This window comes from Gammaproteobacteria bacterium, assembly GCA_030680605.1.
Lineage (GTDB): Bacteria > Pseudomonadota > Gammaproteobacteria > SURF-13 > SURF-13 > JAQBXX01.
In genome coordinates this window covers 115344-172708 of record JAUXUQ010000007.1, presented here as the reverse complement: position 1 = coordinate 172708, position 57365 = coordinate 115344, and the positions used below count along the sequence as shown (strand labels likewise).

Genomic DNA, 57365 nt, shown 5'->3' with positions numbered 1-57365 from the left:
TCTATTCCTGAAGAATGGAGACGCGACTGATGGCCGAGGTGACCGTGCTTGACCGGTTCCAGATGCTGTCCCGCAGCGGACTTGGTGCCATGGCGCTGCTGGTTCTTATGCTGGCGATGCTGGTCGTGCCGTTGCCGCCGTTTGCGCTGGATATCCTGTTCACCTTTAATATCGCGCTGGCGATGGTGGTGCTGCTGGCCTGTGTATATGCGCAGCGCCCGCTTGATTTTGCAGTATTCCCAACGGTTCTGTTGCTGGCCACGCTGTTGCGCCTGGCGCTCAATATTGCCTCGACTCGCGTGGTGCTGCTAAATGGCCATCAGGGGCATGATTCGGCGGGCCAGGTGATCAGTGCCTTCGGCCAGTTCGTGGTGGGAGGAAACTACACCGTTGGCTTTCTGGTCTTCATGATTCTGGTCATCATTAATTTTGTCGTCATTACCAAAGGCGCGGGGCGTATCTCGGAGGTGAGTGCACGCTTTACCCTGGATGCCATGCCGGGCAAGCAGATGGCGATTGATGCGGATGTTAACGCCGGAGTTATCAACCAGGCCGAGGCCAAGCTGCGTCGCACCGAAGTGGTTCAGGAAGCGGATTTTTACGGATCGATGGACGGTGCCAGCAAATTTGTGCGCGGCGATGCTGTGGCGGGTATATTGGTGCTTTTGATCAACATGATCGGTGGTGTTGCCATCGGCACTCTGCAGCATGATCTTTCCTTTGGCGATGCGATGCGCAACTACGCACTGCTTACCATTGGTGACGGGTTGGTGGCGCAGATTCCGGCGCTGGTGCTGTCCACAGCAGCTGCGATCATGGTGACGCGTGTTTCCAGTGCGCAGGACATGGGCGAGCAGATTCTTGGTCAGCTGTTCGGCAGCCCGCGGGCGCTGGCGGTGACGGCCATCATCATCGGCGCCATGGGCCTGGTGCCGGGCATGCCCAATGTGGCGTTTTTAACGCTCGCGGCTATCGCAGGTGCCGCTGCCTGGGTGATTTCCGAGCGAGGCAAGGCGGCACAGAATGCTCCTGCACCCATCCCGGTGGCTGAGGCCAGTACCGAGCACAGGGATCTCAGTTGGGATGACGTGGTGCCGGTGGATAGCGTCGGACTCGAAGTAGGTTATCGTTTGATTCCGTTGGTGGACAAGTCACAGGGTGGGCAACTCATGGCGCGCATCAAGGGCGTGCGTAAAAAACTGTCACATGATCTGGGCTTTCTCACGCCGCCAGTGCATATCCGTGACAATCTCGACCTGGCACCCAATGCGTACCGCATCACGCTTATGGGGGCAACGGTGGGGGAGGCCGAAATCTATTCGGAGCGTGAGCTGGCCATTAACCCCGGGCGCGTGTTCGGCACCTTGCAAGGCTTTCCCGCCAAGGATCCGGCCTTTGGCCTGGATGCGGTGTGGATAGAGCCCGGCCAGCGCGAGCAGGCCCAGACTATGGGCTATACTGTGGTGGATGCAAGTACGGTGGTGGCAACACATATCAACCAGTTGCTGCAAACTCATGCGCATGAACTGCTCGGCCGGGACGATGTGCAGCATCTGCTCGACAACCTTGCCAAGACGGCGCCCAAGCTGGTGGAGGAACTGGTACCCAAGACCATTGCGCCTGCGGTGCTGGTGAAAGTTCTGCAAAACCTGCTGGAGGAGAATATCCCGATTCGTGACATGCGACGCATCGCCGAAACTCTGGCGGAGCATGCATCGCGCAACCAGGACACCACATTTCTTACCAGCGCCGTGCGGGTGGCGCTCGGTCGCACTATTGTTCAGCAAATCAATGGTATTGAGCGCGAGCTCCCGGTGATTTCGCTCGGTCAGGAGTTGGAACAGATATTGCAGAAATCAATGCAAAGTGTGGATGGCGCAAGTATTGAGCCGGGGTTGGCGGAACGCATACACACCTCCTTGTCGGATGCCGTAAAGCGGCAGGAGGCGCTGGGTCAGCCGGCCGTGTTGCTGGTTCCGGCGCAACTACGGGTGATGCTGGCGCGGTTTGTGCGCCATCGTATTTCCGGGCTCTATGTGCTGGCGTACAACGAAGTGCCTGACAACAAGCATATCAAGATCGTGGCAAGTATCGGAAAATGAGAGTTGGGTGGAGTACAGGCCGAGGTATCAAATGAAGATTAAACGATTTTTTGCAGCGGATATACGGCAGGCCATCCATAAGGTGCGTGAAGCACTGGGGCCAGAGGCGGTGATACTTTCCAACCGTCCGGTGCAGGGCGGGGTTGAGATCGTTGCTGCGGCGGATTATGACGAGGCATTGTTCAGCAGTCTGGGGGCGCAGGCAGCCTCCGGGCAGGGAGAAAGTGCCAAGCGCCAGCCGCCTGCCCAAGGCAAGCCGCCGCTTGTAGCTGCTACTGCTGCTGGCGAGGAGACAGTGCAGGAGGCCAAGGCCAAGGACAGTTCATCGTTGCGACAGCCGGGCTATAAATCCGCGCCCAAGGGCCGCCCCCTCGTGGAGTGGTCGCAGGAGCCTGCGCTGGTTGAAATGCGGCATGAGCTGTCTACCCTGCGCAGCCTGCTGGAAAACCAGATTTCCGGGTTGGCCTGGGGTGATGTCGGCAGGCGCAGTCCTTTGCGTGCCACACTGCTGCGACGGTTCATGGAGCTTGGGCTGAGCCCGCATCTGTGCCAGCAGATCACGGACTCCGTATCCGAGGACGTCGATTTTGACCATGCCTGGCGCCATGGCCTCGGCCTGTTGTCACACTATCTTGCGGTCACGGATGACGATATTCTCACCGAGGGAGGGGTGGTGGCTCTGGTGGGCCCTACAGGCGTGGGCAAGACCACGACCATTGCAAAGCTTGCGGCTCGCTACACCCTGCGCCACGGCCCGAATCGTGTGGCACTGGTAAGTACAGATAGTTACCGCATTGGTGCGCACGAGCAGCTACGTATCTATGGACGCATTCTGAACATGCCGGTATATCTTGCGACCAGTGAAGAAGAGTTACGCAGCATTCTGGAGGAGTTGCGCGATAAGCAGCTGGTGTTGATCGATACCGCCGGCATGAGCCAGCGTGACCAGCGACTGTCAACCCAGCTTGCGCTGCTGAGAAATAGTGCTGCGGCCGGAATACCGCTCAAGAGCTATCTGGTGTTGTCAGCCACCAGTAGCGTCACATCACTGAACCAGATCGTACAGGCGTTTCATGCCGCAAAGCCGAACGGTTGCATACTGACCAAGCTGGACGAGGCGGTAAGCCTGGGGGCGGCACTTTCTGCCGTTATCGAACATAAATTGCCGGTTGCCTATGTCAGTAACGGCCAACGGGTACCGGAAGATATTCAGCCCGCACGCGCTCACTCACTGATCATACGCGGGGTGACAGTCATGCAGCAGAGTGGAGAGCAGATGCAGGACGAATCACTGGAGCTCGCGCTAGGGGGGTTGCTTGCCGATGCTCATCTCTGAACGCCAGCACGATCAGGCGGCGGGCCTGCGCCGCATCACGAAACCCAGCCCGGTGCGGGTTATTGCGGTCGCCAGTGGCAAGGGCGGGGTGGGCAAGACCAACGTCTCGGCCAACCTTGCGGTGGCGCTGGCCAACATGGGCAAGGACGTGATGCTGCTTGATGCCGACCTGGGTCTTGCCAATATCGATGTCATGTTGGGGCTCCACCCTACCTACAATCTGTCACATGTGCTGACCGGCGTGCGCTCACTGGAGGAAATCATTGTTCCGGGCCCGGTGCCGGGGCTGCGTATCATTCCTGCTGCGTCAGGTATTCAGGCTATGGCCGAGCTGGGTCCATTGCAGCATGCAGGCATTGTGAATGCATTCAGCGAGATTACGCATAAGCTCGATGTGTTGTTGATAGATACCGCCGCTGGCATCTCCGACAGCGTGGTGAGTTTCACCCGTGCCGCGCAGGAAGTTATCATGGTGGTGTGTGACGAGCCTGCCTCCATTACCGATGCCTATGCACTTATCAAGCTCCTGTCGCGTGAGCACGGGTGCTCACGCATTCATATTCTCGCCAACATGGTGCATGGCGCGCATGAAGGGCGAGATTTGTTCGCCAAGGTGTCGCGTGTGACGGATCGATTTCTGGATGTCGTGCTTACCTATATGGGGGCAGTGCCCTATGACGACTATCTGCGCAAGGCAGTGCAGAAGCAGCAGGCCATCGTACAGGCCTATCCACGCAGCAAGGCCTCGCTTGCATTCAAGGGTCTGGCACAGAAGATAGTGAGCTGGCCTGCGCCACAACAGGCAACCGGTGGCATGGAGTTTTTTTTGGAGCGCATGGTGCAGGCGTTACCGACAGTCGCCGCTGCGGCGCAGGAGGCGGGGGTTGAGGAGGCAAGGCCATGAAAGGTGTAGCTCTTTATACCGCCACCCAGCCTGGCGCACAAGAGGAGCTGGTGACACGGCACGCCCCGCTGGTCAAGAGGATTGCCTATCACCTGATGACCCGATTGCCGCCCAGTGTGCAGGTGGATGACCTGATTCAGGCCGGCATGATCGGTTTGCTGGAAGCGGCGCGGCATTACGATGCCAGCCAGGGTGCAAGTTTCGAGACCTACGCCGGTATCCGTGTTCGTGGCGCCATGCTGGATGAAGTGCGCAGAAGCGACTGGGCGCCACGCTCTGTGCACCGCAAGGCGCGCATGATCGCAGATGCGGTGCGCGGCATTGAGAACAGCCTGGGGCGGCATGCACAGGACCATGAGGTGGCGGCTGTGCTCGGTATGTCGCTGCGTGACTATCACCTGCTGCTGCAGGATGCGAGTGGCCACTCGCTTTTGAGTCTTGATGCATTGGCGGAAGAGGGTAGTTATGGTCACAACGAGGCTCAGGATGCGGGCGCAACTCCGCTGGAGAGCCTTCAGAACGCCGATTTTCAGGCAATACTGGCAGTGGCCATTGAAAATCTTCCTGAGCGTGAGCGTCTGGTTCTTGCGCTTTACTACGACGAAGAACTCAATCTGCGGGAGATTGGCGATATCCTTGAGGTGAGTGAGTCACGTGTTAGTCAGATACATACGCAGGCGATGTTGCGTCTGCGGGCTCGCCTGACAAATGAGTCGGAACGAAATGAAGCGGTGCCGAAGGGGAAGAAGCGTGACAATAAAAAGCTGCGCATGGCGTCATAGATGATGGTTGTCGTTGGTATCCATTGGTAAGGAGGTTGTCTTGGACAAGAACATGAAGATTCTCATTGTGGATGATTTTTCCACTATGCGGCGCATTATCAAGAATCTGCTGCGTGATCTGGGCTTCAATAATACGAGTGAAGCGGATGATGGAAATACTGCGCTCCCCATACTGCAGGCGGGCGGCTTTGATTTTCTTGTGACCGACTGGAACATGCCCGGGATGCAGGGCATTGACCTGTTGAAAGCTGTGCGTGCCGATCCGAAGCTGGCCAGCCTGCCAGTACTGATGGTGACGGCTGAGTCAAAGCGCGAGCAGATTGTCGAGGCAGCGCAGGCGGGTGTCAACGGCTACATCGTGAAACCATTCACGGCGGTTACCCTGAAAGAAAAAATAGACAAGATATTCGAGCGCCTGGAGTCTACTGCCTGAGTGCGAGCAGCAGCTGCCCGGATAACCCATCCCTCAAGGAACATAACGATGGCCGATGACAAAACTATAAATAAAGATGACCTGCTGGGGCATGCGCATGCATTGATTGCACAGCTTGAGGGCGGCAACGAGAACGAAATAAATAGAACTCTGGATGAGATAATGCGCTTGCGTGAGTCCAGCCTGTTTCAGGAGCTGGGCAAGCTTACGCGCGAGTTTCACGACACACTGAACAGCTTCCGCTTTGATGAGCGCATGGCGGATCTTGCGTCGCACGAGATTCCGGACGCCAAGGAGCGTCTGAACTATGTAATCACCATGACGGATCAGGCTGCACACCGTACGTTGTCAGCTGTGGAGGAAACCATCCCGCTGTCCGAGCAACTGGAGCAGCAGGCTGCTGTGCTGACGAAAAAGTGGGAGCGTCTGCTGCGGCGCGAACTGAGTGCGGGGGAATTCAAGGAGTTGAGCCAGGAAGTGGGAAAGTTTCTTCCATTGGTGTTGAGTTGCTCGTCGACGATACACAGCAACCTGTCAGATGTCTTGCTGGCGCAGGATTACCAGGATATCACCGGTCAGATCATTCGTCGCGTGATCAAGCTGGTTCAGGATGTCGAGGATAGTCTGGTGCGGCTGATAAAGATATCCGGGCAGCACATGATGCCGGCAGGTGATCGGCAGCACAAAGCCGGCCTTGATGGCCCGCAGGTCAACGCCGAACATCCGGATGTGGTGGTAGGCCAGGACAACGTGGACGATTTGCTGTCAAGCTTGGGATTCTGAGGGCGGTATGATGGAAGACGACGATGAAATCTTGCAGGACTTTCTGGTTGAGTCAGGCGAAATACTGGAAAAGCTGGGCGAACAACTGGTCGATCTGGAAATACGCCCGGATGACAATGCCTTGCTCAACGCCGTATTCCGCGGGTTCCATACCATCAAGGGTGGGGCGAGCTTCCTTGCCCTGACCACGCTGGTTGAGGTATGCCATCGGGCAGAAGATGTATTCAATACTCTGCGCCAGGGTGAACGCAAGGTTGATCCGGTGTTGATGGATGTGGTGCTGCAAGTGCTGGACAGTGTCAACCGGATGCATGAAGCAATACGCACGGGCGCAGAGCCTGTGGCAGCTTCACCCGAGCTGCTGGCCGCGCTGGATGTGTTGGCCAAGCCTGCTGCGGATGAGTTTGAAGCGCCGCCGTCGGCACCACCGATGCAAGCGGCCGCAATCCATGCGCAAACGCCCAATGATCCCTGCGAAGGTTTGAGCGAGAGCGACTGCAAAGACCTGCTGAATGAACTGTACGATAACCCCGCACACACATCTGCTGCTGGGCAAGCCACGCCTGCGGCAGTGCCGGCGGGTGATATAACAGACAGCGAGTTTGATGCGCTGCTGGATCAGATACATGGCAAGGGGATGCATCAGGGGGCTCCCCAGCCGGCGCCGGTAGTTGCGCCTCCTGTGGCAGCCAAGGCCAGCACACCAGCGAAAGCAGGCACTGACGAAATCACGGATGCCGAATTTGAGGCACTGCTGGATCAGCTGCATGCCGGCGGCGCAAGCAAGCCCGTAGCGCCGGTTGCGGCGGCGGCCAGGGCCGATAAAAGAGATACGGCGGCTGCACCTGTACCCGCTGCCAAGGCCGAGGTTGAGCACGCCAGTGCTGCGGTAGAAACCACGGTGCGTGTGGATACCAAACGTATCGACGACATCATGAACATGGTGGGTGAGCTGGTGCTGGTGCGCAACCGGCTGGTGACGCTTGAAGCGTCGCTTTCAGACGAGGAAATGACCAAGGCGGTCGGCAATCTGGATGTGGTGACGGCAAGCCTGCAGACAGCAGTTATGAAGACCCGTATGCAGCCAATTAAAAAAGTATTCGGACGTTTCCCGCGCGTTGTGCGCGATCTCGCGCGCAGCCTGCGCAAAGAGGTGACGCTTGAGCTCAAGGGCGAAGACACTGATCTGGATAAAAACCTGGTAGAGGCGCTGGCGGATCCATTGGTGCATCTGGTGAGGAACTCAGTCGATCATGGTATAGAAATGCCGGATGTACGCGTCGCTGCGGGCAAGCCGCGTAATGGTACGGTGGTGCTGTCCGCTGCACAGGAGGGCGACCATATTCTGCTTGCCATCAGCGATGATGGCGGCGGTATGGATCACGAAGTATTGCGGCGCAAAGTGGTTGAAAAAGGGCTAATGGACGCTGACGTTGCCGCACGGCTTGATTCTGGTGAGTGTTACAACCTGATTTTCATGCCCGGTTTCTCCACCAAGACCGAAATATCGGATGTCTCCGGACGCGGTGTGGGGATGGATGTGGTAAAGACGCGTATCGCTCAACTGAACGGCGTGATCGAAATAGATTCCCGCCTGGGGCAGGGCACACGCATCATTATCAAGGTGCCGCTCACGCTCGCCATCATGCCCACCTTGATGGTAGTTCTGGGCACACAGATATTCGCGCTGCCACTGGTGAGTGTGCATGAAATATTCAATCTCGATCTCACGCGCACCAACAGCGTAGACGGTCAGTTGACAGTCACGGTGAGAGACAGGGTGTTGCCGCTTTTCTATCTGCGTGAGTGGTTGATTAATAGTGCGCATGGGTCAGGGCGCGGTGTGCACGGCCATGTGGTAATTGTGAACATCGGTATCCAGCGCGTCGGATTTGTCGTCGATCAACTGATAGGTCAGGAGGAAGTTGTGATCAAGCCGCTGGGTGCCATGTTGCATGGAACGCATGGGCTGTCTGGCGCAACGATCACGGGCGACGGGCGTATTGCACTCATTCTGGATGTGCCCGGGCTGATGAAAGAATATGCGCGGAAGGCGTAAAGGAGCAGCTATATGCCGGTGCGTGTGCTGGTGGTTGATGATTCAGGATTTTTCAGGCGTCGAGTTACAGAAATACTGAGCAGTGACAGTGAAATAGAAGTGGTGGGTGAGGCGCCGAATGGCGCTGTAGGCGTCGAGATGGCATTGAAGCTCAGACCCGATGTAGTGACAATGGACATTGAGATGCCAGTGCTCGATGGAATCAGCGCTGTGCGTAAGCTCATGCTTACCCGCCCAACGCCGGTACTTATGTTTTCGTCGCTGACCACGGAAGGTGCGAAGGCCACGCTGGATGCGCTGGAGGCTGGTGCGCTCGATTTTCTTCCCAAGCGGTTTGAAGACATTGCTGCGGATCGCAACGAGGCCAAGAAACTTTTGTGCTCGCGTGTGCTCGCGCTGGGTAAAAACGGCCTGCGCATGGCATCCTCTGCATCAGCTGCGACCGTGTCACCAGTGACGAGCAAGCTGCCTGCGGTCAATGCGGCTACACAGCAGCGTATGGGTATCGCGGGCATCAAGTCGGGGTGCAAGCTGGTTGCGATTGGTACATCGACAGGCGGGCCTATTGCACTGCAGCAGGTTTTGACAAAACTGCCCAGGAACTTTCCATTGCCACTGTTGCTGGTGCAACACATGCCGGAAAGCTTTACGCCTGCATTCGCGCAGCGGCTGGATCAGTTGTGCAGTATCAGTGTGAAACAGGCCGTGGATGGCGACATGCTCGTCCCAGGGACGGCGCTGCTGGCGCCGGGTGGACATCAGATGGTGCTGGAGCAGAGCAGTGGCGGTGTAACACGTGTACGGATACAGGACAATGAAGATCAGATATATAAGCCTTGTGTCGATATCACATTCTCCTCCATTGCCAAGATAATGCCTGGTCAGACGCTCGCCCTGATTCTTACCGGCATGGGCGCGGATGGGCGTGAGGGTGCGCGGCTGTTGAAGCGTGGTGGTGCAACAGTCTGGGCGCAGGATGAGCAGAGCTGTGTAGTGTACGGAATGCCGCTTGCCATTGTGGAGGCAGGCCTGGCGGATCATGTATTGCCACTAAGCGAGATGGGTGCGTGTCTCACGCGACAGGTTTAGGCAGTGGATATTCTAAGTTTAATAGGTCTGGTAGTGGCCTTCGGCTCCATCCTCGGCGGTCAGGTGCTCGAGGGCGGACATATCGGCAGCATCATGAATGCTGTAGCGCTGCTGATCGTGCTGGGCGGCACCGTTGGGGCGGTCATGTTGCAGACCCCGTTGCCTGTCTTCATGCACTCGCTCGCGATTTCCAAGTGGGTGTTTTTGCCGCCCAAGCTGGCAGCGCATGAAGCCATTGAGAAGATTGTCAACTGGAGCAATATTGCCCGCAAGGAAGGTCTGCTGGGCCTCGAGGCGGTGACTGAGACCGAACCTGACCTCTTTGCGCGCAAAGGCTTGCAGTTGCTGGTGGATGGTAGTGAGCCGGAAGTGATTCGCACCATACTCGAAGTCGAGATTGATGCGCGTGAGCATCATGATACCCAGGCGGCGAAGGTATACGAAGGAATGGGAGGTTATTGTCCCACCGTCGGTATCATTGGCGCGGTGATGGGTCTGATTCACGTGATGGGAAATCTGGCGGATCCTTCGGCGCTGGGTGGAGGTATCGCGGTGGCGTTTGTGGCGACAATTTATGGTGTGGGGTTGGCCAATCTCTTTTTTCTGCCCTTCGCCGTCAAGCTGAAGAGCCTGATTCATTACCAGACCCAGTTCCGCACCATGATACTGGAGGGCATTATTTCCATTGCGCAGGGCGAGAACCCGAGAAATATAGAGACCAAGTTGCAAGGGTATGCACATTAACGGCGGGCGAAGGTGCAATCAGGCAGGGGAACAGGGTCATGTGCGTCATACGGCACCGTAATATCCGGCGACTTTCAGTTTCTCACCTTGCTTTTTCATCTGAGTATATATGGCCAGAAAGAAAAAACATGAAGAGCACGAAAACCACGAACGCTGGCTCGTGTCCTATGCAGATTTTATCACTCTGCTATTCGCCTTCTTCGTCGTGATGTACGCCATTTCATCCGTCAATGAAGGCAAGCACCGCGTGTTATCCGACTCGCTGGTGGCCGCATTTCGCGCCGCCCCCAAGAGTATAGAACCGATCCAGGTTGGTGTTCCGTCCAAGTCACCCACACCGGAAAGTCAGAATATCCTGAAGAAGCCCACAGTGCTGTTGCCGCCAAGGCCACCTTTCCCTGATACAAAAGTTGACATAGAGGAAACCCCGCCACAGGACAAGCCGATCAAGCTGTTTGGGGAGCCGCCTGTGGAGGCTGCCGCAGTCCGGGATAAAAAATTTACCGCGCCGCAGGGCGAGGAGAATATAAATGCTGCCAGACAGAAGTCCATGCCGGAGATCGCGGCAGAGATCGCGCAGGCACTTTCTGAGCTGGTGCAGCAAAGGCTGGTGACCTTGAACAGTGACATACGCTGGCTGGAGATTGAGATCAATGAGAGCGTGTTGTTTTCGAGCGGGCGTGCCAGACCTGAACCCCAGTCCCTGCCGATCATGAAAAGAATCGCGGATGTGCTCAGCCCGTTTTCCAATGTTATCCATGTAGAGGGGTTTACCGATAACATCCCCATCAAGACGCTCGCATTTCCCTCTAACTGGGAATTGTCCGCCGCGCGTGCGGCAAGCGTGGCTCATTTGCTGGCCAACGAAGGAATAGAGGAGTCGCGCCTCGTGGCGCTGGGATATGGCGAGCAGCGACCGGTGGCGGATAATACAACCGTAGAAGGACGCCGCAAAAACAGACGCATTGTGCTCCTGGTGCTGGCGGATGACAGCATGCGGCAACAGCTGGAGACTGCGCACTCAGGGATCAGCCGTGACAGGTCCACGCCTGCTGCCAAGTTGCCGACGACTGCGGCACCTGCGGCAGTGGTAGACGCTACCAGCATGGCGCCGACGGAGCTTCCTCTTCCTGCCAGTGTGCCGGCAGGGGTGGAGCCGCCCACACAGCCTCTTGCTGCCAGTGTGCCGGCAGGGGTGGTGGAGCCGCCCACACAGCCCCTTGTCATTACGCCGCCGGCGGTAGTGACAGGTATGGAATCTTCTGCCGCTGTAGCGCCCGTCACAGTGGCACCCGCGCCTGCAGCCACAGTCCAAGTCCAGGTACCGGCGGCCACCACCACGCGTGCGGGAGCGGTGGCGCCTGCCCGGCCCGCGATCGTAGCACCGATTTCACCGCCTATTCGATTGTTCACGCCACTTACGTTACCGCCTGTCGGCGGCACACCATTTGGCCTGAATACGGCGCCACCCAAGGAGGTGCAGCAATGAAGGTATGGGCAGTGGCAAATCAGAAGGGGGGCGTAGGCAAGACTACTACGGCAATTACGCTGGCAGGCCTGCTGGCACGGCGCGGCTACAGCACGCTGCTGGTCGATATGGATCCGCATGGGTCGTTGACCAGTTATTTAGGGCAAGATCCAGAGTCAGATTCCAGGAGTCTGTACACTCTGTTTCAGCGCCACGGTGAGATTGACCCACGGGATATCATCACGCGCACCGCATTTAACCGACTGTGGCTGATGCCGGCGTCCACCGCCCTGGCTACGCTGGATCGCCAATCCGGTGTGCAGGATGGCATGGGGCTGGTGCTGGCCCGGGCGCTGACCCGCGTCTCCGGCTCATTTGACTATGTTGTGCTTGATTGCCCGCCGGTACTGGGTGTGCTGATGGTGAATGCGCTTGCCGCGTGTGATCACCTGCTGATTCCGGTGCAGACGGAGTTCCTGGCGATCAAGGGGCTTGAGCGCATGCTTTCCACACTCACTATGATCACGCGCGCACGCAGGTTACCGCTGCCGTATACCATTGTTCCCACGCTGTTCGACCGGCGTACGCGTGCCGCGCACACCAGTGTGCACACCTTGCGCGAACGTTACCCTGCCCAGTGCTGGGATAGCGAGATCCCGGTGGATACACTGTTGCGCGAGGCCAGTTACAGGAACACCCCCTTGCCGTTTTATGTGCCAGAGGCGCGTGCCTGCCACGCCTATGGTGCGTTGCTCGACATGCTGCAGTACGCTGACATGGGCCTGCAAAGGAAGGCGGGATGAGCCCGTTGCACGTGCCGGAAGTACAGAATACGGCACCTCCCCTGGTGGATCAGGCCCAGGCGCTGGATGTTTACCTGAGGTCGTTGCTGAGCGAGCAGCCGCTGCCCGTCGAGGCGCCAGCCTGCGTTGCTGTCGCACAACAGGTACCGGTAAAGGCAGAGGAGCCCCCGTCTGCCCTGACCGATGGGCCGTTTCAGGTGCTGCTGTTCAGTGTGGCCGGGCTGACGCTTGCTGTGCCACTGGCGGAGCTGCATGGCGTGCTGACCTGGTCAAAAGGCATAACGCCATTGCCGGGCCATGCCCCGTTTTTCCTGGGGGTGCGGGTGCATCTTGGCTGCAACGTCAAGGTTATCGATACCGGCGCCCTGATCGCGCCAAGGCAGCGACGCCCCGAAGAGATGAACCTGCGCCACATCATTCTGATCGGTGGTGGCGAATGGGGCCTCGCCTGCGAAGACATCGGCGAGGTGATTACCCTGAGAGCGCAAGATGTGCGCTGGCGCAGCGCGCGCACGGAACGGCCTTGGTTAGTGGGTACGGTTACGGCACATTTAAGTGCGTTGCTCGACACCCAGGCCTTTGCCACTGAGCTGGCGCAGGGGTTGCCCGGTCGCTAGTCCCTGCAGTGCGCGATATCTGGCATGCTTCGTGCTTGATTCAGGGGCAAGCAGGCCGCGTCAATCAACGGGTTGGCGCGCGCCAAAACGCAACTTCGGAGTAAATGGTTTTTTAGTGCATACATGAGGATAACGCCATGAATCACGCCGCACAGGCAGCCGATCCAATCATACAGTGGGTGACTTTTCGTCTGGATAACGAGACCTATGGCATTAATGTCATGCAGGTGCAGGAGGTATTGCGTGTCACCGAGATAGCGCCGGTGCCGGGTTCGCCTGACTACGTGCTGGGCATCATCAATCTGCGTGGTAACGTGGTCACAGTAATCGATACCCGCAAGCGCTTCGGGCTCATGCCAAGAGACATGGATGACAGCACGCGCATCGTGATTATTGAGGTGAATAAACATGTAGTGGGCATACTGGTGGACAGCGTAGCGGAAGTTGTTGATCTGCGCGTCTCCGAAATTGAGACGGCGCCCAACGTAGGCAGCGATGAAAGCTCGAGATACATCCAGGGCGTGTCGAGCCGCAATGAAGAGCTGCTTATACTGATTGATCTCAATAAATTTCTCTCTGCAGAGGAATGGAAGGAGATGAGCTCGCTCTAGGATGGGTATGGAGGCGATGTGAGTGACGTTGGTGACATCAATCACATACCGGCAGTCCGCCCCGTTCGCCCACAGGAGTCGGGTACAAAGCGAAGGCATATCCCGGAGCAGCCAGAGCGGGAGAAAAAGCACCAACCACCCCCGGAGCCGGATGACGACGGCGAGACACATGTGGATGAGTATGCCTGAATACCGCATAACCCCGGTGAACGGATACGGCTGGAGTAGGTTATGAGTCTTGAGACAGTTATCGCAATGATGGGTGTGACCCTGCTGCTCTGTGCCTGCATGTGGCTGTTGCTACGCGCCGTAAAAAAGCGCATTAATGCCTGTAACAATGCAGTACAGGTGTTGCAGGCGGACAGTCTGGCCCAGCATGCCGACGCTGCGACGCAGGCCAGTCGTTTTGAGCAGTTCGAGCGCCAGCTGCAGTATCTGTCAAGGCGCCAGAATCAACTCGAGTTGCGCGACCCTGTGACCCAGACCTACGAGCCCGCTATTCGCATGGTACGCAGCGGCGCCGATGTTGAAGAGCTGGTGTCCACCTGTGGCTTGGCACGTGCCGAGGCGGAGTTGATCATGATGCTGCACCGTAACGTTGTCGGCCCGGAAGCTGCCCATGACGTGTCTGATGCTGAGGCTGACGAGGTGCGCTGGTCAGGTTAAGAAAGTGTGCTCCGGTTTGCCAAGGTAATAGCCTTGAACATAGTCGATGCCATAACTCTTGAGTAAAGCCAGCGTCTCGGCGTTCTCGACAAATTCCGCCACAGTTTTCTTTCCCAGAGCATGGGCAACCTCAATCATTGATTTGACCAGTGCCTGGTCGACCGGGTCGTATACAAGATTTGTGATGAAGGTGCCGTCGATCTTGAGATAGTCTACCGGAAAGTGTTTCAGGTAGCTGTATGAGTTAAAGCCTGCGCCAAAATCGTCCAGTGCAAAATTGCAGCCTAGTGTCCGCAGCTGGCTGAGCATGTTTTGCGTCTGGGCGAGGCTGGCGATAGCCGCAGTCTCGGTGATCTCAAAGGTGATACGTTGTCCTTCCACTCCGGTCTTTGCCATTATTTCGCGCGTCAGCGGCAACAGCCCCGAATGCTGTAATACCTGGGTTGATAAGTTGATATTGATGACCAGGCCACTCTGGCGTGGCGCCTGCTTTGCCAGTAGCTGGATGGCGCGTTGGGTGACCCACATATCGATTTCATGAATCAGGCTTATGCGCTCGGCGACCGGGATGAAGTGAGCGGGCGTGATCAGCTCGCCTTGGTCACCTATCAGGCGCACAAGTGCTTCGTAATGGCGCACGATGCCATCATGCGCGCTGACAATGGGCTGGAACAGCAGGCATAGCATGTCGTGGGCAAGGGCATGCCGGATCTTCTGTGCCCAATAGGCATCACTCTGCAGCAGGTGCATGGAGCTGTCGTCACTGCTGAATAAATGCACCCTGTTGCGGCCGTGTGCCTTGGCTACGTAGCATGCCTGATCGGCGCGCGCCAGGACTTCGTCTGCGCTGAGCGTTTCGTGCGGCTCTATCAAAGCCACGCCGATGCTCAGGCTGATATGATAGTTCTTAATGCTGGTCTCAAAACGAAAGCCATCCAGCGCCCGCCTCAGCGTATTTGCCTGTTCTATCACCTGCTCAATGGTAACGTTCTCGAGCAATAGTACAAAGGCATCAGAGCCAATGCGTGCAAGCACACTTTCCGGGTTGATATGACGGCGCATGATGTGTGTTATTTCAATAAGCAGTTTGTCGCCGACGCTGTGGCCTGCCGCATCATTGATCAGCCGGAACTGGTCGAGATCGAGATAGAGCAGCGCGCTCGTGCGCTGGTTGTGCTGGGCGTTTATCAGCGCCAGCTCCAGCAGCTGCCCCATGCGCCTGCGATTATACAGTCCGGTCAGTTCATCGTGCGCCACCAGGTATTGCAGGCGCGCCTCAATACCTTTGCGCTCGATCAGTTCGCTTCTTAGCTGCTGATCACGCTGTTTGCTTTGGGTACGCTCCAGCTTCAGCAGCAGTAACAACGTGAGGCAGTGCGCCAGTCCGGAATCCTCCATGGCCGGCCAGACATCAGTCGCGCCCGCCTCGCAATACTGTTGTTCGGTGCTGTTACCGCTGTCGCCCAGTATGATGATAGGCACGTCGACGCCAGCCTGCCGCCGCAGTTCACGGCAGGTATGGTGGCACTCATCGTCAGGCAGGCTGGCGCTGACCAGTATCGCATCGAATACCTCGGACCCGGTGTCGGGCGCAGCCTGCAGGTATTGCAGCGCTTTGTCGGGGCAGCTGGCCAGAGTGAGGTGGGTGATCCCATGTTGTCCAAGCATCCATTGGATGTGATCAAGCCGCACCTGGTCTGGGTGCAGGATCAGGACACGCGTGCCGTGCAACTGTGCACGCAGCATAATTCCTGTCGCAGGGGCAGTGCGGCCGGGTGTATTGGGCTTGTCAGTTGTTTCTGCGGGCATGGTGCGGGTGTGTTGTTATCGTTATCGAGGGTAGATCAAGGTTGCGTAGCATTTTTTGCCGGTGACATTTGGCGCTCACTCCTTGCTGGCAACGCCGGTATCCAAGGGGGTTTTGCCGCTGATGTAGTAGGCGAATGCAAGCACCTCTGCCACGGCAGTATAAAGTGCCGCAGGCACTTCGTCGCCAAGATCGAGCTGCGCCAGCAGCGTGACCAGATGGGCGTTTTCATGCAGAGGTATGCCGTGCTCTCTGGCCACGGCCAGAATGTAGTCGGCAACCTCCCCGGTTCCCTTGGCGGTCACGCGCGGCGCTGATGTGCCATCGTAGCGGAGAGCGACGGCGCGTGCGGGTGGGGTAGTGGGCTTTTGCGTCATGCCCTTACGTTCAGAAGCCTGTGGGCTGTATTTGCAGCGTCATTGACGGCAGGTGGTGTTCCCGGCAGGCAGACCAGACTGTCTACCTCCAGCCCGTTGTGCAGCAGACTGCTCCTCAGGGTCTCGAGCTGTTGGTTGAACAGCGAGACGGTTTCGGTACGCATCGCCCACAGAGATACCGAAACACGCGACTGATGGGCGCTGATACGTGCATGTATCGGGCCCAGTTGCTCCAGATCGAGCGCGAGATCAATGCACCAGGGTAAGGTTTTTGCCTGAGGTGAATTTTTATTGTCCTGATCCGGATCGGGTGCTTCGATGCGTACCTGAAGCACGTCTATCACCGCCCCATGACGTATAGGAACCTCGAACATCCATGTCGGTTTCTTGTCATCGGCAGCAGGCAGGGAGGCGAGCTGGCTGAGTTGGATGCGAGCGAGCGCGGCATCAACCAGGCCCAGCAGTTGAGGTGTCGTTGGGGGTGCTGGCAGGCCCGGCCCGGCGGGAGTTCTGTCAGCAGCTTGTGGTATCAAGGGTGCGCCGCGCAGGGGTGGTGGTGCCACTTCATTCTGCGCCGGTAATTCTGCGGTAACACCCGGGGCCATGCTGGTCAGGGCGGCACGTAGCTGTAATAAGCCCGCTTTTATATCGGCCGAAAACTGCGCGGGTTGGGGATTCGCGCGAGCCAGCTTGGCTTCAAGTAAAACGCCGGAATCCGACAGGGCGCGACGCAGGCCAGTTGCCTGAAAGGTGTCCCCGCTGTACGCCAGACGGTTGATTAGCTGTGTTATCTGTTCCAGTAGTGGGCGTGACAGACCAGCAGCAGCCTGGGCCGGAATCTGGGCCTGAGGCTGGGCCAGCGGGGCGAGTCTGGACAGGAGGTGTGGCAGCGGGGCCTGGCGCGGGAGGTTTATCCGCAACGCTTCGGTGATCTGCTGTGTATCAGGTGTATTCGCGACGTTGCTGAGGATTTTTAACACCGGTTTCGCACCGGCTTCGATGACCTGGAGCTGGAGTACTTCTCCCCGTTGCATTGGAATCGGCGATTTTCCTGTAAGCATGGTGTTGGCGATACGCAGTGTGACATTGCCGTCCGGCGAGACGGCCCTGACCTGGGCTTGTAGCAGTACGCCTACTTGCCAGGCCTTGACTTCAGCGGTGCTGCTCGCAGGCGAGAAGGTCGAGGTAGGTTGTGTGCCGCCGGTAATTTGCATTAACCTTGCCTGTCCGTTGCCCGTGGCGCTTCCTTGCGGTCATTTATGCAAAATTCAGTATGGATTTTGGCACTATTCTTGATATATATAAAGAGTATAAGAGTATATAAGGTGATCAATGGAGAAATGCCGGTAATGGTGCGTAATCATCTATGGTATACACGCCGTGGCACGAGAATACGTGGGCCATTCCCCATGGGCCTGATTTCGCGCTATATGGTGCTGGGACGTGTTCTGGCAGATGATGAACTGAGCACGGATCGCGTCACATGGCGTCGTGCCGACAGCGTGTGGGAGCTGAAACCTGATGCGTTGCGGCCGGGTGCGGGGGGTGGTGAAGACAGCCTGCGTCTGGAGCAGGCACGCCGATGGGAGGATGAGCGCCGCGGTTTTGACCGCCGTGCCACAGAAAACCCCGAGACCGAAGAACTGTACCGAAACCAACGTAGCGGTGCGGAACGCCGCGCCCGTCAGGTCAAGGAACAGGTGCAACAGCAACTGGCGAGCTATCAGGTGCGCAAGAGCGTGGCGCCGAAGCCGGAATACAAGCCCGCGCGCGTGCTACTGGTGGTGATGGTGGCGATTACTCTGGGGGCGCTGATGTATCTGACACCGCGCGGACAACTGCCCATAGCAGTGCGTTGTGATGCACCGCCTGCGCCGCAGGTCAACTGGAACAACTGCGCGCTGCAGGGCGCGCAGCTTGAAGGGCGGGATATGCGTGCTGGGAAGATGCGCAATACCAATTTTACCGGGGCAAATCTGCGCGGGGCATTGCTTGCCGCGAGTGATCTGGCCTATAGCAACCTGAGTCTGGCCAACCTGAGCTACGCCAACCTTGAGCGTGCCGATTTAATGGGGGCGGCGCTGCGTAACGCCGACCTGTCATCCTCCAATCTGCAACATGCTAATCTGTCATACAGCGATCTCACCGGCGCCAATCTTGGAGGCGCCGATATCAGCCACGCAAAGCTGGACCATGCCATCTGGTTCGACGGTGGTTTGTGCGGGACAGGCTCGTTGGGACGGTGTTTGAGATCCGATTCCACAGTCGGCGTCATGTCGATTGACCCTGTTGTGCCGGCTGAGGTACAGTGATGCACCATGTCCATCCCTTACTGCGAGATGAGTCTGCGTAGCAGCTTGCGCCCGCTGACTCGGGCAGTGTTGACACTGCTGACCGCAGCCTGGCTCATGCTGGCATTGCAGCCGTGCGCCATGGCGATGTCTGCCATGGATGACTGCGAGCAGTGTCCGCCATCCGAGGCTGGCCTCACGGCGCAAACAGGGTGTGTATCCTCGGCCAGTTGTGTCGCGCGGCAGGACTGGCAGCAAACCGCACCGGTGGGCATTACCCCGCTCACACCCGCGCTGCCATCAACGCTCGCGTGGTACGAGGCACTCCCGGTGGTTACGTCGGCCGCCGTATTCCCACCCCCGGACTACATCCTTCCCCCGCCATTCCAGAGGTTCGACCGCCTGCACATCTGATCGCCCGCTCCCGAAATTTTTTACCCCGGATTTTTCAGGAGAACGATCATGTGCACTGTATCCCGGCCCGCTTGCGGCCTGTTGCTTGTATTACTACTACTGTATGTACTGCCGTCTGCGCGTGCGGACACCGCGGTGTCACCGCTAGGATTACCTGAGGCCGAGCAGATCGCGCTGAAAAGTGATCCGCTGACGCGGCGCCATGCCGCCTTGGCGGCGAGTTATGCCGAGCAGGCGGTGGCTGACGCTCAACTGCCCGACCCCAGCCTCAACCTCGGCGCGCAAAATCTGCCTACCGACACCTTTAACACCACCCAGGAGGACATGACCATGGTCAACCTGGGTGTGCAACAGCGCTTCCCGCCTGGCGATACACTCAAGCACCGCGCCGAGCAGAGCACGGCATACGCGGCGAGTGAAAACGCACGTGCCGAGGAACAGCGACGACGGGTGTTGAACGCGGTACGCAACAGTTGGCTGGAGAGCTACTATCAGGCCCGCGCCCTCGAGACACTGCACGCCAGTTACACGCTGCTTGAGCAGTTGCTGCGTGCCAGTCAGACCCAGTACGGTGCCGGGCTGGCGAGCGCGCAGGACATGTTGAATGCGGAACTGGAACTGCGTCAACTCAAGGAGCGCATCATTGCCAGCGAAACCGCCCGCGCCATGGCGCAGGCTGATCTGGCGCGCTGGACCGGCCCCACGCCCGCTGCCCGCCCGCTGGCAGCGGACTTCCCGCTACTCCAATCTCCATTGCCCTATGACACTCTGCAGACCGTGCTCGACCAGCATCCGCGCATGCAACTGGAAGAGGCCACGGTGCGCGCCAGCAACAGCGAGGTCGATCTCGCGCGTGACAATTACAAACCCAGTTGGGAGATCGGCGTAGGTTACGGCTTGCGCGGTGGCGGGCGCAGTGATTTTGCCTCCGCCGGTGTCAGTGTTTCGATTCCGCTGTTCGCCGACAAACGCCAGGACCGCCGCCTCGCCGCCAGTGAGCAGCAGGCCACCGCCGCGCGGTATACGCGTGACGACGTACACCGCACGCTGCTGCACGAACTCGACAGCGGCTACAGCCTGTGGCGTGGGCTGGGCCAGCGGCTGGCGGCCTATGAAAAAGACATCGTGCCGCAGGCCGAGCAAAACGCAACGCTGGCGCTGTTGGCGTATCAGAGCAATAACGCGGACTTTGCGACGGTCATGCGCGCCCGCATGGTGGAACTGGAGGCGCGCTTGCAGACGCTGCGTCTGCGTGTCGATCACGCCAGGGCACAGGCCGGGCTGATCTATCTGATGGGAGAATTCTCATGAACACATTTTTGCGCTGGAGCTTGGCCCTGTTGCTGCTGTTGGCGGGTGTGGCCGTCGGTGTCGCGTTGCAGCACGCGGGTTGGCTGGGGTCAGGTAGCCGCGATGCAGAGGTAGCCACGGACAAAAAAATAGCGTTTTACCGCCACCCGATGAATCCCGCCATCACCGCCGACCGGCCGTTGAAAGATGACATGGGTATGGACTACATACCTGTGTATGAGGGTGGGGATGCAGCGGCCGCTGCATCGGGCACGGTGACGGTGTCATCGGCCATGATGCAGAACATGGGTGTGCGTACCGCGCAGGTGCAACGCAGTGCGCTCGTGCGCAGTGTCGAGGGTGTCGGCTATGTCAGCATAGACGAAGACACCCTGCGGCGTGAGCACGTGCGCGTTGAAGGCTGGGTGGAACGGTTGCACGTCAACTTTGTCGGCCAGCAGGTACTCAAGGGCGAGCTGCTGTTTGAGCTGTATGCACCCAAACTGGTCAGCGCCAGCCAGGAATATGTGCAGGCGCTGTCGGTGGACAACCCGATGTTGCAGCGTGCCGCGCGTGAGCGGCTGCTGACGCTGGGTCTGAGCGCTGGACAGGTTGCCAGTCTGGAGCGCAGCCGACAGGTGCCGCGCCTGAGCGCTGTGTATGCACAGCACGCGGGCATCGTGCAAAATCTTAACATCCGCCCCGGCGTGTATGTAGAGCCGGGGATGGAGGCCCTGGCGTTGGCCAATCTCACCAGTGTCTGGCTGCTGGTGGATGTCTTCGGTCAGCAGGCGAGTAGCATAAAGTCGGGCGTGACGGCGGAAATACGCTTCGATGATTTCCCCGGAAAACTGTGGCAGGGTGAGGTGGATTATGTCTACCCCGATGTCACCAGCGCGACGCGCACCCTGAAGGTGCGGCTACGGCTCGCCAACCCGGATTTGCAACTCAAGCCCAATATGTATGCCAGCGTGCGACTCAAGGCCGGAGCCACGCGCGCAGCGCTCCAGGTGCCGAGTGCAGCCCTGATCCGCACCGGCACCGGTGAGCGCGTCATCGTGGTGCTGGGTGACGGCAAGTTTGCGCAGCGCACAGTGGTGGCCGGTGTGGAGGCCGGTGATCAGGTAGAAATCATCGACGGGCTCACCGAGGGTGAGGCCGTCGTCACTTCCGGCCAGTTTCTGATCGACTCCGAGGCCAGCCTTACGGCCAGCCTCGAACGCCTGAGTTCGCCCGAGGCAGGTGCCCCCCCGGCGGTGGCGAAGAAAACCGCGCACGCTAACGGGGCCATCAATGCCATAGACGGCGACACAATCAACATCAGTCACCCTCCCATCGCGGAATTCAACTGGCCCGCCATGACCATGGACTTCAAGTTCAACGGTGATGCGTCCACGCTCAAACCCGGCATGCAGATTCGTTTCGACCTCCATCAGGACGATGGCGGCTATGTGGTGGAGAACGTCACGCCGTACAGTGGGGCAGCGCCATGATCGCACGCATCATCGTCTGGTCGCTGGGCAATCGTGGCCTGGTGTTGTTGCTCGCGCTCATGCTCGCGGGTTGGGGTGTATATGCGATTAAAAACACACCACTCGATGCCATCCCAGATCTGTCCGACGTGCAGGTGATCATCAAAACCAGCTATCCCGGCCAGGCGCCGCAAGTGGTGGAGGATCAGGTGACCTATCCGCTTACCACCACCATGCTGGCGGTGCCGGGCGCGGCGAAGGTGTACGGCTATTCCTTCTTCGGTGACTCCTACGTCTATGTGCTGTTTGAAGACGGCACCGACCTTTACTGGGCGCGCTCGCGTGTACTCGAATATTTGAATCAGGTATCCGAGCGGCTGCCACGCGAGGCCCGCCCCGCGTTGGGGCCGGATGCCACCGGCGTCGGCTGGATTTATGAGTACGCCCTGACCGACCGCAGCGGCAAACACGACTTGGCGCAACTGCGCGGGCTGCAAGACTGGTTTCTGAATTTCGAGTTGCGCTCGGTACCCGGTGTGGCGGAGGTGGCCACGCTGGGTGGCATGGTCAAGCAGTATCAGGTGATCGCCAATCCCGACCGGCTGCGGGCCTATAACCTCAGCCTGTCCACCGTACGCAGCGCCATCGAGCGTGCCAGTCAGGAGAGCGGTGGCTCGGTGATTGAAATGGCCGAGGCGGAATACATGATCCGCGCCAAGGGTTATATTTCCAGCCTTGAAGACCTGCGCGCCGTACCGCTGGGTGTCTCAAAAAACGGCACGCCAGTGTTGTTGCAAGACGTCGCCACGGTTCGGTTTGGGCCGCAACTGCGGCAGGGTATCGCCGAGTTGAACGGCGAGGGCGAAGTGGTGGGCGGTATCGTGGTGATGCGCTCGGGCAAGAATGCGCAACAGGTCATCGCCGGGGTGAAGGCAAAACTCGCCGAACTCAAGCAACTATTGCCCGCCGGCGTGGAGATCGTCGAGACCTATGACCGCTCCAGCCTGATCAAACGTGCCGTCAGTACCCTGACAGAAAAGCTGGTGGAAGAGTTTATCGTTGTGGCGCTGGTGTGTCTGGTGTTCCTGTTCCACCTGCGCTCCGCGCTGGTGGCGGTGGTAAGTCTGCCACTCGGTATCCTCGCGGCCTACATCGTGATGTATTACCAGGGTATCAACGCCAACATCATGTCGCTGGGCGGCATTGCCATTGCCATCGGTGCGATGGTCGATGCCGCCATTGTCATGATCGAAAACATGCACAAGAATCTTGAGCGCACGCCGGTCAACGATGCGGCAGGGCGTTGGGCCATCGTGCAGAAAACGGCAACCGAAGTCGGGCCGCCGCTGTTTTTCGCCCTGCTCATCATCACCCTGAGCTTCCTGCCGGTGTTCACCCTGCAAGGGCAGGAGGGGCGATTGTTTGCGCCACTGGCCTATACCAAGACCTATGCCATGGCCGCAGCGGCAGGCCTGTCCATCACCCTGGTGCCGGTGCTGATGGGCTATTTCATCCGCGGCAGGATTCTGCCCGAGCAGCGCAATCCGCTCAACCGCCTGCTCATCCGGGTGTATCAGCCGCTGGTCGGGCGGCTGTTGCATATCCCACGCACCGTATTGCTGGTGGCGCTGCTGCTGGTGGCGAGCATCGCCTATCCGCTGACACAACTCGGCTCGGAGTTCATGCCCGATATGGATGAGGGTGATCTCATGTACATGCCTACCCTGTTGCCGGGGGTATCCATCGGCAAGGCGCAGGAGTTTCTGCAGCAGTCCGACCGGCTTATCAAAACCGTGCCTGAAGTGCGCACCGTTTTCGGCAAGGTCGGGCGTGCCGATACCGCCACCGACCCGGCGCCACTCGCCATGTTGGAAACCCTGATTCAGTTCAAGCCCAAAAACGAATGGCGGCCCGGCATGACGCTGGAAAAACTCAAGCAGGAGCTGGATGACATTGTCAAATTTCCCGGCGTTACCAATGTCTGGGTTATGCCCATCAAGACCCGCATCGACATGCTGGCCACCGGCATCAAGACTCCGCTGGGCGTAAAGATAGGCGGGCCCGACCTCAGGATGATTCAGCAACTGGGGGAGCAGGCCGAGCAGATACTGCGCAGCGTGCCCGGTACGGCAACGGCCTATGCCGAGCGCGTCACCGGCGGGCGCTACATCAATATTGATATCGACCGCCGCGCGGCGGCACGCTACAACCTCAACATTGCCGACGTGCATGATGTGGTGCGCAGCGCCATCGGCGGCATGAACATCGCCGAGAGCGTGGAGGGGCGCGAGCGTTATCCGATCAACCTGCGCTATCCGCAACAGGTGCGTAATTCGCTCACGCAACTGCGGCAACTGCCCATCATCACGGCCGCAGGCGCGCACATTCCGCTGGGGGATGTTGCGCGCATTGAGATAGCCAACGGTCCCGACATGATCAAGAGCGAAAACGCCCGCCTCAATGGCTGGATCTACGTCTATATAGAAGGCCGCGACCTCGGTTCCTATGTGCAAGACGCCAAGCAGGCCATGCAGAAAGGCCTCATCCTGCCGCCGGGTTATACCCTCAGCTGGGCCGGGCAATACCAATATATGGAGCGGGCCAAGGAGCGCCTGATCTATGTGATCCCCGTCACCCTGGGCATCATATTATTTTTGCTGTACCTCAGCTTTCGCCGTGTTGTGCCGTCGCTCATCGTCCTCGGCACCGTGCCGCTGGCGCTGATCGGCAGCCTCTGGCTGCTGTACCTGCTGGGCTATCACCTCTCGGTGGCCGTGGGCGTGGGCCTGATTGCCCTGGCCGGTGTGACGGCCGAGTTTGGGGTGGTGATGCTGGTCTATCTGGAGCAGGCCTTTAAGCGCCTGCAACCCCAAACCCGGGACGAACTGCGGGCTGCAGTCATGGAAGGCGCCGTGCTGCGCGTACGGCCGCTTGCCATGACCGCCGCCGTCATCATCGCCGGCCTGCTGCCCATTATGGTCGGCAGCGGTACCGGCTCGGAGGTCATGAAGCGCATTGCCGCACCCATGATCGGCGGCATGGTCACCGCCCCGCTGGTGTCGCTGATCGTGATTCCGGTGCTGTATTTGCTCTGGAAAGGCCGTAAACTCAACTGACAATAAAGGTCATGCGCCGGGGGTAACGGCAGGGTAATGCCGTCGGGAGTGGCGCCGTCTAAAATGTATGCAATCCAGACCCGGGTCGCGTGCCTGACAAGGCCGCCGGGCTGGTGTTATCCACTCGTATTGCAGGAGGTGAGTCATGTTTAGTAAAGGAATAGGGTATGGCGTGGCAGTGTTAAGTCTGGTGTTGGGTGCGCAGATGGCGCTGGCGGCCACACCCGCCGTGCGTGACATGGCAGGCATACTGGTCAATCTCAATCATTTTCCCAGTGACGCCGAAAAGACCAAGCTCCACGCCATCATGTCCAGCAGCGCCAGCACCGAGCAGGAGCGGGTGTTGGCCATGGCCATTGCCAACCTGAAGCACGCCGCCGCCGATGCCGACAAACCCAAACTTAAACAGCTCATGGGTGATGCGGCTGCTCCGGCCGAGGTGCGCGACATGGCGGGCATCATCTTGAACCTGAACCACAAGCCCAGCACAGCTGACCAGGCCAAGCTGAAACAGATGCTGCAATGAAGTCGTAACCCACCCGGCCGCCGACCCGGCGGCCGGGTGGGTGTTGTGATGTCAGGCTTGCATATAACAGCGGATTGAGTGTTGCCTGCGTGTAGCACGTATACAGATAATGCAGAAAAGGAGTCGTTGTGGGTAATGCTGCCGTTACTGTTTTTTCTCCCATTCAACTCGGGCCGTACACACTACCTAATCGCATCATCATGGCGCCGCTGACGCGTAACCGTGCCGGGGCGGATAATGTGCCGCAGGCGCTTAATGTGGAATATTACACACAGCGCGCCAGTGCGGGCTTGATCATTACCGAGGCGACGCAGGTGTCACCGCAGGGTGTGGGGTATCCTGCCACGCCCGGCATACACAGCGCCGAACATGTGGCGGGGTGGCGGCAGGTGACGGAGGCAGTGCACGCCAAAGGCGGGCGGATTTTCCTGCAACTGTGGCATGTGGGGCGCATCTCCCATCCCTCGTTGCAGCCTGAAGGCGCATTGCCGGTGGCGCCTTCGGCGCTCAAGCCTGCGGGCCAGGCCATGACCTATGAAGGGCCAAAAGATTTTGTAACACCACGTGCACTCGAGCTCGCGGAGCTTCCAGGCATCGTCGACCAGTTTCTGCGCGATGGCGCCAATCACCGCACCGATGCCTACGGTGGTTCGGTCGAGAACCGGGCGCGGCTGATGCTGGAGGTGACCGAAGCAGTGTGCGCGGTGTGGGGCGCGGAGTGCGTTGGCATCCGCTTGTCGCCGTTGCAGCCGTTCAATGACATGCGCGATTCCAATCCGCAGGCGACGTTTAGTTATACCGTGGAACAACTCAACCGTTTCGGGTTGGCCTATTTGCATGTGACGGAAGTCGGCAAGGACGCCCCCGGCGCAGCTGGTCCGGCGTTTGATCTTGCCGCGCTGAGACGTCTCTGGAAGGGTGTGTACATGACCAACGGCGGTTACGATCTTGCGCGCGCGAATGCCGCGCTGACGGCGGGTGATGCGGACATGGTAGCGTTCGGCGCACTGTTTCTCGCCAACCCCGATCTGCCGCTACGCTTTGCCAAGTGGGCGCCGCTGAACCCGCCCGATCCCGACACGTTTTACGGTGGCGACGCGAAGGGCTACACCGATTACCCGTTTCTGGAGGCAGATTAAATCAGTCTGCGCCGCTCACGTAGCGGCAAGCTGGTGTAGTCAGGGGCGGGAGGGCAAGAAAGGATCGGCGAAAATCTCGGACATGGACGCTCCGGCCATGAACGCCATGCGCTTGGCGTGGTTGACCATGTCCGGGTTGCCGCAAACGTAGACGCGCCAGCCCGCGAGATTCGAGTTTTCCTGCAGGGCCCTGTCGTCAGCCCGCGCCTGTGCGGCCCAGGCAGGCGCATCACCGCTTGACACGCAGGGTCGGTAATCGAAACCGGGATGTTGGAGTGTGAGCGCTTGCAGTTCATGCGTCAGATATATGCCGTCCGACGTGCTGCTGCCGTGATAAAGCCTGATGAGTCCGGTATGGCCCTGCTGTATGGCATCGCGGGCGATGCCATACAGCGGCGCCAGCCCGGTGCCGGTGCCGATGAGCAGCAGTGGCTGCTCAGGCCGTCCCGGCACGTAGAAACAATTGCCCAGGGCTTCGCCAATGGCGACCGTCGCGCCGACCTGCAACTGCTTATCTACCCAACCGCTCACTACACCATAGGGTACACGCCGGATATGCAGCTCCAGATCATCGTCCAGGGCCGGTACGCTGGCCAGCGAATAACTGCGGCCTACGCCATCGGCGTTGAACAGGGTGAGATATTGCCCGGCCCGGTATTGATAATCCTCCGGGCGTGCAAGACACAGACGTGTGATCTCCGAGTTCAGCTTGTCGATGCAGGTGGCGACGGTGTCAGTGCGAAATGTTCCGGCATCGGGCAGCACGATGCTCATGTCACCCGACGGGACACAGATGCAGGGCAGGAAATAGTTTTGCAGCACCAGGGGATCCTTGAGCCAGCGCTGTGACTCCCCGGTGGGTGTGCCTTCCATGGCGCGCATCATGCAGGTGTGGCACAGCCCGCTGCGGCAGGAATGTGGGGCGGGCACGCCATGCCGGGTGAGGCAGTCGAGAACGGTTTCACCCGGATCGGCCTCGTATTCCTGGTTACCGAATACAATCTTCGGCATGGTGTGCCGGTCTGCTGAAGTGGTGCTTAGCGACCGAGTACGTCATTACGGGTGGATTCGGCAATGGCCGCTGCTTGCGTGATTAGCTCTGCGGGGACCTTGAGTTCCACCAAGGTGCCGCCCAGATGCTCCATAACGGCATCGAAGTGAGAGTCATTCAGGCCGCGCTGTACCAGGTGGGCGTGGGCATTACGCAGGTCTTTTCCAGTGTACTTGTTGGGTCCGCCGAAGGCGACAGTGAGGAAGGCCTTTTGCTTGGCCGCCTGCTTTTCCATGTCCACGCCTTCAAAGAACTGATTGATACGCGGATCAGCCAGCACCTTGCGGTAGAAAATGTCCACCGCCGCATTTACCGCCGCTTCACCGCCGATTTTTTCAAACAGCGTAGTCTCCGTCATGATTGTCTCCTTGGGTTAATCTATGGGTGTGGTCGCTTTACGCTATAAAAATCATATTAAATACAGTTAAAATAAAGCATATTAATCAATGTAAAACTGGCTAAGGTGTACTATATAATGTATTTGAGATACATTATATTTTCCAAACCATGCCTTGTCAAGAGGGCCTCTGACAAACTGACACCATGCAACTTACACTACACACCGACTATGCCCTGCGGGTGCTCATTTACCTGCGGTTAAAGGGTGACTCGCTTGTCACCATCAGCGAGATTGCCGACTTTTACCAGATTTCACGTAACCATCTCGTCAAGGTGGTACACCACCTGGCCGGTCACGGCTTTATCCACACCACGCGCGGCAAGCACGGGGGTATGCGCCTGGCACGCTCTGCTGACCTTATTTCTGTGGGGGAGGTGGTGCGCAAAATGGAGCCCAACTTTACTGTGGTGGAGTGCTTCAGCGTGGCCAGCCGACCTTGTGCGGTGATGCCACTGTGCGCCTTGAAGGGCCTGCTTTACCAGGGTATGAACGACTTTCTGGCGACCCTGGACCGCTTCACGCTGGCCGATGCGGTGATTGCACAGCAAAGTGGCACGGAAAACAGCGCGGCTGGCGGGTTTCCTGTCAAGGTCCGTGTGGAGAGGCCGGCCCCAGGTGACTGACAGCTATTTTTACGGTTGCCCACCTCAGCCCAAATACCAGAGTGCGCCGCACAGGACGATGGGTACCAGCCACTGTGCGGCAGGCGGACGGCCACCTTCGCTGATGGTGAGTGGAGTACAGGGCACTTTCTCGGCCTGTGCGATGACGGCTTGAAACAAACCGGCACTGACTGCGCTGATACGTGCCACAGGATTACTGCTGGTATTGGCGGGGTGCTCACGCAGCTGCTCGGTGAGCAGTTGCTGCACCTCGGTGACGGCTCCCAGCGTGAGGGTGATGCGGACTGCCATGCGCTCAGGTTGTACCCCCAGCCAGCGCAACGGTGAGACCAGGCGGTAGAGCGCTGCAATCAGGGTCTCGCGTGTCGTGCTTTGTAGCAACAGGCTCGCAGCCAGCGTCAGTAGTGTCAACGCACTGATGCGCAGCAGGCCTTGCTGCACGCCTTCCAGTGTGGGTTGGCTGGCGATGGCCGGCAGCAGCGGCTGGCCGGGTGTGAACCAGAGGTACACCACCAGCAACGACAGAAACAGCCAGCGCATGCGTCGCAGTAACCCCCAGAGGGTCTTGATCTCTGTGTCTGGGGTGATGTAATAGGTCAAACCTACCAGCACGGCGGCAAAGACCAGTTGCGCCGGATTGCCTAAGGCTACAAACGCAGCAAAAACCAGAAAGCTGACGATACGAATGAGGGTGTGCATGGTGAGGTTGCGTGGCATAGTGCCTCGCGCTTGGGTGATTCTGAAGTATAAACGGGGGCACCGCCCCAGACAGTCAAGAGACTGCCGATACTCAGTATTGGCGCATGCCTGTACGTTTCGGGTGAGGGATTACTTGTGCAGGTCGGCCATCAGGTCATGCGCCTCTTGCCTTTGGTCGGCATTGCCCTCCTCCAGCACTTCGGTGAGTATGCTGGTGGCACCTTCTTCGTCACCCATATCCAGATAAGCACGCGCCAGATCCAGTTTGGTGGCTACTTCGTCGTCGTATTCATCCAGCGCACCGCCTTCTTCGTCCGCAGTATCGATTTCGCTGTCAAGCAGGGCGGTCGTATCTGATTCGGCCATCGCCAGGGCTTCGTCTTCCAGGTCAAAGTCGAGTCCGTCGCCGGATTCGGGTTCCATCGCGGGGGTTATCGGCGCCCCTGGTGTGAGGTCGTCGATGCGAAACTCGATCGGGGGAGATGTGTCATCAACCACAGTTTCTTCGGCTGCTGCTTCAGTGGTTTTGGGCGCAGCTCCCATGTCCGCAAGGTCAGTGGGGTTGAGCTCGTTGTCAGGCGCCGCGCGCGAGAGCTCAGCCGTGTCCGCGGCTGCCTTGGGTGGCTGGGAGGGGAGTCCTAAATCAGTCAACGCAGACGCCGGTATCGACCGTACGGGTGCCGTGTCTATCTCCGGTAAATCAAGTGTGAAGTCTGCCCCGGCGGATACCCCGGGATCGGGTAAAGGTGTCTCCAGAATTGCCGGTGCGGGGGCGGCATCAGCGGTGGGTGATACCAGCACAGCGGCAGATGCAAACAGTGGATGCTCGGGACACAGTTCCTGGCCCATGTCTGCTGCTGTTCTCCACAGCGGACCGGTACCTGCGAGTGCGGTATGCAGATTTTCTGCAGCGGCAGCAAACGCGGCTTTGTTTTTGGTGAGATAAAACAGCTCAAGCAGGCGCAGCTTGAGCTCGTGCCGCTCCGGTTCTTTTGCAATGAGCTGCCGCAGTAGTGCTTCAGCCTGCGGGTATTGTTCGTCGGTGGGGTAGGTATCAATCTCGCCCGGCGGAGCTTGGGCTTCAGCCGCTGGGTCAGGCTTGATGGTGTGTATGTCGTTCAGTGGTGGTTGATCTGCTACAGCCGCTGCGTTGTAAGTGCTGTGAGCACTGTAGAAGCCTTCCTCGGTGAGGGCGGCGGCGTTTAGGCGCCGTCTGCGATGGATCAGCCACAGCAGGCTAAGCAGCAGTAATGCGCCACCACCGACCACCGCTTGCAACGATGAGTTGCCCTGAATTTCGCTGCCCAGGCCTTGCAGGATTTTATAGAGTTCTGGCCCTGCGTCGGGTGTGACCTGCTGCTTGAGTACGGTGGCAGATTCAGATTGGGGCTGTGCTTCGGGTGCAAGCGTCAAAGGTTGTGCCGCTAAACCGGGTTGGATTTCCTCCAGCCTGCTTTGCAGGTTTGCCAGGTTTTCATTCTTGAGGGCGAGCAGCTTCTGCATCGACTCCACCTGGTTCTCAAGCTCAGTCAGACGTGACTGCAGGTCTTCGTTTTCCTGGCGCTGGGCTTCTACCGCCTCATTGGCAAGCGACAGTTTTTTCTGCACACTGTCAGTGCTGCTTGTGTCATTCGTGTTGTCGGCTTTCGCTGCTCCAGCATCATTTGCGGCTAGCAGCTTGAGATGAGCCTGCGCGCCCGTGGATCCATCTGCCACAGGCCTGGAGCGGGCGTCCGCCCACGCGGCGTTTTGTTGCGTGACGTCGCGTAGCGCTTGCTCTGCGCTGATGGCGTTGATTTCTTCGAGATCGGGCACCCGCAGGTGGTGACCGGCTCTGAGGCTGTTGATGTTATGTTCGAAGAAGGCTTCGGGGTTGGCCTTGAGCAAGGCCAGCATCATCTGCTGGGTGCTGACGCTGGAGTTGGGGCGCAGGCGCTGTGCGAGCGACCAGAGGGTATCGCGTGGCCGGGTAACGTGGTTGCCAGCCGTAGCTGACGCGGGATTGATCTGTGGTTCTGCATGGAGCGGAGGCGTACCGGTCGCCGAGGGTTTTGTGCGTGCAGTGTCGGGAGGCGCGGAATTTTGGGTGCGAGGCGTCTGAATACGTGGTGCAGGCGCGCTCATCAGGGTGGGCGGATCGACCAGCACAGTGTATTCCCGAACCAGTCGACCGGCCGACCACGTTACTTCGAGCAAAAAGTTGAGGAACGGCTCCTTGATCGGTGTCTGGGTGTAGGCGCGGATGTAATAGTCGCCGGTGGCTTTCTGTTCCAGCTTGAAGCGCAACTCCGACAGCAGGGGCGAGCGTTCGATACCTGCCTGTTCGAAGGTCGCGTTGGAGGCCAGCTTTACACTGAGGCTATCAGTCTCATCGGGGCGTAGCGCGAGCAGCGCAATCTCGGCTTCCAGCGGCTGATTGAGGGCCGAATGCAGGTTGATCTCGCCCAACCCGAGGCCATGGCTGACAAGAGGCAACCACAACGCAAGCACTGCAAGCATTCGGGCCAGTAGGCGTGCCATGTTTTCTCCCTGTGGCGGCGACGTTCGTCACCCCATCAAAGCGCGGTAATTAATAGCTATTTTTGAGATATAGACATAGGCCATCAAACTTCGAATAGCCTTTACAAAACACCTTCAAGATTAGCCCATCAGATAGGTTTTGACCAGAATTTCCGCAATCTGGATGCTGTTCAAGGCCGCTCCCTTGCGCACATTGTCCGAAACCACCCACAGGTCGAGGCCGCGCGGATGCGAGATGTCCTCGCGAATGCGCCCGACAAACACCGGGTCATGGCCGGCGGACTCCGTCGCGGCCGTGGGGTAGCCGCCCGGGATACGTTCGTCATATACCACGATGCCCGGTGCTTTTTTCAGCAACGCGCGTGCCTCCTGCGCGCTGATTTTTTGTCGGGTTTCGATGTGCAGTGCCTCGGAGTGGCCATAGAATACCGGCACGCGCACCGCAGTCGGGTTGACCTGGATGCTGTCGTCTTCCATGATTTTGTGCGTCTCCCACACCATCTTCATTTCTTCCTTGGTGTAGCCGTTGTCCTGAAAGACGTCAATCTGCGGTAGCACGTTGAAGGCGATCTGCTTGGGGTAGACCTGCGCGGGCGACTCGTTGCCATTCAGCAGGGCCGCCGTCTGGTTCGCCAGCTCCGCTATCGCCTCTTTGCCAGTACCGGAGACCGATTGGTAGGTGCAGACGTTGATGCGCTCGATGCCCACCGCGTCGTGGATGGGCTTGAGCGCCACCAGCATCTGGATGGTGGAGCAGTTGGGGTTGGCGATGATGCCGCGGTTCGTGTACTGCGCGATGGCGTGCGGGTTCACCTCCGGTATTACCAGCGGGACATCATCGTCATAGCGAAACTGCGAGGTGTTGTCGATGACTACGCAGCCTGCCGCAGCAGCCTTGGGCGCATAGATGGCCGACACCTCGGCACCGGGTGAAAACAGGGCCACCTGAACTTTGGAAAAATCAAAGTCGGCGAGGTCCTCGACCCTATGGTGCTTGCCCTTGAATTCGATTCTGCTGCCTGCGGAGCGACTGCTCGCGAGCAGATAAAGATTGCGTACCGGAAAATCACGCTCGGCCAGTATCTCGATAATGGTCTCGCCGACCGCGCCGGTAGCGCCGACCACGGCGACATCAAATAACTTGCTCATGGGCTGTATTGTTCCTGTTTGGCTGGTAAGTATATGAAGGCTGTGTTCAGCAGTAAGGCGCTTCAACGTTGCAGTGCCGCCAGCACTGCGTCGCCCATTTCCCGGCTGCCCACCTTCCGCATACCCTCGGTGTAGATATCGGCGGTGCGGTAATTCTGGTCCAGCACATCGCTGACGGCGCGTTCTACGCGTGCGGCGAGTTCCGGCTCCTGCAAAGTGTAGCGCAACATCATCGCCACTGACAGCAGGGTGGCGAGCGGGTTGGCGATGTCCTTACCCGCGATGTCCGGTGCTGAGCCATGTATCGGTTCGTACATGCCCTTGCCGTTGGCATCGAGCGAGGCCGACGGCAGCATGCCGATGGAGCCGGTGAGCATCGAGGCCTCGTCAGACAGAATGTCGCCGAAGATATTGCCGGTGACCATGACATCAAACTGCTTGGGCGCACGCACCAGTTGCATCGCGGCGTTGTCCACGTACATGTGGCTGAGTGCAACGTCAGGATAATCCTTGGCGAGCCCGGTCATGATCTCGCGCCAGAGTTCAGTGCATTCAAGCACATTGGCCTTGTCCACCGAGCAGAGTTTTTTATTACGCTTGTTCGCGATATCAAATGCCACCCGACCGATGCGCTCAATCTCGGACTCGCTGTAGCGCATGGTGTTAAAGCCCTCGCGCTCACCATGCGCGAGCGTGTGCACGCCGCGTGGCTGGCCGAAGTAAATATCGCCAGTGAGTTCGCGCACGATCATGATGTCGAGTCCGGCCACGACCTCGGGCTTGAGTGTGGAGGCGGAGGCGAGCTGCGGATACAAAATGGCAGGCCGCAGATTGGCGAACAAGTTTAATTCCTTGCGCAGTCCCAGCAGACCTTTTTCGGGGCGCACGGCAATGTCGAGTGTTTCCCACTTCGGCCCGCCTACCGCACCCAGCAGCACCGCATCGGCTTGCCGGGCAAGCGCCAAGGTCTGGTCTGGCAGGGGCTGGCCGGTAGCGTCGATGGCCGCACCACCCACCAGTGCCTGTTCCATGTCGATGTCGAGGCCGAAGTTGCTGCGCAGGCAGTCGAGCAGCTTGACTGCTTCGGCGATAATTTCTGCGCCGATACCATCGCCGGGGAGTACCGCGATTTTTTTTGTCATGTTCTAAGATACCCTTCAGGTAAACAGCCAGGGAGCTTCAGTGCGGCGTTGCGCCTCGTAGCGCTTGATATCGTCCGTATGTTGCAAGGTAAGACCGATGTCATCCAGGCCGTTTAACAAGCAATGCTTGCGAAACACCTCGACCTCAAACGGCAGGCTGTCGCCCGTGGGTGTCGTGATACGCTGCGTGGCCAGATCAATAGTGAGGGTATAGCCCGGTGTGGCCTCTACTTCCTTGAACAAGCGATCGACGATCGCACTGTCGAGCACGATCGGCAACAAGCCATTCTTGAAGCAGTTGTTGTAAAAGATATCGGCATAGCTAGGCGCAATCAGTGCGCTAAAGCCGTAATCTTCCAGCGCCCACGGTGCGTGTTCACGGGATGAGCCGCAGCCAAAGTTGTCGCGCGCCAGCAAGACACGTGCGCCCTGATAGCGGGGTTGATTGAGTACGAAGTCCGGGTTAAGCGGGCGCCCGCTGTTATCCCGGCCCGGTTCGCCGTGATCGAGATAACGCCATTCATCAAACAGGTTCGGGCCGAAGCCGGTGCGCTTGATGGACTTCAGAAACTGTTTTGGAATGATGGCATCGGTGTCGACGTTGGTGCGATCCAGTGGCGCGACGATACCCGTCAGTGTGGTGAATTTTTGCATCGTTGGTTAGCGTACTAGCGGATATCGGAAAAATGTCCGGCCACGGCAGCGGCAGCAGCCATCGCCGGACTGACCAGGTGCGTGCGACCGCCCTGGCCCTGACGGCCTTCAAAATTGCGGTTCGAGGTCGAGGCGCAGCGCTCGCCCGGCTCCAGACGATCTGCATTCATGGCGAGGCACATGGAACAGCCGGGTGCGCGCCACTGGAAGCCGGCCGCAATAAAAATTTTGTCGAGGCCTTCTTTTTCCGCCTGCTGCTTCACCAGGCCGGAACCGGGCACGACCATGGCGAGTTTGATATTGCTCGCCACCTTTTTGCCGCGCACCACAGCGGCGGCGGCGCGCAAGTCTTCGATGCGCGCGTTGGTGCAGGAGCCGATGAAGATCTTGTCGAGCGCGATGTCGGTGATGGCTGTGCCGGGCGTCAGACCCATGTATTTAAGCGCCCGCTCCATGTCGCCACGCTTTACGCTGTCGGCTATCTGGGCCGGGTCGGGCACATAGCCATCAATGGTGGTGACCATCTCAGGCGAGGTGCCCCAGGTGACTTGTGGCGTGATGGCCGCGGCATCGAGCTGTACCTCTTTGTCAAAGCGTGCATCGGCGTCACTATTTAATGTGCACCATGCGCTCACGGCCTTCTGCCACAATGCATCTTTGGGCGCGTAGGGGCGGCCTTCCAGGTAGGCGAGCGTGGTGTCGTCCACTGCCACCATGCCGCAGCGCGCGCCCGCCTCAATGCTCATGTTGCACACCGTCATGCGGCCTTCCATGGAGAGCGCGCGAATGGCACTGCCCGCGTATTCGATGGCGTAGCCGGTGGCCCCGGCGGTGCCGATCTTGCCGATGATGGCGAGCACGATGTCCTTGGCGGTGAGGCCGGGGCTGAGCGCACCGTCCACAGTGATGCGCATGTTCTTGGCCTTTTTTTGCAGCAGGCACTGGGTGGCGAGCACATGCTCCACTTCGGAGGTGCCGATACCTTGCGCCAGCGCGGCAAACGCACCGTGGGTGGAGGTGTGGGAATCACCGCACACCACCGTCATGCCGGGCAGGGTAGCGCCCTGTTCCGGGCCGATCACATGCACAATGCCCTGGCGCATGTCATTCATCTTGAATTCGGTAATACCATACTCGGCACAGTTGTCGTCCAGCGTTTCGATCTGGAGGCGCGACACGGGATCGGTCACGCCCTGCTCCAGTCCGATGGTGGGTACGTTATGGTCGGGCACGGCAAGAATGCTCGAGGTGCGCCACGGTTTGCGACCGGCCAGGCGCAGGCCTTCGAAGGCCTGCGGCGAGGTGACTTCATGCACCAGGTGACGATCGATATAGAGCAATGCCGTGCCATCGGACTCGGCGCGCACTACATGGGCGTCCCAGAGTTTGTCGTAGAGGGTTCTTCCGATCATAAGTGGGTGACGCGCTGCTTCAGAGAACAGCAGCACATTTTACGCCGATTAGGCCCGGCGTGAAATAGTGCAGTCTAAACGTGCTCGCGCAACAAGCGCCACGCGATCAGGAATGCGCCCAGGCTCAGCAGTGCGGCAATGAAGAAGGTAAATCCCGGCCCTGCGGATTCCCACAGATAACCGCTGTACAGGCTGCCGATCGCGCCGCCGCCGCCGAAGCTCACGCTGCTGTAGACGGCCTGGCCGCGAAACTGGTGGCTGCCGGTGAAGAAGCGGTACACCACCTGCATGCCGGCGGCATGAAAGGCGCCGAAGGTGGCGGCGTGCAGTGTCTGGGCAATGACCAGCAGCGGCAGGCTGTCGGGAAACTGTCCGATCAGCAGCCAGCGCAGGGTGGCCAGCGCAAAACTCCCCATCAGTATCAGGCGCAGCGAAACACGTTGCATGAGGCGCTGCATCAGCAGAAACACGCCGATCTCGCACAGCACGGCAAACGCCCACAGCAGGCCGATGACTGTCTTGCTGTGGCCGTGGTCAACCAGATAAATGGAGTAAAATGTGTAGTAAGGGCCGTGGCTGGCCTGCATCAGAAAACAGGCCAGCAGGAACAGCGCCACTTCCGGGCGCAGCATGGTTTTCAGAAACGGTGCCGGGTGTTCCACGGTGCCGCGCACTTCGGTCTCCGGCAGCGCCATGCCGAACGCCCAGATACCGATCATGAGTGCGAGCAGGCTGGGTAATATCCACCACGGGCCGTAACTGTCGATGACCGGCCCCAGTGCCGACACGCTGACGATAAAACCGATTGAGCCCCACAAGCGCACCCGGCTGTAACCGCCCGCATGGCCGCCGAGGTGACGCATGGTGGTGACTTCCAGCAGCGGCAATGAGGCGTTCCAGAAGAAGCTGAAGACCAGCATCACCAGACCCAGCCACCAGAAGCTGGTGCCGAGAAAGACCCCGGCAAAGGTGACAATGGTGAGGAACGTGGTGAGCCGCACCATGCGCATGCGGCTCTCGCGGTGGTCGGCAATCCAGGCCCAGACATTGGGTGCGACGATGCGCGAGATCATGAGCAGCGCCATCAGGTGACCGATCTCCACGGCGTTGAAACCGATCGACTGGAGATACAGGCCCCAATAAGGCACCAGCGCACCCAGCACGGCGAAGTAAAACAGGTAGAAACCGGATAAGCGCCAGTAGGGCATGGAGACAGTTATGGTGTGCAAGTAACAGGCATAGGAGCGGGCGACGTTGTCATTATTTCAGCGCTGTTGCGTATCAATGATGGCCGGAGTGGGCGCCAAAGAGTATTGGCGCGCAAAACCGGGCTGTGCTGGACGCAGTGCGGCGGACACGCTGCGCCGGATTGCCTCAGGCGGGTGTGCTCCCCGGCAGCACCGGTGTGGTACGTGCTACATCCTTGTTCTGTGCGCGATCACGCAGTACATGATCCATCAACGTCAGCGCCAGCATCGCCTCGGCAATCGGTGTGGCGCGGATGCCGACGCAGGGGTCGTGGCGGCCATGGGTGACCATCTCCATCGCCTCGCCCTGCAGGTTGATGCTGTGTGCGGGCAGTCGCAGACTGGAGGTAGGTTTGAGCGCAATGCTGACCAGAATATCCTGTCCCGACGAAATGCCGCCGAGAATGCCGCCTGCGTTGTTGCCGAGGAAGCCGGTGGGTGTGATCTCATCACGGTGTACGGTGCCTTTCTGCTCGACGCTGGCAAAGCCGGCACCGATTTCCACGCCCTTGACGGCGTTGATACTCATCATGGCGTGTGCAATATCGGCGTCGAGGCGGTCGAAGATGGGCTCGCCCAGACCCACGGGCATAGGGCTGGCCACGATGTTGATGCGTGCACCGATGGAGTCACCTTCTTTGCGCAGACGATCCATGTAATTTTCGATCTCGGCTACCTTGTCTTTGTCCGGGCAGAAAAACGGATTGTTGTGCACTTCGCGCCAGTCCAGGGTATCTATCTTGATCGGGCCGAGTTGCGCCAGATAACCACGAATCACAATGCCATGCTGCTCCAGCAGATACTTGCGGGCAATGGCGCCCGCTGCAACCCGCATCGCTGTTTCACGCGCCGAAGAGCGGCCACCGCCGCGATAGTCGCGGAAGCCGTATTTCTGGGTGTAAGTGTAATCGGCGTGCCCGGGGCGGAAGGTCTGGCCGATATTGGAGTAGTCCTTGGGGCGCTGGTCGGTGTTGTGTATCAGCAGGCCGATCGGTGTGCCGGTGGTTTTACCCTCGAACACGCCAGACAGGATTTGTACCTGATCATCTTCGCGCCGCTGACTGACATGGCGTGACTGCCCCGGCTTGCGCCGGTCGAGGTCGGGCTGGATGTCGCTCTCCGCCAGTGCCATGCCGGGTGGGCAGCCGTCCACGATACAGCCGAGGGCGGGGCCATGGCTTTCACCAAACGTGGTGATTACAAATAATTTGCCGAAGCTGTTACCTGACATGGTTATATCCTTATTGTTGTGTACGGCGGGCGGTTGGTGCTGGCGCCGACGTTAATCAGGTGTTCGTAGTCGTGTACCTGTTGCTCAGAAAATTCCTGAATCGCTGCCACGCCCTGTGCTGCGTAATCATAGAGGGGGTGTGCCGGGTCACTCATCGCCAGAATGATACCGGTATATTCCATGAATTCATCCGCTGTCCAGACTGCATAGTCCGGGGCCTCGCTGAAGCGCCCGGTGCGCTGCATGAACTGGAACCAGCGCTTGTGTTGTGCACCGTTGGATTTTATGCCGATTTCCTTCAGTACACCCAGTGCCATGAGGCCATGAAAGACCGTGTCCTCCACATCAAAGCTGTTTTTGATGAGTTCTACCTGCGCGGGGGGCAGCGGGTCGCGCTGGGGGGTGGCTATGGGGATGTCATTGAGTGCCATCACTGCATTATAGGAGCAGGCGGGCCGTATCGAAAGCCCACAAAAGGAACCCGGAATTAGCGGCTGTGGGGTTACGGGGGCAGCGGCCGGGTCTGGTATAATAGGCGGCCAGTATCAATGTTTGCGAGGTAACGCTATGGATGTGATGGAAAGAATCAAACAGCAGGTGGAAAACAACCCCATTATTGTTTTCATGAAGGGTTCGCCGCAGATGCCTCAGTGTGGCTTCTCCTCCCGCACCGCGCAGGCGCTCAAGGCGACGGGTGCCGAGTTTGCGCATGTCAATGTGCTGGAAGACCCGGAAATCTTCCAGAATCTCCCGCGTTACGCCAACTGGCCTACGTTCCCGCAGGTTTATATCAATGGCGAACTGGTGGGCGGCTGCGACATCACGCTGGATCTGTACCAGAGTGGTGAGTTGCAGAAGATGGTCGACGAGGCCCGCCAGCGTTCAGCCCAGGCTGACAACCACTAGTCTGGTGCCTGCGGCAGCGGGCGAGTTACCTGCCCGCTGCCATCCCCCATGAAATACATCCACAAATGGCTGTTGGCGCTGGCGCTGCTGTGGGCGCCGCTCACCGCGCCTGTCCTGCATGCGGCCTTACCCCAGGCTGCGCCGGTGGTTGCGGCAGCCTTTACCCACGGGCTGCTGTGGAAGATAGAGCGGCCGGGCGTCAGACCGAGCTATCTGTTTGGGACTGTCCATTCCGAGGATCCGCGCGTACTGAACGTGCCAGCGGTAGTACAGCAGGCCTTTGATGGTGCGGACAGTTTTGCCATGGAAGTGCTGCTGGATGACAGCGTTACCCAACAGATGGCAGGCCGGATGTTCCTGCCCATCAGGCAGGATTTAAGAACCCTTCTGGGTCAGGCGCTGTTTACGCGTACAAGCAGCCTGATGCTGGAGTATGGTACGCCGCCCGAAGTCGTGCTGCGGATGAAGCCGTGGGTGGTATTCACCACGCTCAGCCTGCCCAAGCCGGAGACCGGGCTTTTCCTCGACAGGATGCTGCAGGCCAATGCCGTGCAACAAGGCAAGCGAGTGCATGGTCTGGAAACCATCGACGAGCAACTCAAGGTGTTTGACGAAATTGCCCTGCAGGATCAGATCGTTTTGCTGGAAGAGGCGGTTGAGAACCACGCACAATTGAAGCGCGACTTGCAGCAAGTGATAGAGCGCTATCTGGCACGTGATCTGGCGGGTATGCAACAACTGAGTGACGAGGAGTCGAGCCGCTTGGAAAACCCGCGCCTGGTTGCAGAGGTTGAACGCCGATTGATATATGAGCGCAACGTGCGCATGGCAGAGCGCATGATGCCGCGCTTGCAGGAGGGTAATGCCTTTGTTGCTATCGGCGCCCTGCACTTGCCGGGCGAGCAGGGCGTGCTGCGGCTGTTGCAGCAGCGTGGATACAGTATTTCCGTAGTGTATTAAGCCGGGCTCAAGCTCCAGGCCATGGCTTGTCCGGCACGCAACGGCACAATGGAGTCCGTGCCGGCAGCGTAACTCAGTGGTACCGTCCACTTTTTCTTGAGTAGCGTGATTTTTTCCTGGTTGCGCGGTAACTGGTAGAAGTCTGCACCGAAAAAGCTGGCGAAACCCTCCAGTTTGTCCAGCGCGCCAGCTTGGGCGAATGCTTCGGCGTAGAGTTCAATGCCAGCGTGTGCTGAATAGATTCCGGCACAACCGCAGCCAGACTCCTTGGCGGTTTGTGGGTGCGGTGCGCTGTCTGTGCCGAGGAAGAACTTCGGGTTACCGCTGATGGCTGCGCTCAAAACTGCTGCACGGTGTTCTTCCCGCTTCAGTACTGGGAGGCAGTAATAATGGGGGCGTATTCCACCCTCAAACATCGCGTTGCGGTTGAGCAGTATATGGTGCGCGGTGATCGTCGCGCCCACCGTGGCTGGCGCGGCGCGCACAAATTCGACCGCGTACTGGGTGGTGATGTGTTCCAGCACGATGCGTAGCCGGGGGAAGCGCTCGATCAGGCCGCGCAGGTAGCGGTCAATAAAGGTTTTTTCCCGGTCGAACACGTCCACATCGTTGCCGGTGACTTCGCCGTGCAGCAGCAGCGGCAGGTCGTGCTCCTCCATGGCGGCGAGTGCTGTGTAGGTCTTGTCCAGCGCAGTGACACCCGACTCGGAATTGGTTGTCGCGCCTGCCGGATAATATTTGACGGCGGTTATCTGGCTGGCCTTGGCCCGGGCGACTTCCTCAGCCGATGTGTTGTCGGTGAGGTATAGCGTCATCAGTGGCTCAAAGTTTGAGTTATGGGGCAGCAGATCAAGGATACGCGTGCGGTAGGCTAATGCCTGCGCGGTGGTCGTTACCGGGGGTTTGAGGTTGGGCATGACGATGGCGCGCGCGAAGCGCTGGGCGGTATGCGGCAACGCAGTTGCCAGCGCGGCCCCATCACGCAGATGCACATGCCAGTCGTCGGGACGGGTGAGTGTAAGGCTAGTCGTCATCACGCAGGGTTTTCACGCCAAGGAGTTTTCCCGCATAATCCACTTCTATATGAAAATTTATCGGGCGACAGCACACATGACAATCCTCAATAGTTTCCTGAGCTCCGGCCGAAGTATCAATTTCGACTGTAAACCGCTCGCCGCAGTAAGGACACTGTATGCTACGCGAAATCAGCACAAGTTCAGTTTAGCAGGGCTGTAACACACATGACTGCAAAAAATGAAATAAATTTTTCCCTGGACGAGCTTGCCCGGTTACGTGACATCGTCAGCCGCGCCGCACGCGAGGAACTGCTGCCCCGTTTTACCGTATGCCTGCGCCACGAAAAGGCGGATGGCAGTACCGTGACGGAGGCGGACTTTGCCTTGCACCACCGTCTGGAAAGCGAGCTGGCCCGGCGCTGGCCCGGCTATGCCTTCCTCAGCGAGGAGATGGCGGCCGAGCAGCAGCAGCAACTGATGCAACACGCGGAAACCGGATTGTGGTGTCTCGACCCACTGGACGGCACCACAAATTTCGCCGCCGGCATTCCGTTTTTTGCCGTATCACTCGCCCTGCTGGTGGCAGGTGAAGCGCGTGCGGCCATCATCTACGACCCGATACGGGATGAGATGTTCAGCGCGTGCAAGGGGCAGGGTGTGTGGCTGAACGGCGAGCGCCTGACGCCGCAACCGGAGCAACGCAGTTTGCGGCAGTGCGTGGCAGTGGTGGACTTCAAGCGGCTGACCGCCCCGCTGGCCGAGCGCCTGGCACGCACGCCGCCGTATCTGTCACAGCGCAACTTTGGTTCCGTTGCGCTGGAATGGTGCTGGCTTGCTGCCGGGCGCTTCCATGTGTATATGCACGGCGGGCAGAAGCTGTGGGATTACGCGGCGGGCAGCCTGATTCTGAGTGAGACAGGCGGTTTTGCGCTTACGTTAAACGGTACGCCGGTCTGCTGCGCGGACTTACAGCCGTCCTCGGTAGTGGCGGCGCTGGATGAACGGCTGTTTCAGGAATGGAAGGCATGGCTGGCGGGCGGGCGCCCTCCTGATCTCCTTGTCCACTCTGCGGCCTGAAAGCCGCAGAGTGCCGGTTCAATGACACTGGGCACTAGCGTTGCCAGCGTGCTTGGGCTTCAGTCTTGATGGTTTCCCAGGAGATGGCGTTGTTCGGCGCAGCATTATCCTCGGCGAGGCGACGGTCGAGCTCGGCCTTTTCTGCCGGGCTGGGTGGCAATAGCCCAGCTTCAATGGCGACCGAATCCAAAAATCCTGTGCCAGTTCAATTCGATCTTCGACGCTCATGCTGTCTATACCGAGTGCGTGTAGCGCTCGTCCCATGATGGCCTCCTGTGTTGCGATGTAGTCTACGACAAAGGGTGGGCGGCAAATAGCACAAGGGTGCAATAAGCGCAGCGCATTGCACCGGATGATTGGCCGGTACACATGCGGCGCAATGCCCTTTGGTTATTGCGCCCTTGTGCTATGTATAGTTGCCGAAAAACAGGGCGAATATCCCAAAGATCATGGCGGTGATTCCCATGGCGAGCATCATCCAGTCGCCACGGGCCAGACCAGGCTCAAGTGTGGCCTGATCAGGCTGATCGGGGTTGTAATATACGGGGACTTTGGCGCCGACGGGGTATTTCCCGGCATAGCCTACAGCGAGTTCCGGCGAGGAGTTGGCGCCGCCTGGAAACTCCAATGCGCGCTGATAAGTGTGCGTGGCCACCGTGTAGCTGAACAGGAGGTGCGGCGGCAGGCCGTCGGCTTCTGACGTGGGCGCGGACTGTTCAATGACGCCTTCAACCATGGGCCAGCGCCGCGTTTTTCGTGCCTTGGCAATGATGAACCAGCCCCACAGGGTAACAATAAAACCGGCGATGATGAAGAGGCCGAGAATGATCGCATATGGGTTGAACATGAGGTCTCCCTTTTCAAACAAGCCCATCCGGGGTTAGCCAGCACCTCTGACGCAAGCGCCCCCGCGACTTGCTTGATTCCATCCGACCACTGCAACGCGACCTTGTCGGCGAGGCTTGGGCTGTAATCATGTACGTCACGCCGCGTTACCTCGACCCAGATAGGCAGAACGACTTTCTTTCGTTATTTCTCAGTGTGTAGGTCGGATCAAGCATAGCGGATCCGACGTTGCTTTGTCGTCTCCGCTATGCTTGATCCGACCTACATATATCCCATTATCTTGACTTGCCGCGTGGGCGAGTCAACACGTTTTGTTCCAGTAATAAATTGAGCGTAAGGCGCACGCCGAAGCCGGTGATGTCGGTCGGGATGTGGGCGAGGCCGCCTTTATGGTTACCGCTCGATAAATCCACACAAGAATAACAGGGTCAGCCTGAGGTATACCTAGTTTCACGGACACCCAGATAGGCACATAATGCCAGAAGGAGGATGTCCGATGAAGAAGCGTCCGTTGTTTCCCCAAGGAATTCAAGCTGGAAGCGGTGCGATTATTGGAACGCGGCGATAAGCCTGCCGCCGACCTTGCCCGCGAACTCGGAATTCGACGCAACCAGATCTACAAGTGGAAAGAGCAGTTGCAGGCCAAAGGTGGGGAGCAGGTGTTTCCTGGCCACGGTCGCCGCGCTGGCCGGGAGGCGGAGTTCGTGAAGCTTCAGCGCGAAAACGCACGCCTCAGGGAAGAGAATATCATTTTAAAAAAGTCGGCCGTGTACTTTGCGCGGGAATCGTCGTGAGATATCAGTTCATCGAGGAGCACGCGCGAGCTCACCGTATCACTGCGCTGTGTCGGGCGCTCGAGGTCTCCCGCAGTGGTTACTACGCTTGGCAAGGGCGGCTCGCCTGCACGCGGACATTGGAAAACCGTGATGTGCTCACGCGCATCCAAACCGTCCATGCCCGCGCACGTGAGGCCTATGGCGTGGTCAAGACGGTGCGGGCACTCCGGGCAGAAGGCCAGATGTACGGCCATAATCGTGTGGCGCGGTTGCGCAGCCTCCACGGTATCGTGCCCAAATGGGCGCGCCGCTTCCGTCTGTCGTATGCGGCCCGCAACAGTGATCCGGCCGCACCGAATCTGCTGGATCGCCACTTCACTGTGGACCGGCCCAATCGCATATGGGTCGGCGACATCACCTTCATCCCGACCCGCGAAGGCTGGCTGCATCTTGCGGTACTGCTCGATCTCTACTCGCGCAAGGTGGTGGGCTGGGCCATGAGTGATCGCCAGAACCGGCCACTCGCCAACGATGCCTTGGTCATGGCCATCGCGCGGCGCAATCCCAAGCCCGGCCTCATCCACCACACCGACCAAGGCATCCTGTACGCCAGCGTAAGCTATCGCGCCATACTGAAGGCCCACCACATGATCCCCAGTATGAGTATGAGCAGGAAGGGCGATTGCTACGACAATGCCGTGGCCGAGAGCTTCTTCTCTGGCCTCAAGAATGAGCTGGTCTGGGGCTGTGACTTCAAGACCCGGGCCGAGGCAAGAAGCGCCCTCTTCGAGTGGATTGAAGTGTTTTATAATCGGGAACGGCTACGCGAAACACTCGGTTACGTGAGTCCGATGCAGTATGAAGAAAAATCTATTGCCCCCTAACCACATGTCCGTGGAATCGGGTATGCCTCAGCCTGACCCCATTGATCACACAAGCATAAGCGTGATCACGGGCGTCTGAACCCGGAAAATGGTCGATGGTTTTCGGGGAAAATGGCCTTTATACTTCTTATACACTATCGGAATGATTAAAGAGCCATCATGTTTTGTTTTAAGAAATGGGGAAGTCCGGTGTTCTCGGTTTGGTGCCTGGCTTTGGCTGGCCCGGCTGCGGCCGTTGAATTCTCTGTGAACGGCGATGTGCGAACGGGATTTTTCTCGCTGCACCGCGACGACCGTAACGGCACGGAAGACACAACCGACGAATTTCGGTTGCGCGTGCGCCCTGGGGTCAGCGCCAAATTCAACGAGCAATGGCTGGCACAGGTTCGCTTCGCCGGGCGTTATTCCACGGATGATCGCAACGCGTTGCACTTCGAGATTTTCAGCAGCATCCCGGCTGATGACGGCTTGCGCCGCGGCGATTCCACGCTGGACGAGGCCTATGTTGAATATCGTCCGGACACGGCATGGCAAGTGCGCCTTGGCCGCTTCCAGAGCAAGGCCGAACTCGCTGGCGTGGCCAAGAAATCGCTGGATCGGAATGACAGCCCGAACACCGACATCACCTGGACCGATGGTGTTCAGGTCAAGCACACGTCCGTGAGCGGCTGGGCCACGACTGCGATTGCCCAGTACAACGACAGTGAAGGTGCAACCCAGGTACGGCATGCACCGCTTGATTTCAGGGGCGACGGCAGTCGCGTGTCCTATTTTGTCGGCCTTGAAAACACACAAAAAGCCGGACCGCTCATTCAGCGCGCGGTGGATATCACCTGGTTGCCGGATGCCCTGCACAGCAGCGGTGTCGGTGTGGGGCCAGTTGAGGACTACTGGGGCTTGGTCGGCCGACTCGCTGGGCAGTGGCCGATGCGTGGCAGCATGAAGTTCATGCTGGCCGGCGAAGCAGGTTACGCCCCGAACACCCCTCAACGCAGCGTGGTGAGAACCGGTACGTCAGGTGACGCCGATGGACTCGCGGCACAGATCACGTTCAATTTTATCGATATTGTTCCACGGCACAGCGTAGGGCTTGTGTTCGGCCGTGCGGGCGATGGCTGGCTGTTGTCTCCGGATTTCGGCCCCAATGCCAATCTCGTCGAGTTGCGCTACAAATGGGCCATCGACAAGGAACAGGCATTAGAGGCGCGCGTCCGGAATCGTGAGGATATTCATCAGCGCGTCGGCAGTTTGTACAAACGCGAGGACGTCGATTTCTATGTGCGTTACACGTTCAAATTTTAAGGCTCTTTCATCGTTATTTGTTGGTGTTGGACAGCGCTTTGGGAGGGGCGCCCTTGCCCCGATTTGAGCACGTCTTGCGGCGCATCGAGGCTAACGCCGCTCCTGCGGCGGCGTCTGCGGGATGCCAAAGGACAGGGACCTCATCAGGGGGCAAGACATGACTTCAACCACCAACAGTGACATGGCCAATGGTTGCCGAGAGGCAACGACGAAATCCAGCAAAACGAGTCTCCTTCCCGCGCATCGTTCATATATTAATTATCATGACTTGCCGCGTGGGCGAGTCAACACGTTTTGTTCCAGTAATAAATTGAGCGTAAGGCGCACGCCGAAGCCGGTGATGTCGGTCGGGATGTGGGCGAGGCCGCCTTTATGGTTACCGCTCGATAAATCCACATGCACCCAAGGGATGTCTTTTTCCACAAACCGGTTTAAAAATCGCGCGGCGAGGATGTGATCGGCTTCGCCTTCCGTGCTGCACTGTTTGATGTCGGCGATCTTGCTTTCGAGTTGCGTGTCGTAGTCTGCGTCCATGGGGAACGGCCACACGCGTTCGCCGCTGGCGCGTCCGGCTTCGATGAGGGTGGAGTTCCATTGCGGGCGATTGGTGAAGGCGCCGCTGTAAGCCGTGCCCAGCGCATAGACGCACGCGCCGGTGAGGGTGGCGTAGTCGATCATGAGCGCGGGTTTGCGTTTGCAGGCGAGGGCGAGTGTGTCGGCGAGTATCATGCGGCCTTCGGCGTCAGTGTGTACGACTTCGATGCTGGTGCCGTTGCAGGCGCGTACCACGTCGTTTTGTTTGTAGGCGTTGGGGCCGATGTGGTTTTGCACCAGTGCGAGCCAGCAGTCCACCGGGAAATCGACTTTAAGCGCGGTGAGCGCGAGCAATGTGCCAAGCGCGACCGCGCTGCCTTCCATGTCCTCGTGCATGCCGTACATGTGCTTGGCGGGTTTGAGGTTGGTGCCGCCGGTGTCGAAGCAGACGCCTTTGCCGACCAATGCGACGGACGGTTTGCGCGTGCGCGCGGGCTGGTAACGCAGATGTACAATGCCGGCGTCCGGCACGCTGCTGCCTTGCGCGACGGCGAGAAACGCACCGGCCTTAAGGCGCTTGAGTTTTTTGATGTCGAGAAACTGCATGCGCCAGCCGTGCTCACGGGCGAGCGCAGCGATGCGCTGGCGATACAGGCCGGGTGTCAATTCGTTCGGCGGCAGCGCGGTGAGGGAGCGGGCGAGATTGTTGCCCTCTGCCTCGGCAAAGGTGCGGCTGAGCGCGAGTTTTTTCTGCACGCCGTATAGATCGAGCAACGCGAGCTTGACCGGTTTGTCCTTTTTGCTTTTGAAGTGGGGCAGGGGCTGGCTGGCGGCCAGCAGCGCCGCAACCAGCGCTTCTGCCACGCGGGCGGCGAGCAGGGCACTCAGTCCCGCCAGACACAGGGTGAGGGTGCGTGGGTTGGGTGCCATGGCTGCTGCTACCAGCTTGCGCGCCAGCGTCAGCAGTTCAAAGCTGCTGCTGGTTTCGTCCACAGTAGCGAGCGCCACAGGCGTGCCGGCAGCATCGGGTAAATCTGTGCTGAAGGGTATGCGTGTGCAATCGTGTTCTGCGCGGCGTGCGAGGCGTTTTCGCAACACGTCACTGTGGGGAAATAGCGGCCAGTGGTTTTTGTCGCGGCTCGTGGGCAGCACGACAATCAGGCTGTCCGTACTGCCTATGCGGGTGATGGCCTTAGCATGTTGTTTTATCTTGACTTTGCTGTTCATTATGGTTCTCAATCAAAGAGTTGGAGGAGGGGTTTCCCTTGACCTCCCGGTTTAAAACACCGATCATAGCCCGGTTACCAACCTTGGGGATATCCTGCGCCATGCCTATCACAAAAGCCATCAGTTCAGCGGAGGACGTGACGCCCGTGCTTGGTGTTGCCGACAAGAAACGCCTGTTGCGCGAGATGCTGTTTGCGCGCCGTTTCGAAGAACGCTGCTACGAGGCGTATGTGGAACGCAAGATTGGCGGTTTCCTGCATCTCTACCCTGGTCAGGAGGCGTGTGCGCACGGTGTGCTGGAGGCCGCGCGCCCCGGCCATGATTACGTCATTACCGGTTATCGCGACCACGTGCATGCCATCAAGTGTGGTGCTGACCCCAAGGCCGTGATGGCGGAACTGTTCGGCAAGGAGACCGGCGTGTGCAAAGGCCGCGGCGGTTCCATGCACATTTTCGACACCAAGCACCACTTCATGGGCGGCTACGCGCTGGTAGGTGGGCCGTTCCCGCTCGCGGCGGGCATGGCGAAGGCGATCAAGCTCAAGGGCGGCGACGAGATTGCGATTTGTTTCCTCGGCGATGCCGCCAACAATCAGGGCACTTTCCATGAGACGCTTAACATGGCGAAGGTGTGGAACCTGCCCGTGTTGTTCGTGTGTGAAAACAACCTGTACGGTATCGGCACGCGCATCGAACGCTCGACTGCGGTGCTCGACCAGTACAAGCGTGCGGCGGCCTACAACATTCCCGCCCAGCAGGTGGATGGCCAGGATATCGAGGTGGTCTACGCAGCAGCCAGGCAGGCCGTAGATCATGTGCGCGGCGGCAACGGCCCGTATTTTCTGGAGTTAATGACCTACCGCTATCGTGGACATTCCATGTCCGACTCCAACGCCTACCGCGTCAAGGATGAGGAGCGCGCCTGGAACAAGCGCGACCCGATCATTCTGTTGCGTGACCGCCTGATCGCGGACAAGCAGTACACGGACAAGGACTATCAGGCGCTGGATGACGAGATCATCAAGCATATTGAAGACGACATTATCAAATTCGCTGAAGAATCGCCGGAGCCGAAAAAAGAAGAGCTGGAAAAGTATGTGCTGGCCGAAAACGATCCGTGGGTAGGCGGCAAGCCTGCGCCCAAAGGTGGCAGCAAGGACATCATGTACTGGGAGGCCATCCGCCGCGCGCACGATGAAGAGATGACGCGCGACCCGCTGGTGATCGCGATGGGCGAGGACATCGGCGTGGTGGGCGGCACCTACAAGGCCACCCAGGGCCTGTATGACAAGTTCGGTCCCGAGCGCGTGATGGACACCCCCATTTCAGAAAACGGTTATACCGGGTTGGGTATTGGCGCTTCATTTGCCGGTGTGCGTCCCATCATCGAAATCATGTCGGTGAATTTTGCCTGGCTGGCGCTGGATCAAATTGCGAATTCCGCCGCCAAGGTGCGCTACATGTCGGGCGGACAGCTCACGGCGCCGGTGGTGATACGTTCGCCGGGCGGCACCGCGCACCAGCTGGGCGCACAGCACTCGGCGCGCATGGAGAAGGTGTTCATGGGCATCGCCGGCCTGCGGGTGGTGACGCCCTCGAGTCCGCGGCAGGCCTACGGAATGATCAAATCCGCGCTGCGTTGCAACGACCCCGTGTTCATCAATGAGCACGAACTCATGTACAACATGAAGGGGCCGGTGCCGGATGGTGAGTATTTCCACCCGTTGGAAGGCTCCGAGGTGGCCCGCGCCGGACGTGACGTCAGCCTGTTTGGCTATAACATCTCGGTACACTGGTGTCTGAAGGCGGCCGAAATATTGTCCAGCCAGCACGGCATCGATGCCGAGGTGATCGATTTGTATGCGCTTTCGCCGCTGGATCGAGAAGGCATCAAGGCCTCGGTTGCGAAAACCCACAAGGCCATGATCGTGGAAGAGGCCGAGCCCGCCGTAGGCGTGGGTGCGGAAATCATGGCGATCATCAACGAGGAGTGCTTCTTCGAGCTGGACGCCGCGCCGGTCAGGGTCTCGGCTGTCAATGTGCCTATACCTTATAACCACACGCTGGAGAAGGCCGCTATTCCGAACGTGCAGGATGTGGTGAATGCCGTGCTCAAATTGTGCGGAAAGCTGTAAGGAGTGAATAGATATCCCTCCCTGTTTGGGGAGGGGTTGATGAATGGCGGTGCATCCATGCACCACAAGGAACCTCTGAATACATCAGAGGTTCCTTTATTTGGGGTGCCTCAACTAAAAAGGCTTTAAATTACCGCCCATGTCTGAATCCTACCCAATAAAAATGCCCCAGCTTTCCGACACCATGACTGAAGGTGTCGTGGTGAGCTGGGAGAAGAATATCGGCGACAAGGTCAAACGCAACGACGTGGTGGCGACGGTGGAAACCGACAAGGCCATCATGGATGTGGAAGTGTTTCGGGATGGATTTCTGTCTGGCCCGCGTGCCGCTCCGGACAGTGTGGTGGCGGTGGGTGCGGTGATTGCCTATCTGGCCGCTACCGCCGCCGAGGTGCAGCCCGACAGCGCCGCAGTACCGCAACCCGCGCCCGCAGCTGCCGCGTCAACACCTGCTGCGTCAACACCTGCTGCGTCAACGCCTGATGCAGAGCCGCCCGCCAGTAAGCCGCCGGCAGCGGGGCAACCCGCCAAGACGGATGCCCCGGTGGCCGCAACGCATGTGATCAAGATGCCACAGCTCTCCGACACCATGACTGAGGGTGTGGTGGTGGGTTGGAGCATGCAGCCCGGCGACAGGATTGAGCGTGGCGCTGTGGTGGCCCAGGTCGAGACCGACAAGGCGATTATGGATGTTGAGGTGTTCCGTGCCGGATTTCTGTCTGGCCCGGTTGCGCCCGTAGACAGTGTGGTGGCGGTTGGCGGCGCGCTGGCCTATCTGGTGGATAAGGCGGATGAGGTGGTGCGCAGCAATCTCGCCGTGGTCGGCAAGGGCGCGGTGGATAATGTGACCAGCCCCTCGGCACAGGAACAGCGCCACCGTTTGGCCGAGGCCCATCCCGCGCCTGGGCACAGGGCACCGGCGATGGGTGCGGAGGCGGCAGCGCACGCGCCCCGGCCTGATAACAAGCAGGCTACGCCGCAGGCGCGCAAGCTTGCCGCTGAGCTGCATGTGAATCTGAACACGCTCAAGGGCACCGGCCCGGAGGGCGTCATTACCGCGCAAGATATTCGGCGCGCCCAGCCGCTGGAGCGCCCGAGCGAAGTGGCCCAGCATATTCCCGCCCATACCATGCCCGAGGTGCAGGTGCCGGGGCACGGTCGCGCGATGACGGCGATGGAGCGCGCGGTAAGCCATTCCATGACGGCGGCACTGACCATGCCAACCTTCCATGTGACGGTCAATGCCCGTCCGGAGCAGTTGGCCAAGGCGGCCAAGCGTAAAGGGGTGTCGCTGACCGTATTGATTGCCAAGGCCTGTGCCGAAGCGATCAAGAAGCACCCGACTATCAACTGGGCCTATCAGCCGGTGGACAAGCTGGTCGAGCGTGACGATGTCGATATCGGCATCGCGGTTTCGGCCGAGGGTGGTGGTCTGGTAGTGCCGGTGTTGCGGCACTGCGAGTCGCGTAATCTTGATGAATTAAATACGGCATGGAAGGATCTGGTCGAACGGGCGCGTGTGCGGCGCCTGAAGCCGGAAGAATATGCCAACCCCACCTTCATGATCTCCAACATGGGCATGCTGGGTGTGAGCTATTTCGACGCCATACCCACCCCCGGCACGGCCGCTATCCTGGCCATTGCCACCACGCAGGAACAAGGCATGCCGCTTACCATTACCGCCGATCATCGTGTGGTGAGTGGGGCCGAAGTGGCGCTGTTTCTCAATACCCTGAAAAGCCATATCGAACAACCGGAGACCTGGATGGGAGCACTGGGCCCTGCAATACCTGAAGGTAAATGGGATTATGACGTGGTTGTTATCGGCGGCGGACCGGGTGGCGAAGACTGTGCCCGCGAGCTGGCGGAGCATGGCATCAAGGTCGCCATGATCAATGATGCACCGTTGCCCGGCGGCGAATGCCTGTGGCGCGGCTGTATTCCGTCCAAGGCCTGGCGTGCGGCAGCGGATCGCCTGCGCGACCGTGCCCACGACACGCACCTCGGTGTGGAGGGCACCACCGGTGGCAAACTGAATTTCGCCGAGCTGGAAAAAACCCGGCGTAGCATCCTGGAAACCCGTGGCGAGATGGCAAAAAAGACCGACACCGGGGTCAAGGTCAAGCTCATTCAGGGTTTTGCCAGTTTTGAAACTGACCACCGTCTGTTTGTCGATACCTCGGCCAACAGCAGTGACCCGCACCCGCGCACGCCGCAGGGCGACGGATCCAGGGGCGAACGCATCACCTTCGGCTGCGCGGTGATCGCCGCTGGCGCACCGCCGTTTGTGCCGCCGATACCCGGCGCGGATGCAGGCCTTGAAAATGGGGGTGTGCTGACCTCCGACACGGTGTGGACGTTGAAGCAGGCGCCGAAAAAACTGGCCATCGTTGGCGGCGGCGCCATTGGTGTCGAGATGGCGCAGATTTTTCAGGATTTCGGCACACAGGTCACACTGCTCGAAGGGCAGCCGCGCCTGTTGGCCGAGGTCGAACCGGAAATCGCCAAAAATCTCGCCGAGATTCTGAGCAAGGATCCGCATCTCACGGTACAGGTCTCCGCCAAGGTGCAAGACATCAAGGGTAAGCCCGGCGCAATGAAGCTGGGCTTCACCGATGCAGATGATAAAGTCCACACGCTGGCCTGCGACTACGTGTTGATGGCCACCGGCAAACGCCCGCTGCTGGAACCGCTCAAGCTGGAGCAGGCTGGTGTCGTTGTGGAGAAGGGCGTCATCAAGGCCGATACGCGCGGTCGTACCAGTGTGCCGCACATCTTCGCAGTGGGTGACGTGGTTGGCGGTTACATGCTCGCTCACACTGCAGGCACGCAGGGACGGGTGGCGGCGGCGAACATCGTCGGTGAAGATGCGGCACAGTACCAGCAGGACAAGGATTGCGGAGTGATCTTCACCCGTCCTCAGGCCGCGTTTGTCGGCCTGTCAGTGGAGCAGGCCAAGGCCAAAAATATCGACGCAGTCGAAGTTAAGGTACCCATGAGTATCGATGCCAAGGCCATGATCACCAATGAGACGCTGGGCCTGATCAAGCTGGTCGCGGACAAGAAGACACACCGCATCATCGGCGTACATTTTCTCGCCGACCACGCCGATACGTTAATTGGCGAAGCGGTGATGATGGTGGCGGGCGACATGACGCTGGAACAGGTGGCGCACGCGATTCATCCGCATCCCACGCAAACCGAACTGTTCGGCGACATGGCAAGGCGCTTGTTATCGCGCCTGAGGCGTACGGCCGCGGTGGCAACTGCGAAATAGAAAAATCCAACGCGAAGACGCCAAGACGCAAAGTATTAATGTAGGTTAAGAACCAAAGTTTCATGTGCGATGCTGAGTTACCGTAAGATGACGTGGTATCTTGTCAATAATTGCTTGCGTTCTCTGTGTTTGCGCCTTGGCGTCTTTGCGTTGGATTGTAGGCGAGCAGGGTGGGTGAGGCGCGTAGCGCCGTAACCCATCAATCGCTGGCGGATTACGCTACGCTAACCCGCCCTACATTTGGAGTTTAAATGTCTGAAATTAAAAAAGTTGTGCTCGCCTACTCCGGGGGGCTTGATACTTCCGTTATCCTCAAATGGCTACAGGAGAATTACCGCTGTGAGGTAGTGACCTTCACCGCCGACATCGGGCAGGGCGAAGAGGTCGAGCCAGCGCGTGCCAAGGCCAAGAGCGCAGGGGTGAAGGAAATATATATCGACGACTTGCGCGAGGAGTTCGCGCGCGACTTCGTGTTTCCCATGTTTCGCGCCAATGCGATCTATGAGGGTGAGTATCTGCTGGGCACCTCCATCGCACGGCCGTTGATCGCCAAACGCCAGATCGAGATTGCCAATGAAACCGGCGCTGACGCAGTGTCACACGGCGCGACGGGCAAGGGCAATGACCAGGTACGGTTTGAGCTGGGTTATTACGCGCTCAAGCCCGATGTGCATGTTATTGCACCGTGGCGCGAGTGGGATCTGACCTCGCGTGAGAAGCTGCTGGCCTATGCCGAGCAGCATGCCATTCCGGTCGAGATGAAGCGCGGCAAAAAATCGCCGTATTCGATGGATGCCAACCTGCTGCACATCTCCTATGAAGGCGACATACTGGAGGATCCATGGACGGAGGCGGAAGAGGGCATGTGGCGCTGGACGGTGGCGCCGGAAAAGGCGCCCGACAAGCCGACGTATCTTGAGATGACTTATGCCAAGGGTGATATTGCCGCTATTGATGGTGTAGCGATGACGCCGGCCAAGGTGCTGGAGACGCTGAACCGCATCGGTGGCGAGAACGGCATCGGCAGGCTGGATGTGGTTGAGAACCGCTACGTCGGCATGAAGTCGCGGGGCTGCTATGAAACTCCGGGTGGCACCATCATGCTCAAGGCGCATCGCGCCATTGAGTCCATCACCCTGGATCGCGAGGTCGCCCACCTCAAGGACGAGATGATGCCGCGCTATGCCAGCCTGATCTACAATGGCTACTGGTGGAGCCCCGAGCGTGTGCTGCTGCAGCAGATGATCGATGCCTCACAGGCGACCGTCAACGGTGTGGTGCGCATGAAGCTCTACAAGGGCAGTGTCAGCGCTGTTGGCCGGAAATCCGCTACCGACAGCCTGTTTGATCCCGGCATCGCCACCTTCGAGGAGGATGCCGGTGCTTATAATCAGGCCGATGCAGGAGGCTTTATCAAGCTGAACGCGTTGCGCATGCGTATTGCGCGCCGTCTGAGGGATGGGAAGTGAGCTTCAAGAACGCAGAAATCCACAGGAAGGCCAACGTCTATTTTGACGGCAAGGTCACGAGCCGCTCTATCATCACCGCCGATGGCGAGATGAAGACGCTGGGCGTGATACTGCCGGGCAGCTACCGGTTTTCCACCCAGGTGCCGGAGCAGATGGAAATCACGCAGGGCCATTGCCGCGTCAAGCTGGCCGACAAGCAGGGCTGGGATGACTACCAGGCCGGAGCAAGTTTTTATGTGCCGGCCAACTCGCACTTCGAGATTGAGGTGGATCAACTGCTCGATTATGTCTGCCACTACGGCTGAGGCAACAATTTTGTATCTTTAGTGCATTGTATTCAGCCAGTTGTTAGGGTATTGTGAAAAACATATGAGCTTGGCGGGGGCTGCAACCATGCATAACAAGACCACGGTACGTATCCTGCGGCTGCTCAAGACAGGGTGTATCTGTGCTGCAGTGGCCCTGCCGGGGTGGGCCTACAGCGCCGGTACTGAGGTGCGCTCCATAGCCAATGATGCGCCCAGCCTGTCTTCAGATAGCGTTATGGTGGTCGATCTCGACAGCAGTCAGGTGCTGTATGCAAAGAATGCCGATGTCAAACGCCCCATCGCCTCGATTACCAAGTTGATGACCGCCATGGTTACGCTTGATGCCGGGCTGCCGATGGGCGAAAAAATCCGCATTACCGAAAGTGACATTGATACACTGCGCAACTCCCATTCCCGGCTGCGCGTAGGCACCGTACATACGCGACGTGAACTGCTGCAGCTTGCCCTGATGTCGTCCGAAAATCGTGCCTCCTCCGCGCTGGCGCGCAGCTACCCCAAGGGCAGCCGGGCCTTCTATGCCGCGATGAACGCCAAGGCGGCACTGCTGGGCATGCAAAACACGCGCTTTGTCGATGCCACCGGGCTGAACAGCGAGAATACCTCGACAGCAGAGGAGCTGGTGAATCTGGTGAGTGCCAGTCTGGCATACCCGCAGATACGTGAGATCACCACCACGGAGAGTTATGAGGTACGTCAGAAGAGTGTCCTCAAATACCGTAATTCAAATCCACTGGTGCGTAATGACAGCTGGGAGATTGGCCTCAGCAAAACCGGCTATATCATACCAGCCGGGCATTGCGTCGCCATGCAGGCGCGCATCGCCGACCGCCCGCTGGTCATTGTCCTGTTGGATGCCGCAGGGCGAAGCGCCATCGTTTCAGACTCCAACCGCATCAAGGGCTGGATCGAGAAGGTGGCAGCAACAAATGCACTGGCCGTGCAGGGGCAGAAGAATCTGGCAGCGACGTACACTACCCTCGCCCTGCACGAAATCTTCTAGAGCTTTCCGCTGTTGTTCGCACCACTTTGGTTCCCGACCAGGCGACTTCGATAATCCATTATCAATCCACGGCATGCTCAATAATGAGCTGCAGGCTGCGCTGTCCACGGTAGTCATTTACATCCAGCTTGTAGACCAGGTGCGCGCGCGTGCTGTTTTCAAGTCTCAGGCGATCATCCTCCGCAATATTGAAGGCGATGGCGTCCAGGGGTTGTTGACCCTGCGGGTGCCGTACACTCAGCTTGAGATGCTTTCCCCCCAGCCTGCGCTGGTTGAGTATTTCAAACTCACCATCAAACAAGGGCTCCGGGAAGCCCTGACCCCAGGGGTCGGCATTGCGCAGCATCTCGGCGACTTCCAGCCGCAGCTCATCCGCAGACAGCTCACCGTCACTCTGGACGCTGCCCTGTAGCGCGTCTGCGGAAAGGTGGCGGCGTACTTCGGCATCGAAGGCTGCGCTGAAGGTTTCAAAATCGGCGCGCCGCAGGCTCAGCCCGGCAGCCATGGCATGGCCGCCAAATTTGGTGAGCAGCCCCGGGTGCCGTGCCGCCACGCTGTCCAGCACATCGCGGATATGCAGCCCCGGCACAGAGCGTGCCGAACCCTTGATATCGTGTTCACTGGCCGGGGCAAAGGCGATGACCGGCCGGTGTGTGCGCTCCTTGATGCG

54 protein-coding genes and 1 pseudogene (2 of these 55 cut by a window edge) are annotated in these 57365 nt (G+C 58.9%); 34 read left to right on the top strand and 21 right to left on the bottom strand.

The annotated features are described in order from the left end of the window. The 15 genes from flhB to Q8L89_04110 all read left to right on the top strand — a co-directional run. Window positions 1–30: the 3' end of a flagellar biosynthesis protein FlhB gene (flhB, locus tag Q8L89_04180; protein MDP1708245.1), read on the top strand. It extends 1101 nt beyond the left edge of the window; the window shows 30 of its 1131 coding nt (coding positions 1102–1131); its start codon lies off the left edge, out of view; it ends in the stop codon at window positions 28–30. Beyond that, window positions 30–2102, top strand: coding sequence for a flagellar biosynthesis protein FlhA (flhA, locus tag Q8L89_04175; protein ID MDP1708244.1), 2073 nt, complete (start codon window positions 30–32; stop codon window positions 2100–2102). The genes flhB and flhA overlap by 1 nt, the downstream gene beginning before the upstream one ends. Before the next feature lie 31 nt (window positions 2103–2133). Continuing rightward, window positions 2134–3438 (top strand): flagellar biosynthesis protein FlhF, encoded by a 1305-nt coding sequence (flhF, locus tag Q8L89_04170; GenBank protein ID MDP1708243.1) that lies wholly within the window; start codon window positions 2134–2136, stop codon window positions 3436–3438. Further along, window positions 3425–4342, top strand: a complete 918-nt coding sequence (locus tag Q8L89_04165) for a MinD/ParA family protein (GenBank protein ID MDP1708242.1) — start codon at window positions 3425–3427, stop codon at window positions 4340–4342. The genes flhF and Q8L89_04165 overlap by 14 nt, the downstream gene beginning before the upstream one ends. Then, the gene (locus tag Q8L89_04160) at window positions 4339–5124 is read left to right on the top strand and encodes an RNA polymerase sigma factor FliA (GenBank protein MDP1708241.1); all 786 of its coding nucleotides are present in this window, start codon (window positions 4339–4341) and stop codon (window positions 5122–5124) included. The genes Q8L89_04165 and Q8L89_04160 overlap by 4 nt, the downstream gene beginning before the upstream one ends. 40 nt (window positions 5125–5164) lie before the next feature. Continuing rightward, complete coding sequence (cheY, locus tag Q8L89_04155; protein MDP1708240.1) at window positions 5165–5557, top strand: chemotaxis response regulator CheY; 393 nt, start codon at window positions 5165–5167, stop codon at window positions 5555–5557. Window positions 5558–5605: 48 nt separating this feature from the next. Further along, window positions 5606–6340, top strand: a complete 735-nt coding sequence (locus tag Q8L89_04150; GenBank protein MDP1708239.1) for a protein phosphatase CheZ — start codon at window positions 5606–5608, stop codon at window positions 6338–6340. A gap of 7 nt (window positions 6341–6347) precedes the next feature. Next, window positions 6348–8399 carry a chemotaxis protein CheA gene (locus tag Q8L89_04145; GenBank protein ID MDP1708238.1) on the top strand — a complete coding sequence of 684 codons (2052 nt, stop codon included), beginning with the start codon at window positions 6348–6350 and terminating at the stop codon, window positions 8397–8399. A gap of 12 nt (window positions 8400–8411) precedes the next feature. Continuing rightward, window positions 8412–9488, top strand: a complete 1077-nt coding sequence (locus Q8L89_04140; GenBank protein ID MDP1708237.1) for a chemotaxis response regulator protein-glutamate methylesterase — start codon at window positions 8412–8414, stop codon at window positions 9486–9488. Between the two features lie 3 nt (window positions 9489–9491). After that, complete coding sequence (locus Q8L89_04135) at window positions 9492–10232, top strand: flagellar motor protein (protein MDP1708236.1); 741 nt, start codon at window positions 9492–9494, stop codon at window positions 10230–10232. A gap of 109 nt (window positions 10233–10341) precedes the next feature. Then, window positions 10342–11721: a flagellar motor protein MotD gene (gene motD, locus Q8L89_04130; protein ID MDP1708235.1), complete on the top strand. Its 1380-nt coding sequence runs from the start codon at window positions 10342–10344 to the stop codon at window positions 11719–11721. Beyond that, window positions 11718–12503 carry a ParA family protein gene (locus Q8L89_04125; GenBank protein ID MDP1708234.1) on the top strand — a complete coding sequence of 262 codons (786 nt, stop codon included), beginning with the start codon at window positions 11718–11720 and terminating at the stop codon, window positions 12501–12503. Before motD ends, Q8L89_04125 begins: the two co-directional genes overlap by 4 nt. Then, the gene (locus tag Q8L89_04120) at window positions 12500–13120 is read left to right on the top strand and encodes a chemotaxis protein CheW (GenBank protein ID MDP1708233.1); all 621 of its coding nucleotides are present in this window, start codon (window positions 12500–12502) and stop codon (window positions 13118–13120) included. The genes Q8L89_04125 and Q8L89_04120 overlap by 4 nt, the downstream gene beginning before the upstream one ends. Before the next feature lie 137 nt (window positions 13121–13257). Beyond that, window positions 13258–13731 carry a chemotaxis protein CheW gene (locus tag Q8L89_04115; protein MDP1708232.1) on the top strand — a complete coding sequence of 158 codons (474 nt, stop codon included), beginning with the start codon at window positions 13258–13260 and terminating at the stop codon, window positions 13729–13731. 231 nt (window positions 13732–13962) lie between these two features. Further along, window positions 13963–14397, top strand: a complete 435-nt coding sequence (locus Q8L89_04110) for a DUF2802 domain-containing protein (GenBank protein ID MDP1708231.1) — start codon at window positions 13963–13965, stop codon at window positions 14395–14397. Here the strand turns inward: Q8L89_04110 and Q8L89_04105 are convergent. From Q8L89_04105 to Q8L89_04095, 3 genes are all read right to left on the bottom strand, one after another. Further along, window positions 14389–16206: an EAL domain-containing protein gene (locus Q8L89_04105; protein MDP1708230.1), complete on the bottom strand. Its 1818-nt coding sequence runs from the start codon at window positions 16204–16206 to the stop codon at window positions 14389–14391. The genes Q8L89_04110 and Q8L89_04105 overlap by 9 nt on opposite strands. A 75-nt stretch (window positions 16207–16281) precedes the next feature. Further along, a complete protein-coding gene (locus Q8L89_04100) occupies window positions 16282–16581 on the bottom strand; it encodes an EscU/YscU/HrcU family type III secretion system export apparatus switch protein (GenBank protein ID MDP1708229.1) in 300 nt (99 codons plus the stop codon). Beyond that, the gene (locus Q8L89_04095) at window positions 16578–17795 is read right to left on the bottom strand and encodes a flagellar hook-length control protein FliK (GenBank protein MDP1708228.1); all 1218 of its coding nucleotides are present in this window, start codon (window positions 17793–17795) and stop codon (window positions 16578–16580) included. The genes Q8L89_04100 and Q8L89_04095 overlap by 4 nt, the downstream gene beginning before the upstream one ends. A 195-nt stretch (window positions 17796–17990) precedes the next feature. Between Q8L89_04095 and Q8L89_04090 the strand changes: the two genes are divergently transcribed. The 7 genes from Q8L89_04090 to Q8L89_04060 all read left to right on the top strand — a co-directional run bounded on the left by Q8L89_04090 (window position 17991) and on the right by Q8L89_04060 (window position 26829). Then, the gene (locus Q8L89_04090) at window positions 17991–18893 is read left to right on the top strand and encodes a pentapeptide repeat-containing protein (protein ID MDP1708227.1); all 903 of its coding nucleotides are present in this window, start codon (window positions 17991–17993) and stop codon (window positions 18891–18893) included. Window positions 18894–18899: 6 nt separating this feature from the next. After that, the gene (locus tag Q8L89_04085) at window positions 18900–19286 is read left to right on the top strand and encodes a hypothetical protein (GenBank protein MDP1708226.1); all 387 of its coding nucleotides are present in this window, start codon (window positions 18900–18902) and stop codon (window positions 19284–19286) included. 135 nt (window positions 19287–19421) lie between these two features. Continuing rightward, window positions 19422–20597 (top strand): TolC family protein, encoded by a 1176-nt coding sequence (locus tag Q8L89_04080; protein MDP1708225.1) that lies wholly within the window; start codon window positions 19422–19424, stop codon window positions 20595–20597. Beyond that, complete coding sequence (locus tag Q8L89_04075; GenBank protein ID MDP1708224.1) at window positions 20594–22069, top strand: efflux RND transporter periplasmic adaptor subunit; 1476 nt, start codon at window positions 20594–20596, stop codon at window positions 22067–22069. The genes Q8L89_04080 and Q8L89_04075 overlap by 4 nt, the downstream gene beginning before the upstream one ends. After that, entirely contained in the window at window positions 22066–25164 is a 3099-nt protein-coding gene (locus Q8L89_04070; protein ID MDP1708223.1) for an efflux RND transporter permease subunit, read from the top strand. Before Q8L89_04075 ends, Q8L89_04070 begins: the two co-directional genes overlap by 4 nt. Window positions 25165–25309: 145 nt before the next feature. After that, window positions 25310–25690: a hypothetical protein gene (locus tag Q8L89_04065; GenBank protein ID MDP1708222.1), complete on the top strand. Its 381-nt coding sequence runs from the start codon at window positions 25310–25312 to the stop codon at window positions 25688–25690. A gap of 200 nt (window positions 25691–25890) precedes the next feature. Next, window positions 25891–26829, top strand: a complete 939-nt coding sequence (locus tag Q8L89_04060) for an alkene reductase (GenBank protein ID MDP1708221.1) — start codon at window positions 25891–25893, stop codon at window positions 26827–26829. Window positions 26830–26868: 39 nt separating this feature from the next. Here Q8L89_04060 and Q8L89_04055 read toward each other — a convergent pair whose 3' ends face one another. Further along, window positions 26869–27840 (bottom strand): 2Fe-2S iron-sulfur cluster-binding protein, encoded by a 972-nt coding sequence (locus Q8L89_04055; GenBank protein MDP1708220.1) that lies wholly within the window; start codon window positions 27838–27840, stop codon window positions 26869–26871. 26 nt (window positions 27841–27866) lie between these two features. Further along, the gene (locus Q8L89_04050) at window positions 27867–28238 is read right to left on the bottom strand and encodes a group 1 truncated hemoglobin (GenBank protein MDP1708219.1); all 372 of its coding nucleotides are present in this window, start codon (window positions 28236–28238) and stop codon (window positions 27867–27869) included. A gap of 185 nt (window positions 28239–28423) precedes the next feature. On the opposite strand from Q8L89_04050, the gene Q8L89_04045 reads away from it, so the two are divergent. Beyond that, window positions 28424–28903, top strand: a complete 480-nt coding sequence (locus Q8L89_04045; GenBank protein ID MDP1708218.1) for an Rrf2 family transcriptional regulator — start codon at window positions 28424–28426, stop codon at window positions 28901–28903. A 24-nt stretch (window positions 28904–28927) separates the two neighbouring features. Here Q8L89_04045 and Q8L89_04040 read toward each other — a convergent pair whose 3' ends face one another. From Q8L89_04040 to Q8L89_04000, 9 genes are all read right to left on the bottom strand, one after another. Then, window positions 28928–29602, bottom strand: coding sequence for a hypothetical protein (locus Q8L89_04040; GenBank protein ID MDP1708217.1), 675 nt, complete (start codon window positions 29600–29602; stop codon window positions 28928–28930). A 129-nt stretch (window positions 29603–29731) separates the two neighbouring features. Continuing rightward, window positions 29732–32122, bottom strand: a complete 2391-nt coding sequence (locus tag Q8L89_04035; GenBank protein ID MDP1708216.1) for a FimV/HubP family polar landmark protein — start codon at window positions 32120–32122, stop codon at window positions 29732–29734. Window positions 32123–32242: 120 nt separating this feature from the next. After that, complete coding sequence (locus Q8L89_04030) at window positions 32243–33271, bottom strand: aspartate-semialdehyde dehydrogenase (GenBank protein ID MDP1708215.1); 1029 nt, start codon at window positions 33269–33271, stop codon at window positions 32243–32245. A gap of 62 nt (window positions 33272–33333) precedes the next feature. Further along, window positions 33334–34413 (bottom strand): 3-isopropylmalate dehydrogenase, encoded by a 1080-nt coding sequence (gene leuB / locus Q8L89_04025; GenBank protein ID MDP1708214.1) that lies wholly within the window; start codon window positions 34411–34413, stop codon window positions 33334–33336. 15 nt (window positions 34414–34428) lie between these two features. Further along, window positions 34429–35067 carry a 3-isopropylmalate dehydratase small subunit gene (leuD, locus tag Q8L89_04020; protein MDP1708213.1) on the bottom strand — a complete coding sequence of 213 codons (639 nt, stop codon included), beginning with the start codon at window positions 35065–35067 and terminating at the stop codon, window positions 34429–34431. A gap of 14 nt (window positions 35068–35081) precedes the next feature. Continuing rightward, complete coding sequence (leuC, locus tag Q8L89_04015; GenBank protein MDP1708212.1) at window positions 35082–36479, bottom strand: 3-isopropylmalate dehydratase large subunit; 1398 nt, start codon at window positions 36477–36479, stop codon at window positions 35082–35084. Between the two features lie 74 nt (window positions 36480–36553). After that, window positions 36554–37687, bottom strand: a complete 1134-nt coding sequence (locus tag Q8L89_04010; protein ID MDP1708211.1) for an MFS transporter — start codon at window positions 37685–37687, stop codon at window positions 36554–36556. Between the two features lie 166 nt (window positions 37688–37853). Further along, window positions 37854–38957 carry a chorismate synthase gene (aroC, locus tag Q8L89_04005; GenBank protein MDP1708210.1) on the bottom strand — a complete coding sequence of 368 codons (1104 nt, stop codon included), beginning with the start codon at window positions 38955–38957 and terminating at the stop codon, window positions 37854–37856. Between the two features lie 2 nt (window positions 38958–38959). After that, the gene (locus Q8L89_04000) at window positions 38960–39388 is read right to left on the bottom strand and encodes a hypothetical protein (protein MDP1708209.1); all 429 of its coding nucleotides are present in this window, start codon (window positions 39386–39388) and stop codon (window positions 38960–38962) included. A gap of 136 nt (window positions 39389–39524) precedes the next feature. Here Q8L89_04000 and grxD point away from each other — a divergent pair, with 136 nt between their 5' ends. Beyond that, window positions 39525–39863 (top strand): Grx4 family monothiol glutaredoxin, encoded by a 339-nt coding sequence (gene grxD / locus Q8L89_03995; protein ID MDP1708208.1) that lies wholly within the window; start codon window positions 39525–39527, stop codon window positions 39861–39863. Window positions 39864–39911: 48 nt separating this feature from the next. After that, a complete protein-coding gene (locus Q8L89_03990) occupies window positions 39912–40823 on the top strand; it encodes a TraB/GumN family protein (protein MDP1708207.1) in 912 nt (303 codons plus the stop codon). Here the strand turns inward: Q8L89_03990 and pyrC are convergent. Together pyrC and Q8L89_03980 are read right to left on the bottom strand one after the other, a co-directional pair. Beyond that, window positions 40820–41857: a dihydroorotase gene (gene pyrC, locus Q8L89_03985; GenBank protein MDP1708206.1), complete on the bottom strand. Its 1038-nt coding sequence runs from the start codon at window positions 41855–41857 to the stop codon at window positions 40820–40822. The two genes, Q8L89_03990 and pyrC, sit on opposite strands and share 4 nt — an antisense overlap. After that, entirely contained in the window at window positions 41847–42032 is a 186-nt protein-coding gene (locus Q8L89_03980) for a CPXCG motif-containing cysteine-rich protein (protein MDP1708205.1), read from the bottom strand. The genes pyrC and Q8L89_03980 overlap by 11 nt, the downstream gene beginning before the upstream one ends. A gap of 32 nt (window positions 42033–42064) precedes the next feature. Between Q8L89_03980 and Q8L89_03975 the strand changes: the two genes are divergently transcribed. Beyond that, a complete protein-coding gene (locus Q8L89_03975) occupies window positions 42065–42916 on the top strand; it encodes an inositol monophosphatase (GenBank protein ID MDP1708204.1) in 852 nt (283 codons plus the stop codon). 34 nt (window positions 42917–42950) lie between these two features. Here Q8L89_03975 and Q8L89_03970 read toward each other — a convergent pair whose 3' ends face one another. The 3 genes from Q8L89_03970 to Q8L89_03960 form a co-directional block, all read right to left on the bottom strand. Beyond that, complete coding sequence (locus tag Q8L89_03970) at window positions 42951–43106, bottom strand: addiction module protein (protein MDP1708203.1); 156 nt, start codon at window positions 43104–43106, stop codon at window positions 42951–42953. 216 nt (window positions 43107–43322) lie between these two features. Further along, window positions 43323–43763 (bottom strand): DUF3592 domain-containing protein, encoded by a 441-nt coding sequence (locus Q8L89_03965; protein MDP1708202.1) that lies wholly within the window; start codon window positions 43761–43763, stop codon window positions 43323–43325. Between the two features lie 274 nt (window positions 43764–44037). Next, window positions 44038–44175: a hypothetical protein gene (locus tag Q8L89_03960; GenBank protein MDP1708201.1), complete on the bottom strand. Its 138-nt coding sequence runs from the start codon at window positions 44173–44175 to the stop codon at window positions 44038–44040. A gap of 108 nt (window positions 44176–44283) precedes the next feature. Here Q8L89_03960 and Q8L89_03955 point away from each other — a divergent pair. The 3 genes and pseudogenes from Q8L89_03955 to Q8L89_03945 all read left to right on the top strand — a co-directional run bounded on the left by Q8L89_03955 (window position 44284) and on the right by Q8L89_03945 (window position 46724). Continuing rightward, window positions 44284–44556: pseudogene (locus Q8L89_03955) on the top strand (transposase). Next, window positions 44553–45422, top strand: a complete 870-nt coding sequence (locus tag Q8L89_03950; GenBank protein MDP1708200.1) for an IS3 family transposase — start codon at window positions 44553–44555, stop codon at window positions 45420–45422. The pseudogene Q8L89_03955 and the gene Q8L89_03950 overlap by 4 nt, the downstream one beginning before the upstream one ends. 159 nt (window positions 45423–45581) lie before the next feature. Beyond that, window positions 45582–46724 (top strand): hypothetical protein, encoded by a 1143-nt coding sequence (locus Q8L89_03945; GenBank protein MDP1708199.1) that lies wholly within the window; start codon window positions 45582–45584, stop codon window positions 46722–46724. Between the two features lie 261 nt (window positions 46725–46985). On the opposite strand, the gene Q8L89_03940 is transcribed toward Q8L89_03945, so the two are convergent. Further along, a complete protein-coding gene (locus tag Q8L89_03940) occupies window positions 46986–48485 on the bottom strand; it encodes a leucyl aminopeptidase family protein (GenBank protein ID MDP1708198.1) in 1500 nt (499 codons plus the stop codon). A gap of 101 nt (window positions 48486–48586) precedes the next feature. Between Q8L89_03940 and pdhA the strand changes: the two genes are divergently transcribed. The 5 genes from pdhA (at window position 48587) to Q8L89_03915 (ending at window position 56695) form a co-directional block, all read left to right on the top strand. Further along, the gene (gene pdhA, locus Q8L89_03935) at window positions 48587–50620 is read left to right on the top strand and encodes a pyruvate dehydrogenase (acetyl-transferring) E1 component subunit alpha (protein ID MDP1708197.1); all 2034 of its coding nucleotides are present in this window, start codon (window positions 48587–48589) and stop codon (window positions 50618–50620) included. Between the two features lie 139 nt (window positions 50621–50759). Continuing rightward, window positions 50760–53897, top strand: coding sequence for an FAD-dependent oxidoreductase (locus Q8L89_03930; protein MDP1708196.1), 3138 nt, complete (start codon window positions 50760–50762; stop codon window positions 53895–53897). A gap of 251 nt (window positions 53898–54148) precedes the next feature. Beyond that, a complete protein-coding gene (locus Q8L89_03925; protein MDP1708195.1) occupies window positions 54149–55366 on the top strand; it encodes an argininosuccinate synthase in 1218 nt (405 codons plus the stop codon). Continuing rightward, entirely contained in the window at window positions 55363–55671 is a 309-nt protein-coding gene (locus tag Q8L89_03920) for a pyrimidine/purine nucleoside phosphorylase (GenBank protein MDP1708194.1), read from the top strand. The genes Q8L89_03925 and Q8L89_03920 overlap by 4 nt, the downstream gene beginning before the upstream one ends. Window positions 55672–55759: 88 nt before the next feature. Continuing rightward, window positions 55760–56695, top strand: a complete 936-nt coding sequence (locus tag Q8L89_03915; protein ID MDP1708193.1) for a serine hydrolase — start codon at window positions 55760–55762, stop codon at window positions 56693–56695. A 61-nt stretch (window positions 56696–56756) separates the two neighbouring features. On the opposite strand, the gene recJ is transcribed toward Q8L89_03915, so the two are convergent. Next, window positions 56757–57365: the final stretch of a single-stranded-DNA-specific exonuclease RecJ gene (gene recJ, locus Q8L89_03910; protein ID MDP1708192.1), read on the bottom strand. The gene runs 1209 nt beyond the window's last position; the window shows 609 of its 1818 coding nt (coding positions 1210–1818); its start codon lies off the right edge, out of view; it ends in the stop codon at window positions 56757–56759.

Excerpts from the sequence above, each read along its gene's own strand:
- leuD (MDP1708213.1), bottom strand. The coding sequence starts at position 35,067 with ATGCAAAAATTCACCACACTGACGGGTATCGTCGCGCCACTGGATCGC.
- Q8L89_04055 (MDP1708220.1), bottom strand. The coding sequence starts at position 27,840 with ATGCCGAAGATTGTATTCGGTAACCAGGAATACGAGGCCGATCCGGGT.
- Q8L89_04030 (MDP1708215.1), bottom strand. The coding sequence starts at position 33,271 with ATGAGCAAGTTATTTGATGTCGCCGTGGTCGGCGCTACCGGCGCGGTC.
- grxD (MDP1708208.1), top strand. The coding sequence starts at position 39,525 with ATGGATGTGATGGAAAGAATCAAACAGCAGGTGGAAAACAACCCCATT.
- leuB (MDP1708214.1), bottom strand. The coding sequence starts at position 34,413 with ATGACAAAAAAAATCGCGGTACTCCCCGGCGATGGTATCGGCGCAGAA.
- Q8L89_04075 (MDP1708224.1), top strand. The coding sequence starts at position 20,594 with ATGAACACATTTTTGCGCTGGAGCTTGGCCCTGTTGCTGCTGTTGGCG.
- Q8L89_03930 (MDP1708196.1), top strand. The coding sequence starts at position 50,760 with ATGTCTGAATCCTACCCAATAAAAATGCCCCAGCTTTCCGACACCATG.
- Q8L89_04120 (MDP1708233.1), top strand. The coding sequence starts at position 12,500 with ATGAGCCCGTTGCACGTGCCGGAAGTACAGAATACGGCACCTCCCCTG.
- Q8L89_04000 (MDP1708209.1), bottom strand. The coding sequence starts at position 39,388 with ATGGCACTCAATGACATCCCCATAGCCACCCCCCAGCGCGACCCGCTG.
- aroC (MDP1708210.1), bottom strand. The coding sequence starts at position 38,957 with ATGTCAGGTAACAGCTTCGGCAAATTATTTGTAATCACCACGTTTGGT.
- pyrC (MDP1708206.1), bottom strand. The coding sequence starts at position 41,857 with ATGACGACTAGCCTTACACTCACCCGTCCCGACGACTGGCATGTGCAT.
- Q8L89_03925 (MDP1708195.1), top strand. The coding sequence starts at position 54,149 with ATGTCTGAAATTAAAAAAGTTGTGCTCGCCTACTCCGGGGGGCTTGAT.
- Q8L89_04125 (MDP1708234.1), top strand. The coding sequence starts at position 11,718 with ATGAAGGTATGGGCAGTGGCAAATCAGAAGGGGGGCGTAGGCAAGACT.
- Q8L89_03975 (MDP1708204.1), top strand. The coding sequence starts at position 42,065 with ATGACTGCAAAAAATGAAATAAATTTTTCCCTGGACGAGCTTGCCCGG.
- Q8L89_04010 (MDP1708211.1), bottom strand. The coding sequence starts at position 37,687 with ATGCCCTACTGGCGCTTATCCGGTTTCTACCTGTTTTACTTCGCCGTG.
- Q8L89_04085 (MDP1708226.1), top strand. The coding sequence starts at position 18,900 with ATGTCCATCCCTTACTGCGAGATGAGTCTGCGTAGCAGCTTGCGCCCG.
- Q8L89_04045 (MDP1708218.1), top strand. The coding sequence starts at position 28,424 with ATGCAACTTACACTACACACCGACTATGCCCTGCGGGTGCTCATTTAC.
- Q8L89_04040 (MDP1708217.1), bottom strand. The coding sequence starts at position 29,602 with ATGCACACCCTCATTCGTATCGTCAGCTTTCTGGTTTTTGCTGCGTTT.
- Q8L89_03940 (MDP1708198.1), bottom strand. The coding sequence starts at position 48,485 with ATGAACAGCAAAGTCAAGATAAAACAACATGCTAAGGCCATCACCCGC.
- Q8L89_04050 (MDP1708219.1), bottom strand. The coding sequence starts at position 28,238 with ATGACGGAGACTACGCTGTTTGAAAAAATCGGCGGTGAAGCGGCGGTA.
- Q8L89_04035 (MDP1708216.1), bottom strand. The coding sequence starts at position 32,122 with ATGGCACGCCTACTGGCCCGAATGCTTGCAGTGCTTGCGTTGTGGTTG.
- Q8L89_04070 (MDP1708223.1), top strand. The coding sequence starts at position 22,066 with ATGATCGCACGCATCATCGTCTGGTCGCTGGGCAATCGTGGCCTGGTG.
- Q8L89_04095 (MDP1708228.1), bottom strand. The coding sequence starts at position 17,795 with ATGCAAATTACCGGCGGCACACAACCTACCTCGACCTTCTCGCCTGCG.
- Q8L89_04140 (MDP1708237.1), top strand. The coding sequence starts at position 8,412 with ATGCCGGTGCGTGTGCTGGTGGTTGATGATTCAGGATTTTTCAGGCGT.
- leuC (MDP1708212.1), bottom strand. The coding sequence starts at position 36,479 with ATGATCGGAAGAACCCTCTACGACAAACTCTGGGACGCCCATGTAGTG.
- Q8L89_04115 (MDP1708232.1), top strand. The coding sequence starts at position 13,258 with ATGAATCACGCCGCACAGGCAGCCGATCCAATCATACAGTGGGTGACT.
- Q8L89_04105 (MDP1708230.1), bottom strand. The coding sequence starts at position 16,206 with ATGCCCGCAGAAACAACTGACAAGCCCAATACACCCGGCCGCACTGCC.
- Q8L89_04060 (MDP1708221.1), top strand. The coding sequence starts at position 25,891 with ATGGCGCCGCTGACGCGTAACCGTGCCGGGGCGGATAATGTGCCGCAG.
- Q8L89_04160 (MDP1708241.1), top strand. The coding sequence starts at position 4,339 with ATGAAAGGTGTAGCTCTTTATACCGCCACCCAGCCTGGCGCACAAGAG.
- motD (MDP1708235.1), top strand. The coding sequence starts at position 10,342 with ATGGCCAGAAAGAAAAAACATGAAGAGCACGAAAACCACGAACGCTGG.
- Q8L89_03990 (MDP1708207.1), top strand. The coding sequence starts at position 39,912 with ATGAAATACATCCACAAATGGCTGTTGGCGCTGGCGCTGCTGTGGGCG.
- pdhA (MDP1708197.1), top strand. The coding sequence starts at position 48,587 with ATGCCTATCACAAAAGCCATCAGTTCAGCGGAGGACGTGACGCCCGTG.
- Q8L89_04065 (MDP1708222.1), top strand. The coding sequence starts at position 25,310 with ATGTTTAGTAAAGGAATAGGGTATGGCGTGGCAGTGTTAAGTCTGGTG.
- Q8L89_03915 (MDP1708193.1), top strand. The coding sequence starts at position 55,760 with ATGCATAACAAGACCACGGTACGTATCCTGCGGCTGCTCAAGACAGGG.
- Q8L89_04100 (MDP1708229.1), bottom strand. The coding sequence starts at position 16,581 with ATGACGCAAAAGCCCACTACCCCACCCGCACGCGCCGTCGCTCTCCGC.
- Q8L89_04165 (MDP1708242.1), top strand. The coding sequence starts at position 3,425 with ATGCTCATCTCTGAACGCCAGCACGATCAGGCGGCGGGCCTGCGCCGC.
- Q8L89_03965 (MDP1708202.1), bottom strand. The coding sequence starts at position 43,763 with ATGTTCAACCCATATGCGATCATTCTCGGCCTCTTCATCATCGCCGGT.
- Q8L89_04145 (MDP1708238.1), top strand. The coding sequence starts at position 6,348 with ATGATGGAAGACGACGATGAAATCTTGCAGGACTTTCTGGTTGAGTCA.
- Q8L89_04110 (MDP1708231.1), top strand. The coding sequence starts at position 13,963 with ATGAGTCTTGAGACAGTTATCGCAATGATGGGTGTGACCCTGCTGCTC.
- flhF (MDP1708243.1), top strand. The coding sequence starts at position 2,134 with ATGAAGATTAAACGATTTTTTGCAGCGGATATACGGCAGGCCATCCAT.
- flhA (MDP1708244.1), top strand. The coding sequence starts at position 30 with ATGGCCGAGGTGACCGTGCTTGACCGGTTCCAGATGCTGTCCCGCAGC.
- Q8L89_04090 (MDP1708227.1), top strand. The coding sequence starts at position 17,991 with ATGGGCCTGATTTCGCGCTATATGGTGCTGGGACGTGTTCTGGCAGAT.
- Q8L89_04150 (MDP1708239.1), top strand. The coding sequence starts at position 5,606 with ATGGCCGATGACAAAACTATAAATAAAGATGACCTGCTGGGGCATGCG.
- Q8L89_03945 (MDP1708199.1), top strand. The coding sequence starts at position 45,582 with ATGTTTTGTTTTAAGAAATGGGGAAGTCCGGTGTTCTCGGTTTGGTGC.